Genomic DNA, 56,295 nt, shown 5'->3' on the forward strand with positions numbered 1-56,295 from the left:
GGCGTGGGCACCCGGCAGCGACGGTCTCGTCGGAATGGGCGTGCCAGAGGGTCGGGGACGGCCGCCCACGCAACCACGGGGTCCGGTAGCGGCGCCAACCCGCCCACCGCGCCCACCGGCGGGTCCGGTGCCGACGCCGGTGCCGGCCCGCGGCACCCCGGGCGGGTGTGGATCGCCTCCGGTCGCGAGGTGGGCGGGCTCGCCCACGGGAGCCGAACCGCTGCGACACCGGCGATGGCCGCGTGCTCACCGATGATCGCCGGTAGCGGTACGAGCGGCCTGCCGGCTTCGCCTCCGGAGGCGGTGGGGCGGCGTGATCGTCGGGATCGGGACCTCACGCTCGTATGGAGGGTGTTGCCGAATCGGCCGCGCCGGGCGTTCGGCCCTGGCCTGCCGTTATCGCCACAACCATGGACAACCGATACCGCCGATCACGGCCCGGCGCCCGGCGGCTGGATCGGGTCAGGCTCTATGTGAACGTCAGGTCCCGGTTCCGTCGATCGAGCAGGCCACTGACCGGCTGGGCCACCACGAGCAACGGGGCATCGGCCCGATCCTCCGCCTTGCGCGGCGACCACCCTCCTGGTGCGGGACGCTCAGGGCAGCTTCCAGTCCACCGGGTCCCCGCCCAGCTCCTCGATCAGGGTGTTGGCCCGGCTGAACGGGCGGGAGCCGAAGAAACCGCGGTCGGCCGACATCGGGCTCGGGTGGGCCGACTCGATGCACGGCACGTCCTCCCCGAGCAGCGGAGCGAGGTTGCGGGCGTCGCGGCCCCAGAGGATCGCGACGAGCGGCTCACCCTCGCGGGCCACGAGGGCGCGGATCGCCTGCTCGGTGACCTTCTCCCAGCCCTTGTCCCGGTGCGAGGCGGGGTTGCCGGGCTCGACCGTGAGGACCCTGTTGAGCAGCAGCACGCCCTGATCGGCCCACGGGGTGAGGTCGCCGGTGGACGGGGTGGGGTGGCCGAGGTCCTCGGAGTACTCGCGGAAGATGTTCGCGAGCGAGCGCGGCACGGGCCGGGTCTGCGGCGACACCGAGAACGACAGCCCGATCGCATGGCCGGGCGTCGGGTACGGGTCCTGGCCCACGATGAGCACGCGCACCCCGTCGAACGGTTGCTGGAACGCGCGCAGGACGTTGGCGCCCGCCGGCAGGTAGCGACGGCCCGCGGCGAGTTCGGCGCGCAGGAACGCCCCCATGTCGGCGATCACCGGGCCGACCGGGGCCAGTGCCGTGGCCCATCCGGACTCGACGACCTCCTCGAGCGGTCGTGCCGGCATCAGGCGATCCTCCTCAGCTCCGCGCGGAACCGCTTGCCGCGCCGGATGTAGCTCTGCACGGCGTGGTCGAAGTAGCCGACGGGCACCTCGTGGCCCTCCCGGACCCGGGCCGGGACGCCGATCGCCATCCGCCGGTCCGGGATCTCCGTCTTCGGCGAGACGACGGCGCCGGCCGCGACCACCGCGCCGGCCCCGACGCGGGCGCCGTTCAGCACCACCGAGCCCGACGAGACGAGGGCGCCGTCCCCGATGACCGCGCCCTCGATGTGCACGTTGTGCCCGACGGTGACGTCGGCCCCGATGATCGTCGGCTCGCGCGGCGTGCAGTGGATGATCGACCCGTCCTGCACGCTGGTGCGTGCGCCCACCTCGATGCGGCCGTCGTCGCCCCGCAGCACCGCCGTGGGCCAGACGGACGCCTCCGCCCCGATCGTGACGTTGCCGATCACGACGGCGTCGGGATGGATGTAGGCATCGGGATGGATCTCCGGTTCGACGTCGCCGAGCGCGTAGAGGGGCACCCCGGGGAGCTTAGGACGGCTCCTCGTCGGGCATCCTCCCGGCCAGCTCGTCGACGACCAGCTGCTCCTGGCGCATGCTCCCGCCGACGTAGGCGGACCGGCCGAGCAGCTGCGAGATCACCGGCGCCGTGATCACCTGGAACAGTCCGACCAGCAACAACGTGACCGCGCTCTCCATCTCGACCCGCAGCGCCGTGCCGGCGAGGATCAGCAGCAGCCCCAGCGTCTGGGGTTTGGTGGCGGCCTGCATGCGGCCGGGCAGGTCCGGCAGGCGCACGAGCCCGAGCGCCCCGAGCAGGCAGGACAGGGCGCCGACGAGCATCAGCGCCGCGGAGATGACGTCGACGATCACCGGTGCCCCTTCCTGCGTTCCGCCAGCCGGGTGGCCGTGGCCGACCCCACGAACCCGAGCAGGGCGACGGCCGCGAGCAGCGGGATGTTGGACCCGTCGCGGTAGATCGCGATGTACACCGATGCCGCGGCCACGATGAGGATCACGAGCACGTCGAGCGCGGCGATCCGGTCCAGCGTGTCCGGCCCACGCAGCATCCGGACGAGCGTGAGCCCGCTCGCGGCGCAGAGCATCGCGAGCACGATGAAGAAGACGACGCTCACGGCCTCACCCCACCCGGAGCGCTTCCACGGCGCGATCGGCACACCGGCACGCACCTGCTGACGTCTAGCTCCTCCACGTTCACCGCACTGCCCGGACTCATCGCGGCACCTCCGCAAGCAGGCGCCGCGCGATCGACCGCTCCTGCGGGGTGCCCAGGGCGGCCAGGACGCGGCATTGCATGTCCAGGGCTCGCCTCCGGGCCCGTTCCGCCCCGGCGCCGTCGCGGGGGCCCAGCGAGTAGACGTACCAGACGTCGTGGTCGTGGTCGATCTGCAGCGCCATCGTGCCCGGGGAGAGCGTGAGGGCGTTGGCCATGACCGTGACCACCACGTCCGAGGACGAGATCAGCGGGATCGCCATGATCGCCCCGCGGGCGCGAGGGCCGTACCGCAGCACCTGCCAGCTCACCTCGGCCGCGGACACGACGAGATCCCAGAGCAGGTACCCGAGCAGGCCCAGGAGGGGCAGCGGGCGCAGGGGCAGCCGGTCGGGGGAGGGCGGCAGCCGGAACAGCGCGGTGATCAGCGCCGCGACCAGCACGCCTCCGACGATCGACGCCGGGCTGAAGGTGCCCCACAGCAGCACCCACACCAGGGTCAGCCACAGCACGGACGGCAACCGGGCGATCCTCGCCCGACCTCGGCCGGCGCTGCGCGCGGGCTGTGACATCGGCTCGCTCACGGCGTCCCCTCCCCCAGCACGGCGACGCGGTACGGCTCGCGGGCGAGCAGGTCGACGCCCGCCCGCTCCGTCATGGCGGCCAGCGGGCCGGCGAACGCCGCGATCGCGAGGCTCACCGCGATCAGCCCCGCGGTGGCGGCGTACATCGGCACGGACGTGCGTGCGGTGCCGACGAGCACCTCGTCGGTGGGGTCGACGTCGGCCACCGGGGGCTGCGGCTCGCCCCAGAACACCCGCACCCACACGCGCACCAGCGCGTAGAGGGTGAGCAGGCTGGCGAGGACGACGACGCCGGCCACCGCCTGCTCGGCGGGACCGCTGCCCGCCCCGGCCTGCAGGAGCGCGAGCTTGGCGACGAACCCGGCCGTGGGCGGCACCCCGGCGAGCGTGAGCGCGGGGATGGCGAACAGGATCGCCAGGCCCGGTGACGTGCGCAGCAACCCGCCCATGCGGTCCAGCGCCACGGTGCCGGTGCGCCGCGTGATGAGCCCGCTCACCAGGAACAGCGTGGCGAGCACCGTGATGTGGTGCGCGGCGTACAGGGCCGCCCCGGACACGCCGGCCGCGTCGAACACCGCGAGCCCGTAGAGCAGGAACCCGATGTGGCTGACCAGCAGGAACGACAGCAGCCGGTTCAGGTCGTTCTGCGCGAGCGCGCCGAGCACACCCACGAGCATCGTGGCGACCGCCAGCACGAGCATCAGCGTCCACGGCTCCTCGCGCGGGAAGAGCAGCGTCTGGGTGCGCAGCAACGCGTAGAAGCTGACCTTCGTGAGCAGGCCCGCGAAGAGCGCGGCCACCGGGCCGGGCGCGTTCGGGTAGCTGTCGGGCAGCCAGAAGTGCATCGGCACGATCGCCGCCTTGATCCCGAAGACGACGAGCAGCATCATCCCCAGCACCGTCTGCAGCCCGGGCGGCAGCTCCCCCATCCGGCCGGCGAGGTCGGCGAGGTTCACGGTGCCGGTGGCGGCGTAGACGAGCGCCACGGCCGTGAGGAACAGCAGCGACGACAGCAGGCTGACCGTCACGTACGTCATGCCGGCCCGGATCCGGTTGGCGCCGGTGCGCCGGGTGATCAGCACGTAGGACGCGGTGAGCATCAGCTCGAACGCCACGAACAGCGTGAACAGGTCGCCGGTGAGGTACGCCAGCGACACACCCGCGCAGAGCATGAGGTACATCGGGTGGAACGTGGTGCTCGCCGTTCCACGGCCGAGGTCGGTGATGCGCTGGTCGATCGCGTAGACCAGCACGGCGAGCGTGACCAGCGTGGACACGAGCAGCAGCAGCGCCGACAGCCGGTCGGCCACCAGCGAGATCCCGACGGGCGCGGGCCAGCCGCCGAGCTCGGCGACGATCGGGCCCTGCCGGTCGGTGGCCACGAGCAGCACGCCTGCGAGCACGGCCACGGCCGCGAGCACCACGATCCCGACGACGCGCTGCAGGGCCGCCGAGCGGCTGGCGACGATCGAGAGCGCCGCCCCGAGCATCGGCAGCAGCACGGGCAGCGGGAGGAGGGAGCTCACGAGGCCTCCCTCGTGGTCTCGACCTCGTCCTCGCCGTCGTCCTCCAGCGGGGCGGACGGCACCTTCTGCCGCGAGATCCGCCGGTCCTCGACGTCGTCACGCACCTCGTCGTGCCCGACCAGGACGAAGGAGCGGTAGCCGAGCGCGAGCAGGAACGTCGTCAGCGCGAAGGTGATCACGATGGCGGTGAGGGCGAGCGCCTGGGGAAGCGGGTCGGTGAACTCCTCCGGCGGCACCCCGCCGAGGATGGGCGCCCGGCCCGGGGGGCCGCCGGCGAGCTGCAGGAGGAGGTTGGTGCCGTGCCCCAGCACCACGACACCGATGAGTACCCGCATGAGCGAGCGCGACAGCAGCAGCGTGAAGCCGGTGCCGTAGAGGACGCCCACGGTGGCGGCCATCACGAGGTTGACGGTCACGACGGGGTCTCCCCCGCCTCGCGCATGTCGCGCTCGATCCCGGCGCCGAGCGAGCGCAGCAGGTCGAGCACGACGCCGACGATCAGCAGGTACACGCCGACGTCGAGGAACACGCTCGACTGGGTCTCGACGTGCCCGAGCAGCGGCACGTCGAGCGCGATCTTGGTGGTGGCGAGCACCGGTGCGCCGACGACGGTGGGCGCGAGCGCTGTGAGCAGTGCGACGGCGAGCCCGGTCCCGATGAGCACCGGGGGACGGACGCGCACCGCGGCGTCGCTGCCACCCGCGATGTAGCGCAGGACGAACGCGAGGCCGGCCACGAGCCCGGCCGCGAAGCCGCCACCCGGCCCGTAGTGGCCGACGAGCAGCAGGTAGACCGAGAACACCAGCACGGTGGGGAACAGCGCGCGGGTGGTCATCTCCAGCAGCAGCGTGCGCCGACGCGGGCGTCGGCAGTCGCCGGAGAGCATCCACCCCTGGCGCGGCTGGTCCCACTCCTCGAACGGCTTGGTCATCCGAGCACGTCCTCCTCCTGCGCAGGGGTGCCGTCCTTAGCCGGTGCCGCGCGCCGCCGCCGGTCGTGGCGGGTGGCCAGGACGAGGCTGGCCACCCCGGCCGCGGCCACGAACAGCACGCCGATCTCGCCGACGGTGTCCAGCGCCCGGAAGTCGACGAGGATCGCGCTGATCACGTTGGTGGCGCCGGCCTCGGGCGCGAGCCGGGCGAGATCGGCGCTGGTGGCGGCCGGCTCGGTGCGCGCGGCGGACAGCACGAGCGCGAAGACCGCGACGGCGAACCCGGCGACGGCACCGAGCATCGCCTTGGGCACGCGGATGCGCCGCGAGGGGCGCGTCTCCGTGAAGTGCGCCGGCAGCCTGCGCAGCACGAACACGAACGCGACGAGCGAGAGCGTCTCGACGAGGAACTGGGCGAGCGCGAGGTCCGGCGCGCCGTCGACGATGAACAGGCCACCGACGCCGTAACCGATCACGCCGACGAGCAGCACGGCGGTGAAGCGGCGCCTGGTCCGGGTGACGGCGAGCGCCGCGATCACCACCATGATCGCGAGCGGCACCTGGATGAGGTCGTGGTAGAGCGGCGCGGAGGTCGGCCAGGCGCCGGCGAGCACCGTGGCCACCCCCGGGAGCAGCACGAACATCACGATGATGGTGGACAGGTAGGCGGGCAGCGAACCGACCTGCATCCGGCCGGTGACGACGACGGCCATGCGGCCGATGCCCGAGATCGTCTTCTCGTACGCGCGTTGGGCGTCGAGCGGGCTGCAGCCGGCCAGCGGGGTCAGCCGGTCCCGCGCCGCGTGCACGGCGAGGCCACCGGCCAGCGCGACCGCGGAGAACAGCAGCGGCAACCCGAACCCGTGCCAGAGCGCGAGGTGGTAGCCCGGGTCGCCCGGCAGCGCGGCGGCGTAGCTCGCCGCGTCGGCCTCGACGATCGGCGTCGCGATCCCGAGCACCGGACCGGCGGCGGCGCACAGCCACACCGGGACGGTCAGCAGGGGGCCGAGGCCGTGCACGGGTGTGGCGGCGCGGCCGGGCTTTCGCGCGAAGGCGCCCCACAGGAACCGCGCGCTGTAGGCGACCGTGAGCACGGACCCGGTCAGCAGCCCGGCGGCGACCGCCCAGTTCTGGACGGTGCTGTCGAGGAACGCCTCGAAGGCCGCCTCCTTCCCGACGAACCCGATCAGTGGTGGCAGCCCGGCCATCGAGGCGGCCGCGAGCACGGCGGCGACGGCGAGTCCGGGCAGGGCGCGGCCGACGCGGGACAGCTCCCGCACGTCGCGCGTGCCCGTGGCGTGGTCGACGGCGCCGACGGTGAGGAACAGGGTGGCCTTGAACATCCCGTGTGCGAGCAGCATCGTGATGCCGGCCATCCCGGCCACCCGTCCACCGGCGCCGAAGAGCACCATGAGGAAGCCGAGCTGGCTCACGGTGCCGAACGCGAGCAGCCGCTTGAGGTCGGTGGCCGAGAGGGCCCGCCAGCCGCCGATGAGCATGGTGGCCACGCCTGCGACGAGCACCGGCACCGTCCACACGGTGAGGTCGGCGAACGCGGGCGACAGGCGCGCCACCAGGTAGACACCCGCCTTGACCATCGACGCCGCGTGCAGGTACGCGCTCACCGGGGTCGGCGCGACCATCGCGGCCGGCAGCCACGGGTGGAACGGCAGCTGTGCCGACTTCGTGAACGCCCCGAGCAGGATCAGCAGCAGCGCGGCGGTGACCGATCCGCCGCGGGGCGGGTCGGCGAGGATCTCCGAGATCCGGTAGGTGCCTGCGGCCTCGCCCAGCAGCACGAAGCCGAGCAGCATCGCCAGCCCGCCGAACACGGTGACGAACAGCGCCTGCACGGCCGCCCGGCGTTCCTCGCGCCGCTCGCCGCCCTGCCCGACCAGCAGGAACGACGCGATCGACGTGAGCTCCCAGAACACGTACAGCGTGAGCAGGTCGTCGGCGAGTACGAGGCCGAGCATGGCGCCTGCGAACGCGAGGAGGAGCGCGGCGGAGCGCGGGGCCTCCGGCGAGCCCGCCCCGAAGTACCCGATGCAGTAGGCCAGGATCACGGCGCCGATGCCGGAGACCAGCACGATCATCGCGAGCCCGAGCGCGTCGAGCCGGAAGGACAGCTCCAGGCCGAGCGCGGGCGACCAGGCCGTGGTCTCGACCAGCCCGCCGCGTAGCGCCGGACCCGCGTTCGCCAGCGCCCACAGCAGCGTGGCCGCGGGCAGCACGGCGGCCACGCCGAACGCCGCCCGCGTGCTGCGTGCCGACACCAGCGGCAACAGGCCCGCGACGACGAGATGCGCGACGACGAGGGCGAGCACGCGGTTCTCCTCCCGGTCAGCCACGCCGCGGTCGGCGTCGTCGGTTCGCTGGGCGAGCGTCATTCAGCGGACGGGCGAGGCGCACCCTCGCGCATGAGGTACCCGAAACGGCCCGATCGTCGTCCCCAGCCTCGCGGAAATAAACCGCTGCGCTCCGCGGAAGCGGACAATCCGGGACGAGGCTCCCGAGAATCACTCTACCGACCGTCGAACGGTGCGCTGCCGTCAGACCTGCAGCAGGAAACGGTCGAGCACCCGGGCGCCGAACTCCAGCCCGCTGACCGGCACCCGCTCGTCCACGGCGTGCGCCATCGCCCGGTGGTCGTAGCCGTCCCCGTCCGGGGCGGGTCCCAGCGGGGCGAAGCCGTAGCAGGGGATCCCGAGGGTGGAGAACGCCTTCGCGTCGGTGCCACCGCCGAGGCAGTACGGCACGACCACGGCGTCCGGGTCCTCGGCCCGCAGGGCCTCGGCCATCGCCGCGAACCACGGGGAGTCGAACGGCGCCTGCACCGGGTCGCTCTGGGCCACGACCTCGTGCCGGACCCGGGGACCGAGCAGGCCGGGCAGCACGGCGGTCACCTCGGCCGTGCCGCCGGGCAGCACCCGCGTGTCCACCATCGCCTCGGCCGCCGGCGGGATCACGTTCACCGCGCCGCCCGCGGACAGCACCGTGGGCGTCATCGTGGCGCGGACCACGCCGGCCGCGAGCCGGCCCGCCTCACCGATCCGCGCGATCGTGGACTCCACGCCGGCGCCGGAGTCGAGCTCCGCGGGCACGCCCAGCGCCTCCGCCGTGCGCAGCAGGTACTCGCGGACCGTCGGCGTGAGCCGGACCGGGAACGGGTGCGCGGCCACCCGGGCCAGCGCCTCGACCAGCGTGACGACGGCGTTGTCCGGGTTCGGCCGCGAGCCGTGCCCGCCCCGCCCGGTGGCGGTCAGCCGCAGGTGCAGGGTGCCCCGCTCGGCCGTGCCGACGGGGTAGAACCGCACGTCGCCCGCGGGGTGCGGGAACCCGCCGCCCTCCCCGATGGCCGCCGCGCAGCCGTCGAACAGCTCCCGGTGCTCGGCCACCAGCCACTCGGCGCCGTACGTGCCGCCGGTCTCCTCGTCGGCGACGAACGCGACCACCACGTCCCGGCGGGGCGCCACCCCGCGGGCGGCCCACGAACGCAGCACCGCGAGCAGGCTCGCGCAGGCGTCCTTCATGTCCACGGCGCCGCGGCCCCACACGTAGCCGTCCTGCACCGCACCCGAGAACGGCGGCATCGTCCAGCCGGCCGGATCGGCGGGCACCACGTCGAGGTGCCCCTGCACCAGCAGCGCGCCGAGCCCCGGATCGCGGCCGGGTACGCGGGCGATCACGCTCGTGCGTCGCGGGGCCGGCTCCAGCAGCACCGGATCGACACCGGCCTCGTCGGCGAGCACGCGGGCGACGAGCTCGGCCGCCTCCCGCTCGCCGACCGCGTCACCGCGGGCCCGGTTGGTGGTGTCGATGGCCACGAGCGCGGAGCACAGCTCCGCGACACCGTGCGCCGGGTCAGCCCCCGGATCAGCCGTAGCCACCCTGCACCGCCCCCGACGCGATGGCCGTCACGATCTTGAAGGCGCGCATCCCCTCGGTCATGTCCGGCGCGTCGAACCCGACGCGGCGCACGCCGACCTGCTCGACGGTCGGCACGACCGCCGCGGCGTCGGCGAGGTGCGCGGCGTCGAACTCCACCTCGATCCGGTGCGGTGCGGGCCGCCGCGGTCCGCGGCCCGCGCGAACCACGGCGGCCCTGGCCGCCTCCGTGATCATCTCGGCGGTGCGGGCCGGGGGCAGGCAGATCGCCGCGTACCGGCTCACGCACTCCTTCACGGCGACCCGCTCCGCGTCGGGTGCGTACTCAGCCGCCTCGGCGCACGCGCGGTCGTCCCCGGTGACCAGCAGCACCGGCACCCCGTGCTCGGCGGCGAGCGCGGCGTTCAGGCCGCCCTCACCGGCCGGCTCGCCGTCCAGCCACACGCCGGTGATCGAGTTCGTCAGGTAGGTGTGCGCCAGCACGCCCTGCTGCCCCGCGCCGGCGTGGTAGCCGAGGAACACCACCCCGTCCACCTGCGCGTCGATCCCCTGCATCATCGAGAGCGGCTTGTGCCGCCCGGTGAGCATGGTCGCGCGCGGGTCGAGCTCCTCGAGCAGGAGGTTGCGCTGCGCCGAATGGGCCTCGTTCACCAGCACCGCCGTGGCGCCGCCCGCCGACAAGCCCGCCACGCACGCGTTGACGTCGCCCTGGAACAGCCGGCGCATCCGCTGCCACGGCTCGGTGCCGGGCACGCAGTCATCGGTCCAGGTCACGCCGGTGGCGCCCTCCATGTCGGCGGACACCATCAGCTTCATGATCACCCAGGCTAGCTGCACGTGAGCCATTGACGCCATGGCGTGACGATGATTCATTCCCACCACTGCAACGGCGCATCTTCGGGGGGAAGCCATGCGAAGGGTCTCGTTCCGCACGAGTGTGGGCCGCGCTGCGGCCGCGCTGCTCGCGGCTGCGCTCGCGGCCGGCGGGGCCGGCGTGGCGCAGGCGAGCCCGGCCCCGGGCGGCGGCACCACCCTGCGGGTCGCGCTCACGCAGGACATCGACTCGCTCAACCCGTTCGTCGCGGTGTTCCTGTCCTCCACGCAGGTCATGCGCCTCACCTACGAGAACCTGACCATGGTGGGACCGGACAACGCGGTCCAGCCCGGGCTCGCGGAGAGCTGGGAGTCCGCGCCCGACGGCCTGACCTGGACGTTCCGGATCCGCGACGCGCAGTGGTCGGACGGCACGCCGATCACCGCGGGGGACGTGGCGTACACGTTCACCCAGATCATGACCAACCCGGCGGCCCAGGACGCGAACGGCTCGGCCGTCGCCAACTTCGCCTCGGTCACCGCCGTCGACGACCGCACCGTGCAGATCACCACGAAGCAGCCGCAGGCCTCGCTCCTCGCCACGGACGTCCCGATCGTGCCCGAGCACATCTGGTCGTCCCGGGCGGGTCAGATGGGCAGCGCCACCAACGCCGAGCAGCTCCCGGTGGTGGGCAGCGGCCCGTACGTGATCACCGGCTACCAGGAGGGCCAGTCGGTCACGCTCAGCGCGAACGACCGCTTCTGGCGGGGCCGCCCGCACGTCGACACACTCCAGTTCGTCCGCTACGAGAACGCCGACGCCGCCGTGCAGGGCCTGCTCAAGGGCGACGTCGACCTGGTGCGCGACCTCACCCCGGCGCAGTTCGACTCGCTGGACGGCAACGCGACGATCGGCCGCAACGAGGGTCGCAACCGGCGCTACACGGAGATGCTGCTCAACTGGTCCAACCCGAACGGTGCGGACGGGCAGCCGTTCGGCGACGGTCACCCGGCCCTGCGCGACGTGCGGGTCCGCCAGGCGCTGCACCACGCCGTCGACGCCTCCGCGGTCGTGGACCGGGTCAAGCAGGGCTACTCGGAGCCGGGTCACGGGATCATCCCGCCGGTCTACCCCAAGTGGACGTTCACGCCGTCCGACGCCCAGCGCCGCGACTACGACCCGGAGAAGGCGAAGGCGCTGCTCGACGAGGCCGGCTACCGCCCCGGCCCGGACGGCGTGCGCGTCGGCCCGGACGGCAGGCCGCTCACGTTCCGGCTGATCGCCGGGAACCAGGTGCCCACGAACCCGCAGTTGCTCGAGTTCATCGCCGGGTGGTTCAAGGCGGTCGGGGTCGGCGTCACACCGCAGATCATGTCGTCCAACCAGATCGACGACGCCACCGTCGCCGGCACCTTCGACGTCGCGGTGAGCGGCTGGAGCGTCAACCCGGACCCGGACGCCACGCTCGAGCAGCAGACCTGCGCCGTCAACGGGACGTCGCGGGCCGACTCCGGCTACTGCAACCCCGCCTACGACCAGCTCTACGCCGAGCAGCAGGCCACGCTCGACGAGGGCCGGCGCCGCGACATCGTGCAGCGGATGCAGTCGATGCTCTACGACGACGTGCACGCGATCGTGCTGACCCACGACGCGATGCTGGAGGCCTACCGCGCCGACCGCTTCACCGGCTTCGTCCTCCAGCCCGAGGACGGCGGGGTGATCACCGGCCAGACCGGCTACTGGGGCTACTACGGCGCCACCCCGGTGGCCGCCGACGGGTCCGCCGAGGCCACGGAATCAGGGGGCGGCGGCACCGGTGTCGTGATCGGCGTGATCGCGGCGATCCTGGTGCTGGGCGGTGGCGCGTTCTTCGTGGTGCGCAACCGCCGCGGCCGGGACGACCGCGAATGAGACGTGTCCGACCACCCCTTCGCATGGGCGAGGCGCGGCCATGAGTGAGCTGCCGAGCACGGCGGTGACCGCCGACCTCGCCGAGCCACCGCGGCGGGGCCGCGGCACCGGGGCGTTCGTGCTGCGCACCCTCGGCGGCGGGCTGGTGAGCATCGGCCTGATCGTCGTCCTCGGGTTCTTCCTGTTCCGGGTGCTCCCCGGCGACCCGGTGACCACCATGACCCGCAACCGCCCCGGCAACCCCGAGCAGCTCGACCGGCTGCGCGCCGAGTTCGGGCTGGACCGGCCGCTGCCCGCGCAGTTCGTCGACTACATCGCCGACCTGACCCGCGGCGACCTCGGCACGTCCTACGTCTACAGCAGGCCGGTCACCGAGATCATCCTCGGCAGGCTCGGGGCGACCGTGCTCCTCACCGGCTCCGCCCTCGTGGTCTCGGTGGTGATCGGGCTGTGGCTGGGCAGCCGGGCCGCCTGGCGGCACGGGAGCGTGTTCGACCGGCTGACCACCGGCACGGCGCTCGTGCTGTGGTCGGTGCCGACGTTCTGGCTGGGGCTGCTCGCGCTGATGGTGTTCGCGGTGGGCCTCGACCTGTTCCCCACCGGCGGCATGACCTCCCCCGGCGGCGTCGACGGGTTCCTGCCCGCCGTCCTGGACGTCGCCCACCACCTCGTGCTCCCGTGCCTGACGATGGTGGCGGTCGTCTACGCCCAGTACCTCATGGTCATGCGCTCCTCGCTCCTGGAGGAGATGTCGGCCGACTACCTCACCACCGCCCGGGCGAAGGGCCTGCGCGAGGACCTGGTGCTCCGCCGGCACGCGGTCCCGAACGCCATGCTGCCCACGATCACGATCATCTTCCTGCACGTCGGGCTCGTGGTGGCGGGCGCGGTCACCGTCGAGACGGTGTTCTCCTGGCCGGGGCTGGGCCTGCTGACCTACCAGGCCCTCGCGGTGCCGGACATCCCGCTGCTGCAGGGCACCTTGATCGCGCTGTCGGTCGGCGTCGTGCTCATGAACGTCCTCGCCGACCTGGCGTACCGGCTGCTCGACCCGCGGGTGCGGGCGTCATGACGGCAGCCGTCGCGTGGCGGCGCCGGCGCGCCGCATCCACCCGGTTCGCCCGCGACTACCTCGCCCAGCCACCCGGGGTCGCGGGCGCCGCGCTGCTCCTGGTGGTGCTCCTCCTGGCGCTCACCGCGCCGCTGCTGGTGCCGCCAGAGCACCTGTCCGTCGTCGACGCGACCGGCGGCGTCCTGGAGCCGCCGACCACGGCGTTCCCGCTGGGCACGGACGAGAACGGGCTGTCGGTGCTGGCCCTCACGCTCACCGGGACGCGGATCTCGCTGCTGGTCGGGGTCGCCGCCACCGTGCTGTCGGTCGTGATCGGCACGGTGGTCGGGATGACCGCGGCGCACTTCGGCGGCTGGCTCTCGTCGCTGCTGCTGCGGCTCACCGACTTCTTCCTCGTGCTGCCGTCGCTGGTGCTCGCCATCGTGCTGTCCACCGTGCTGGAACGCGGCGTGCTGACGATCATCGTGGCGATCGGCGTGACGGCATGGCCCTCGACCGCACGGCTGGTGCGCGCCCAGACGCTCACCATCGAGGCCCGCCCGTTCATCGAGCGGGCGCAGGTGCTCGGCGGCGGGCACGTCCACGTGCTCGGCCGGCACGTGCTCCCCGCGGTGCTGCCGCTCGTGCTGGCCAGCACGACCCTGGCCGTCGGCAGCGCGATCGTCGCCGAGTCGACGCTGGCGTTCCTCGGCCTCGGCGACCCGACCACGGTGTCCTGGGGCGGGATGCTGAAGTCGGCGCTCGACTCCGGGGCGATCACGGCGGGCGCCTGGTGGTACATCCTCCCGCCGGGGCTCGCGATCGTGGTCGTCGTGCTGGGCTTCACGCTGGTCGGCCGGGCGCTCGAGGTCGTCGTCAACCCGGCGCTCCAGGGCCGCCGATGACGGCGACCACGGAGGCCCCCCTGCTGGAGTACCGCGACCTCACCGTCTCCTACCGCACCGCCCGCGGCGTGGAACCCGCCGTGCGCGGGGTGTCGCTCGCCCTCGACGCCGGGGAGACGCTCGGGCTCGCCGGCGAGTCCGGGTGCGGCAAGTCCACGCTCGCGCTCGCCGCGCTGCGGCTGCTGCCCCGCACTGCGCAGATCGGCGGCCAGGTGCTGGTGCGGGGCACGGACGTCGGGGCACTGTCCTGGGGCCGGCTGCGCGCGCTGCGCTGGGCCGACGCCGCGATCGTGTTCCAGGGTGCGATGCACTCGCTCAACCCCGTCCAGCACATCGCGGCGCAGATCGCCGAGCCGATCCTGCTGCATGAACCGGGCACCACCGACGTCGAGGAGCGGGTGGCGGACCTGCTCGATCAGGTGGAGCTGCCCGCCGCGCGGGCGTCGGCCTACCCGCACGAGCTGTCCGGCGGCCAGCGGCAGCGCGTCATGATCGCGATGGCGCTGGCGTGCGCGCCCGACCTGGTGATCGCCGACGAGCCGACGACGGCGCTCGACGTCGTCGTCCAGAAGCAGGTGCTCGACCGGCTGCGCACGCTGGTCGCGGAGCGCGGCATCGGGCTGGTGCTGATCAGCCACGACCTGTCGGTGCTCGCCGCGACGTGCCGGCGGGTCGCGGTCATGCAGGACGGGGTCGTCGTCGAGTCCGGGCCGTCCGAGCAACTGCTGCGCCACCCGACCCACCCGCACGCGCGCGCCCTCGCCGCGGCCTTCCCGACCGTCGGCGACCCGGCGTCGCGGAAGGTGGAACCGGGCCCGCCCGATGAGTCCCCCGTGCTGGCCGCGGAGCGGCTCACCGTCGACTTCCCGCTACGCGGGGGCGGCACCGTGCGCGCGGTGGACGGCGTGTCGCTCGAGCTGCGGCCCCGCGAGATCGTCGCCCTCGTCGGGCAGTCCGGGTCGGGCAAGACCACCCTCGCCCGGTGTCTGCTGGGCCTGCAGCCACCCACGGCGGGCGAGGTGCGGTACGACGGCGGGCCGCTGCCGCGGTCCTCACGGGGCCTGCGCGAGTACCGCCGGCACGTGCAGCTCGTGTTGCAGGACCCCACCGGCGCGCTCGACCCGCGGCACAGCGTGCACGAGGCGGTGGCCGAGGGCGTGCGCGTGCACCGGCTGCCCGGCGACGAACGCGAGCTGGTGGACGCCGCGCTGGAACAGGCGGAGCTGCGGCCGCCGGACCGCTTCCGCCACGCGCTGCCGGGCGAGCTGTCCGGCGGGCAGCGGCAGCGGGTGGTGATCGCGGGGGCGCTCGCATTGGCGCCGCGGTTCCTGGTGGCCGACGAGCCGGTGGCCTCGCTCGACGCGTCGGTGCGCGGGGAGATCCTCGCGCTGCTCCTGCGGCTGCGCGCGGACCCGGGCCTCGGCGCCCTCGTGATCACCCACGACCTGGGGCTGGCGTGGACGATCGCCGACCGGGTGGTGGTGCTCCACCAGGGCCGGATCGTGGAGTCCGGCCCCACCGAGCAGGTGCTGCTGGCGCCCGAGCACGAGTACACGAAGCTGCTGCTCTCGGCACTCCCCGCAAGCCCCGTCCGCGGTTGACGGCGCGCTCGCACACCAACTTACGCGCCGGCACACGAACTGCAGTTGGTGTGTGAGCGCCACAGTTCGTGTGTGAGCCTCGGGTGGTCTGACCTCGCTCCTCGGCCTGCGATCACCTGTCTGCGGTGCACCCATGATCAGCAGTTCGGCGCGTTCCCGTGTCGATTTCGCCCGTTCCCGCGCCGAAGCCTCGATCATGCCCGCGGCGCCATCGGAGGCCCCGCGGGAAGCGCCCGGCCACACACCAACTGTGGTGGCGGCACAGCAACTGCAGTTGCTGTATGAGCACAGGAGTTGGTGTGCGATCGCGTGCGCAGCCTCACAACCCGTTCCTGGAACGATCCAGAAGCGCCGAGCGCTGTACCGGGCGGAAACCGCAACCGATACCTCGGAGGAGGACGGCATGACCACGACGCGCTTCACCAGCGCCGTCCGCCGGGCCCTGCGTGCCCTCGACACCTGGACCCTGGACGTGTTCAACCCGCGCTACCCGGCGGGGCGCGACTGACGCTCACACCGCCGGGGCGGGGCGCTACGTGCGCTCCCCCGGCGGGACGAGCGGCCGCAGCCGCACCCACAGCACGAACAGGATCGCGACCACGATCATCCCGATGCCCGACCACAGGTTGATGTCGATACCGCCCGCCTTCGCGAGCTCGGCCTCGTCCTCGAAGAACAGGCCCATCACCGTCAGGACGATCCCGTAGACGCCGAACAACACGGCGATCACGGTGCGCAGGTCGAACAGCTGCGACGCGGCGCTCTCCGAGATGGCGTGATGCTCATGTTCGGTCACGATGTCCTCCTATCCGGTCAGGCGAAGATCAGGTACAGGACGAGTGTCAGCGCGAGCACCAGCCCGCCCATCACCGCCGGCGACTGCCACCACGCGCCCTCTTCCTCGTGCATCACGGTCGGCACCTCCCCGGCCGCCGCGGGACGCCCCGGCGCCGCGCCCGCCCCGGACGGCTCCACCCGGACCTTCCCGCGGCTCTCCCGCGGGGTCAGCGCCCACACCAGCCCCACCAGCTCCGAGTCCGGCTTCGACGTCGTGAACGTCGTGACCGCGGCCGCCACCGCGATCCCGACCACGAACGCCGCACTGGCCCCGATGAACGACCCCGCCTGCGACGACACCGGGATCACCTCGGCCCGCACCAACGAGTCCACGATCACGGCGGCGATCGTGCCGGAGATCAGGCCGGTCCAGCCGGCCGTCCCGGTCATCCGCTTCCAGAACAACCCCAAGATGAAGATCGCGAACAACGGGGCGTTGAAGAAGCTGAACAGCGCCTGGATGTAGTCCATCAGGTTCTCGAAACTGCCGGCGATGAACGCGGTGCCGATCGCCAGCACGCAGCCGACCACCGTGACCGCCCGCCCCACCCGCAGGTAGTACCCGTCGGGCTGACCCGGCCGGATCCAGTCCTGCCACAGGTCGTAGGTGAACACCGTGTTGAGCGAGGACACGTTGGCGGCCATCCCCGCCATGAACGACGCCAGCAGCCCCGCCAGCGCGACCCCGAGGATCCCGTTCGGCAACACCTCGTTCATCAGCAGCGACAGCGCGTTGTTGTAGGTGACGTCGGTGGCGCCGCCCTGCTTGAGCGTGGTCAGCTGCGGCACCAGGACGCCGGCGATCATGCCCGGGATCACGATGACCAGCGGGATCAGCGCCTTCGGGAAGGCACCGATGATCGGCGTGCGGCGGGCGGCCGACATGTTGCGGGCCGACAGCGCCCGCTGCACCTCGGCGAAGTTCGTGGTCCAGTAGCCGAACGAGAGCACGAACCCGAGCCCGAACACGATGCCCAGCACCGACAGGAACGGGCTCGCGATCTCGGTCAGCGAAGTGCCCGGCCACGACGACACCTGCTCCGGGCCCGGCGGGAGCGCGCTGACCTGCGACACCAGCCCGTCCCACCCGCCGACCCGCGCCAACCCCGCCACCGTCAACGGGATCAACAGCGCCAGGATGACGAAGAACTGCAGCACCTCGTTGTAGATCGCCGCGTTCAACCCACCCAGGAACGTGTAGCTCAACACCACCAGCGCGGCGATCGGGATCGCCACCGCCAGGGACCACCCCAGCAGCGCCTCGAGGATCAGGCCGAGCGCGTACAGGTTCACCCCGGCGATCAACACCGACGCCAACGCGAACGTGATCCCGTTCACCCGCTGCGTCGTCGCGTTGAACCGCATCCGCAGGAACTCCGGCACGCTCCGGGCCCGGCTGCCGTAGTAGAACGGCATCATCACGATCCCCAGGAACACCATCGCCGGGATCGCGCCGATCCAGTAGTAGTGCACCGTCGGCATGCCGTACTGGGCGCCGTTGGCCATCATCCCGATCAGCTCGATCGCGCCCAGGTTCGCCGAGATGAACGCCAACCCGGTCACCCACGCCGGGAGCGACCGCCCCGACAGCAGGAAGTCCAGGCTGGAGGCGATCGACCGGCGCGCCAGCACCCCGATACCCAGCACCAGCACGAAGTAGAAGACCACGAAGACGTAGTCGATGAACGCCGTGTCCAGCCTCAGGTCGGTCTGCGCGAGCACCACGGTTCCCGTTGCCACGACGGCCCCCTCCCCTCGCTCCGGCCACTACGCTCTGCGGATGATTCGCCGCTCTGCGCGATCCCGCCACCCGAAGCGCCGTCACGTCCGGGGCATCTGCACCGTGGATCGGGGTGCCGGTCGGCTGACGGCGGGAAGGGTCTTTGCGAAGTAGCGACTCCTGGGTGAGTCGACGTAGGCACCGAAGGCGGGCATCGGCTCGTAGCCCGAGCTCGCGTAGAGCGCCATCGCCTCGGGCTGCTCGGTGCCCGTCTCCAGCACGATCCGCTGCAGCCCGGCGGCACGCGCGGTGCGCTCCAGCTCGGCGAGCAACGCGCGGGCGTACCCCTTCCCGCGGTGCGCCGCGGCGACGTACATCCGCTTGATCTCCGCATCGCCGTCCCGCAGCGCGGCGGCCTGCCCGGCGTGCCGCTCCCGCCAGCCGCCGCACGCCGCCGGCTCGCCGCCCGCGTAGCCGACCACGGAGAACCCGCCGGGAGCGTCGAACTCACGGGGGTCGACCTCGGTGGCGTCCTCGCCGCCGTACCGCTGGCGGTAGACGTCCTGGAGCTCGGCGTTCAGGCGGAGGGCGTCGGGATGGTCGAAGGGCGTGGGACGCAGCTCGAACACGATCCGAGCGTACGGATCACCCGGCCGCGGGCAGCTCCACCTGCTCCCGCGCCCGCCCGGTCCACGCCACGACGGCGAGGCTGAGCGCGGCGAGCAACGCCACCCCGACGAGCAGCACCGGGTAGCCGGCCACTCCGGCGAGCGCCGCCAGCGCCACCGGCAGGACGAACCCGACGTAGGTCAACGCGTAGTAGACGGCGGTGAGGCCGCCGAGCTGGGCCGGCTCCGCCATGCGTTGCACCTCGAGGAGGCCCGCGACCAGCATCAGCCCGTAGGCCGCGCCGAGTACGACGGACGCGGGCACGGCGAGCAACGGCGACCCCAGCGCCGCCGCGCCCGCGGCGATGAGGAGCCCCGCGACCAGCGCGGCGAGCCCGAGCCGCGACCCCGCCACCGGGGAGAGCCGCCGGGCCCACGACTGCACCGCGACGCCGACACCGAGTGTCACGGTGGTGAGCAACGTGGCGTAGACGAGCCCGAACCCGGCCAGGCGCGAGCCCAGCGCGGCTGGCTGCACCGCGAACGACAGCGCGGGCGCCCCGAACGCCCACGGCGCCATCGGCGCGACGACCCGGCGGAACCGCGGGGGCAGGTGCACCCGCAGGCCGGGCCGGAACGTGCCCGCCGGTCTCGTCTCGGGCACCCCCACCACCGCGGCGACGACGGCGAGCGTCAGCACGACGTGCACCAGGTAGGGCAGCTCCATCGGCAGCGGCGCCCACTGCGCCAGCACGCCCGCCACCAGCGGGCCGGCCCCGAACCCGGCCGAGAGCGCGAGCGTCGCCCGGTGCGCGCCGGCTCGGGCGTCCGCACCCGGGTCCCAGGGCGCCTGCGACAGCTCCTTCACCCACGAGGTGCCCACCGCCATCGCGATGCCGGTGACCGCCCCGAACACGAACCGGCCGGCGTAGAGGGCGGGCTCGGACACGGCGGGGATCCCGCCGAGCGCGAGGACCCCACTCGCCGGGACCGACACCACGAGCGCCGGCAGCAGCAGGTGGCGCCGCCCCCACCGGTCGGACGCGGGGCCGCCCACCAGCAGCCCGGGCACGAGCCCGGCCGCGTAGATGCCGAAGAACGCCGCGACCGTGACGGCCGAGTAGTGCGCCTGCTCCCGGTACATCACCATCAGGGAGCTGAACTGGTTGGCCCCGTAGCCGATGGCGAAGAGCGCCGCCGCCGCCCGGGCGTGGGGCTTCACACGCCGGCACCCGCCTTCGCCTTGCGGCGCCACGTCGTCAGCACACGCTCGGTGTAGCCGTTCGGCTCGGTCCGGCCGGTGAGGACCAGTTCCAGGGCCGCCTGGAACGAGGGGCTCGCGTCGAGGTCGTTCGCCATCGGCGCGTAACCGGGCTCCCGCGCGTTCTGCTCGTCGACGAGCGCGGCCATCCGCGCGAACGTCTCCCGCACGGTCTCCTCGTCGACGAGGCCGTGGTGCAGCCAGTTCGCGATGAGCTGGCTGGAGATCCGCAGGGTGGCGCGGTCCTCCATCAGGCCGACGCCCTCGAGGTCGGGCACGGTGGAGCAGCCGATGCCCAGGCCCACCCAGCGCACCACGTAGCCGAGGATCGACTGGGCGTTGGTCTCGAGCTCGTGCCGCTTCTCGTCGTCGGTGAGCTCCGCGGTGAGCAGCGGCACCTCCAGCAGGGGCCGCCGGTCCGTGTCCCGGCCGGCGAGCTCGCGCTGGCGCGCCGCCACGTCGATCCGCAGGTAGTGCAGCGCGTGCAGGGTGGCGGCGGTGGGCGAGGGCACCCACGCGGTGTTGGCGCCCGCGTCCGGATGGGCGCCCTTGGTGGCGAGCAACTCGGCCATCGCGGCGGGCTTGGCGAACATGCCCTTGCCGATCTGCGCCTGCCCGACGAAGCCGGCACGCAGGGCCACGTCCACGTTGCGGTCCTCGTAGCCCAGGAGCCACGGCGTGGACCTCATGTCGCTCTTGCGCACGACCGGGCCGGCGTGGAAGTCGGAGTGGATCTCGTCGCCGGTGCGGTCGAGGAAGCCGGTGTTCACGAACATCACCCGGTCCTGGGCGGCGGCGATGCACGCGTCGAGGGTGAGCGAGGTGCGCTTCTCCTCGTCCATGATCCCGATCTTGAGGGTGGTGGGCTCGAGTCCGAGCGCCTCCTCCACCGCGGCGAACAGCTCGACGGTGAGCGCCACCTCGTCCGGCCCGTGCTGCTTGGGCTTGACGATGTAGACGCTGCCCGCCCGCGAGTTGGAGTACCGCCCGAGGCCGCGCAGGTCGTGCAGGGCGGCGATCGCGGAGACGAGCGCGTCGAGGACGCCCTCGCCGACCGGCTGCCCGTCGACGCGGACGGCGTCGGTGAACATGTGGTGGCCGCAGTTGCGCACCAGCAGCAGCGAGCGGCCCGGGAGGGTGAGCGTCGAGCCGTCGGGCGCGGTGTACTGCCGGTCGCCGTTGACGCGCCGCTCGACCGTCTCGCCGCCCTTCTCGAACGTCGAGGAGAGCTCACCGGTCATCAGCCCGAGCCAGCTGCGGTAGGCGAGGGCCTTGTCCGCGCCGTCGACGGTGGCGACCGAGTCCTCGAGGTCGACGATCGTGGTGATCGCCGCCTCGACCGCGACGTCGGCGACGTCGGCGTGGTGCTGGCGCCCGACCTGGTGGTCGGGGTCGATCGTGAGCTCGACGTGCAGGTTGTGGTGGCGGAGCAGTACGGCATCGTCGCCGTGCCCCGCGAACTGCGCCGGGTCGGCCAGCCCGGACTCCCCGGTACCGGTGGCGACGACGAGCCGTCCGTTCTCCACCCGGTACGCAGTGGCGTCGGCGTGGCTGCCCTGGGCCAGCGGGAAGAGCTCGTCGAGCAGCCGGTCGGCCTCCGCGATCACCTGCGCGCCGCGCTTCTCGTCGTAGCCGCGGGCGAGGTCGTGGTCGAGCGGAAGGGCGTCGGTGCCGTAGAGCGCGTCGTAGAGCGAGCCCCAGCGGGCGTTGGCGGCGTTCAGCGCGTACCGGGGCACGGTGGCGGGCACCACGAGCTGCGGGCCCGCGATCTCGGCGATCTCCGGGTCGACCCGGTCCACCGCCACCTTCGGTTCGGTGGGCGGCGCCAGGTAGCCGATGTCGGTGAGGAACGTCTCGTAGGCCGCGGGGTCCCCTCCGCCGTTCGCCGCGTGCCAGGCGTCGAGCTGGGCCTGCAGCTCGTCGCGCCGCCGCATCAGCTGCTTGATCCGGCCGTCGAACCGGTTGTGCAGCGTGGCCAGGGTGGACCAGAACCACTCGGGCTCGAGGTCGAGGCCCGTCAGCAGCTCGTCGGCCACGAAGTCCCGCAGCGCGGGGTCGATCTGCAGTGGCGCACTCATGTCTCACCCTCCGGTCAGCAGCCAGCGCACGGCGGGTACCCGCCCGGCCACTTTTTTACCAGACGGACTTGAACTTCCGCATCGCGGAAGTAAGACTCAGCGTGTGACGACGGCGGTGGGCACGGGATCGACCGACGCGGGACCCACGGCCCCGGTCAGCGCCAATGCCACGACGACGGCGGCCACGAGGACGAGGGCCATCTGCAGATTCCGGCGGGGACCCACCGCTTCGACCTCCCGAACGATCTGTCGTTGGTTGGCGACCGGTCCGGACACGAGGACCGGGCGATCCGGGGTTCGCGGTCGTAGTCTCCATGCCAGTCGTCAACCCACGGCGGAGGGGGCCCCTCGGTGAGTCTCGGCAGCAGCGTCGAGCGGGCGTTCGAGAGGGCGCTCGCCCCGGAAGACGTGATAAATGACCCGGTCCGGTGTCGCTCGTACGAGTGCGACGGGCTCACCGGGTACCGGGTGGTGCCGCAGCTGGTGCTGCTCCCGCGGAACGCGGAGCAGGTGGCCGCGGCGGTGCGGGTGTGCGCCGAGAACGGCGTGCCGTTCGTCGCGCGCGGGGCGGGCACCGGGCTGTCCGGCGGCGCACTCCCGGTGGCCGACGGCGTCGTGGTCAGCCTGGCCCGGCTCAAGCGGGTGCTCGAGGTCGACCCGGTCGACCGGCGCGCGGTCGTCGAGCCGGGCGTCACCAACCTGGAGATCACCGCGGCCGCGGCCCCGCACGGCCTCTACTACGCCCCCGACCCGTCCAGCCAGCAGGTCTGCACGATCGGCGGCAACGTCGCGGAGAACTCCGGCGGCGCCCACTGCCTCAAGTACGGCTTCACCACCAACCACGTGCTGTCCTGCGAGGTCGTGCTGCCCGACGGCTCGCTGGTCACGCTGGGCTCGGACAGCGGCGAGCAGGCCGGTCCGGACCTGCGCGGCGCGTTCCTCGGCTCGGAGGGCACGCTCGGCATCACCACCAAGATCACGGTGCGGCTGCTGCGCGCCCCCGAGTCGGTGCGCACGCTGCTCGCCGACTTCCCGTCCATCGCCGCGGCGGGCGACGTCGTCTCCGACATCGTCGCCGCGGGCATCGTCCCGGCGGCCGTCGAGATGATGGACACGCTCGCCATCGAGGCGGCCGAGCAGGCGGTCCACGCCGGCTACACCGTCGGCACACCGGCGGCGCTCGTCGTCGAGCTGGACGGGCCGGTCGAGGAGTGCGACTCGCAGTTCGAGCAGGTCAAGGAGATCTGCGACCGGCACGGCTGCACCCGGCTGCACATCGCGGGCTCGGCGGAGGAGCGGGCCGCGATCTGGCGGGGCCGCAAGGCGGCGTTCGCCGCGGTCGGGCGCATCTCCCCCGACTACTTCGTGCAGGACGGCGTGGTGCCGCGCACGCGGCTCGCCGAGGTGCTCGACCGCATCGCCGGGATGGGCGCCGCCGCCGGGCTGCGGGTCGCCAACGTCTTCCACGCGGGCGACGGCAACCTGCACCCGCTGGTGCTCTACAGCGCCGCGGCCGGCGAGACCGAGCGCGCCGAGGAGCTCTCGGGGAAGATCGCCGAGCTCTGCGTGGAGCTGGGCGGGTCGCTGTCCGGCGAGCACGGCATCGGCACCGACAAGGCCTGCTCGATGCCGAAGATGTTCTCCCGGGACGACCTCGCCGTCATGGCGCGCGTGCGGAAGGCGTTCGACCCCGACGGTCTGTGCAACCCCGGCAAGGTGCTGCCCACGCCCCGGCTCTGCGGCGAGCGTCCCGGCAAGTACCGGCCGCACCCCCTCGAGGAGGCGGGAGTGATCGAGCGCCTGTGAACACCACGACCACCACACTCCGCCCCACCGACCTGCGGTCGCTGCGGGACGCCGTGCTCGACGGCGCGGGCCCGATCGGGATCGCCGGCGCCGGCACCGCCGCGGGCTGGGCGGGCCCGCTCGCCCCCGTCGACGCGGTGCTCGACACCACCGGCCTCACCGGCGTGATCACCCACAACCCGGGGGACATGACCGTCTCGGTCCGGGCCGGCACCCCGCTGCGGCAGCTGCAGGACGAGCTGGCGCCGCACGGCCAGCACGTCTCGTTCGACGCCGCGCGCGTCGCCGACGGCGCCACCGTGGGCGGGCTCGTCGCCACGGCCGACGCCGGCCCCGCGGCCCTGGTGTTCGGTTCGATGCGCGACCTCGTCATCGGAGTCACGCTCGTGCTCGCCGACGGCACGGTGGCCCGCAGCGGCGGGCACGTCATCAAGAACGTCGCAGGCTACGACCTCGCCAAGCTGATGCACGGCTCCTACGGCACCCTCGGCGTGCTCGCCGAGGTGGTGCTGCGGCTGCACCCGGAGCCGAAGCGCACGGCGACGCTCGCGATCGACTGCGAGCTGGCGGAGGCCGCCGCCCACGCGGCCACGGTGCTGGGCGGCCCCTACGAGCCAGCGGCCCTGGAGTGGACGTCCGACGGCGTACTCCTGATCCGCGTGGACGGCACGGAGGAGGCCCTGAACGCAAGGCTGGAACGCCTGCAGGGGGCGCTGGGCGATGCCCCGTCGGACGAACGGCACAGCCGTACCGCCGGATCGGACGAGAGTGCCGCTCGTGCGGGTACGTGGGAGCGACATGCATCGCTCGTGCGCGGAGACCCCGCGCTCGCGTCGCTGCGCATCGGGGTGCGGCCCTCGCTCCTGCCAGGCGTGCTCGCGGACCTGCCCACCTCGGCCGTCACCGCCGGGCTGGGCACCGGGGTCGCCACCGTCACCCTGCCCGTGGAGGCCGTTGCGGAGGCGCATGCACGGGTGCACGCCGCGGGCGGCACCTCGGTGCTGCGCTCCCGCCCGCCGGGCTCCGACGCCCCCGCGTGGGGGCCCGCCCCGTCCGCGATCGCCGTGCTGCGCGCCGTCAAGGCCGAGCTCGACCCGCAGGGCCGCCTCGGCCCGGGCCGTTTCGACCCCTGGATGTGAGATGAGCACACCCGCTGGTTCCGCCCACACCAACCTCCCCCAGACCGGTCCGAGCAGCTTCGACGACCGGCGCCCGCCGGAACGCGACCTGCTCGACGACTGCGTGCACTGCGGCTTCTGCCTACCGACCTGCCCCACCTACCAGCTGTGGGGCGAGGAGATGGACTCCCCGCGTGGCCGCATCTACCTCATGGACCTCGCCGAGAAGGGTGAGATCGGCCTGGAGGGGCCGTTCACCGAGCACATCGACCGCTGCCTCGGCTGCATGGCGTGCGTGACGGCCTGCCCGTCGGGCGTGCAGTACGACCGGCTGCTGGAGTCGGTGCGCCCGCAGGTCGAGCGCAACGTGCCGCGCGAACGCGCCGACACCTGGTTCCGCAACGCCATCTTCACGCTGTTCCCGTACAAGCGGCGCCTGCGCGCCGCCGCCATACCGGGGGCGTTCTACCAGCGGCTGCGCGCGATCCCCGCGGTGGCGAAGCTGGCGGCGAAGCTCCCGGGACGGCTCGGCGCGATGGAGTCGCTGCTCCCACCCGTGTCGGTGCGCGAGGCGTTCGCCCGGCTGCCCGTCCACACCCCCGCCGTCGGGGAGCGCCGGGCGAGCGTGGCGCTGCTGTCGGGCTGCGTGCAGGACGTGTTCTTCCACCGCGTGAACGTCGCGACCGTCCGGGTGCTGGCCGCCGAGGGCTGCGACGTCCTCGTACCCCGCGAGCAGCAGTGCTGCGGCGCCCTCGAGCTGCACGCCGGCCGCGAGGACAGCGCGCTGGCCAGGGCGAAGCGCGAGATCGCGGTCTACGAGAAGCTGGACGTCGACCACATCGTCACCAACGTCGCCGGCTGCGGCTCGTCCATGAAGGAGTACGGCCACCTGCTCGCCGACGACCCCGAGTGGGCCGAGCGCGCCGCCGCGTTCAGCGCGCGGGTGCGCGACGTGCACGAAGTGCTCGCCGAGCTGGGCCCGCGCGCGCCGCGGCATCCGTTCCGCGGCCGCGTGGCCTACCACGACGCGTGCCACCTCGGACACGCCCAGCAGGTGCGCAGCCAGCCGCGCGAGGTGCTGCGCTCCATCCCGGACCTGGAGCTGGTGGACCTCCCCGAGGCCGCGCTGTGCTGCGGCTCGGCCGGCATCTACAACATGATCATGCCGGACGCCGCCTCCGAGCTCGGCGCCCGCAAGGCCGCGAACGTCCGATCGGTGGAGCCGGACGTGGTGGTCACCGCCAACCCGGGCTGCCTGTTGCAGATCGGCAAGCACCTCGGGCGCGACCTCCCGCTCCTGCACCCGGTGCAGCTGCTCGACGCCTCGATCCGAGGCGTGCCGGTCCCGCGGAGCTAGGAGTCGATCTCGAGCTGACGGGGTCTCGGGGCAAGAAGATCCAACCCCCGTGCGGTCTACGTCGTCCCGGTGGGCAACTTCCGCCGGCCGGGTTCGGCGGCATCCGCCCTGCGAGACGGGCACCCGCGTGCCGCGGACAGCGCTTCCCAATGATCACATGCTTGCGACCGTCCCCGGGAGGGCCATGAGCGGGATCTCGCAACGATCAACGCGTCATGATCGGTCCGAGATTCGCATGGGTCGCACTGCTGCGCGGTGCGGGCGATCGCTGGGGGGGCACCCCCGCGCTCGGTCGAGCGGTCGCGCCGGCCGCCCATGGCGACCGCGGCGGGATCGGCGTGCCACCGTCCGCTGTCCGTTCCGTTCACGACTCGGCAGGGGCACGCCGGTCATCCTCGGGATCTCACATCCGGAGGTGTCCAATGAAGATCGGAATGGGGCTGCCGGCCGCCGTCCCCGAGGCCGACGTCACCGCGCTCGGCGAGTGGGCCGCGACGGCAGAACGGCTCGGCTTCCGCTCGCTGGGCGTGATCGACCGGCTCGTCTACGACAACCTGGACCCGCTCGTCGCGCTCGCGGCCGCCGCGGCCCGCACCGAGCGGGTCGAGCTGCTCACCACCGTCCTGAACGTCCCCTACCGGCAGAACGCCGTGGTGCTCGCCAAGCAGCTCGCCTCGATCGACCGGCTGTCCGGCGGGCGGCTGACCGCCGGGCTCGCCCTGGGCGGCTGGCCGGAGGACTACGCGGCCAGCGAGGTGCCGCACCGTGGCCTCGGGTCCGCGATGGACGCCATGGTCGCCACGATGCTCCAGGCGTGGGGCGGCAAGCTCGCCGGCGCGAGCGGGCCGATGCCGGCGCTGCCTCCCGACCGCCCCGGGCTGCTCTTCGGCGGGCTGGTCCCGGCGGCGTTCGCCCGGGCCGCCACCGTCGGGCAGGGCTGGATCGCGCCGTCGTTCGGGATCCGGCAGGTGGTGGACGGCGTCGCCGCGGTCCGGGAGGCGTGGGACCGCGCCGGGCGCGCCGGACGGCCGCGCGTCGTGACCGTGCGCTACTTCTGCTTCGGCCCCGGTGCCGACGAGTACGCCGAGCACTACCTGCGGCACTACTACCTCGGCTACGCCCCGATGGTGCAGGCCGACACCCCCACCACGCCCGAGCACCTCGGCGCAGAGCTGACCCGGCTGCGCGACGCGGGCGCCGACGACGTGGTGCTGATGCCGTGCACGGACGACCTCGCCCAGGTCATCCTCGCCGCCGAGGTGCTCGACGGCCTCGGCATCAGCCCTTCACCGCCCCCTGCGTGAACCCGGCGATGAAGCGGTCGAGGAACAGGTTGAACACCAGCGCGATGGGCACGGCGACGAGCACGGCGGCCGCCGAGAGCGACTGCCAGAAGAACACGTCGCCCCGGACGAGCTCGGTGGGCACCCCGGTGCTGATCACCTTCTCGGCGCTCGGCGAGATGAACGCGAGGGCGTAGATGAACTCGCTGGCGGTCAGGGTGAACGCGAAGACGACGACGGCGACGAGCCCGGGGAACAGCAGCGGCGCGACCACGCGCACCATCGCCCCCACGCGGCTGTAGCCGTCGACCATCGCCTGCTCCTCGATGTCCTTCGGGATGGTCTTGAGGAACCCGATGAGCAGCCACACCGACACCGGCACGGTGATCGTCGGGTAGATCACCACGAGCGACCACGTGGAGTCCTGCAGCCCGAGCGCCACCACCAGCCGCGACAGCGACAGGAACAGCAGGGTGGGCGGCACGAGGTAGACGAAGAAGATCGCGATGCCCATCCGGCCCGCCCACGGTCGGTCGAGGCGGGCCAGGCTGTAGGCGGCGGGGAGCGCCAGCGCCAGCGTGATCAGCACGACCAGCACGCCGACCCACAGCGTGTTCCACGCGAACGTGCCGAACCCGGTGCCGGTGAGCAGGAACCCGAGGTGGTCGCTGGTGGGCGGCTCGTTGAAGGTGAACGGGTTGTTGCTGCGCCGGTAGAGGTCGCTGTCCTGCTTGAACGTGGTGATGGCCGCCCACACGAACGGGCCGGCCGCGGCGAGCGCGGACAGGACGGCCAGCACGTACAGCCCGATCCGGGCCGTCCGGTGCCGGCGCGCGTAGCGCCGCCGATCGGCGTCGGTGACGACGAGGCCGTCCATCAGTTGATCTCCATCCCACGCACCGCCCGCAGGATCGCGATCGCGGCCGCGAGCAGCAGCGGGAACAGGAACAGCGCGATCGCCGCGCCCTGCGCGACGTCGCTGCCCTCGATGCCCTTGAAGAACGCCCAGCTGGCGAGCACCTGGGTCTCGTTGGTGGGCCCACCGCGGGTGAGGACGTACACGACGGTCATGTCGGTGAACGTGAAGACCGCACCGAACAGCGCCGAGATCGCGATGACGGGGGCGGTCAGCGGGATCGTGACCTCGAACATCCGCCGCCAGTACCCCGCGCCGTCCACCGCGGCCTGCTCCTGCACGTCCTTCGGGACGGACAGCAGCCCGGCCATCATGATCACCGCGGCCAGCGGGACCAGCCGCCAGACGTGCACGGCGATCACCGAGATCATGGCCAGGACCGGCTGCCCGAGCCAGAACATGTTCGAGCCGATGATGCCGAGGTTGCGCAGCACCCAGTCGATCGGGGAGAACACCGAGTCGAGCAGCCAGAGCCAGGTGATCGTCGAGAGCGCCACCGGGGTGGTCCAGGGCAGCAGCACGCAGAACCGGACGATCCAGCGGCCGCGGAAGTCGGCGATGAGGATGTTCGCCAGCACCTTGCCGAAGATCACGATGAACACCATCGACACCGCGGTGAACACGAGGGTGTTGCGCAGGGCCCGCCAGAACACCGGGTCCCCGAAGATCCGCTCGAAGTTGAGGAGGCCGACCCAGTCGAAGCTCGGGTCGCCCCCGGTCACGTCCGAGAAGCTGAAGGCGACCGCCAGCACGAACGGCACCCCGACCAGCGCGAGGATGTAGACCACGGCGGGGGCGAGGAGCAGCCAGGACAGCACGCCGTCGCGGTCGGCGATGCCGCGTCTCCGCAGGTCGGCGACCCGCGGATCACGGGTCCGCGCGGCGGCCTCGGCAGGAGGTGCCGACGACCCCATCACGCCCCCAGCCGGACCGGTTCGGTGCGCAGGCCGCTCTTGGCGTCGAAGAAGCGCAGCCTGCCTGCGGGCACCGCGAAGTCGTGCCGCTCCCCGACCTCGATCGGCGTCTCCACGGTGGCCGGCAGCCGGGCGATCACGCGGCACGGCCCGTCCCCGAGGTCGACGCTGCCGTACACGTGCCGGTCGCCGGACAGGTACTCCATCCGCTGCACCTCGAGCGTGGCCGTGATCCGCTCGCCGGACACGTTCTCGACGGGCAGCAGGTGCTCCGGCCGGAAGCCGACGAGCACGTCGCCGTGCGGCACGAGGTTCATCGGCGGCGACCCGATGAACGTGGCGACGAACGTGTCGGCCGGGTCGTCGTAGATCTCGACGGGCGCCGCGATCTGGCGCACCCGGCCCTCGGACATCACCGCGATCCGGTCGCCGAGGCCCATCGCCTCGCTCTGGTCGTGCGTGACGTAGATCGTGGTGGCGCGGATGTCCTGCTGGAACCGCTTCAGCTCGTCGCGGGCGCTCGTGCGCAGCTTGGCGTCCAGGTTCGACAGCGGCTCGTCGAGCAGGAACGCCGTGGGGTCGCGCACCAGTGCCCTGGCCAGGGCCACCCGCTGCCGCTCGCCGCCCGACAGCTGGCGGGGCTTGCGCCCGAGCAGGTGGCCGATGCCCAGCATCTCGGCCGCCTTGCGGGCCTTCTCGTCCCGCTCGCGGGGCGCCATCCCCTCGGCACGCAGCGGGAACACGATGTTGGCCTGGACGGTCTTGTGCGGGTAGAGGGCGTAGCTCTGGAAGACCATCGCGATCCGCCGCGCCCGCGGCGGCAGCCCGGTGACCACCTGCCCGCCGATGAGCACGTCGCCGCTCGTGGGCTGCTCGAGCCCGGCGATGGTGCGCAGCAGCGTGGTCTTGCCGCACCCCGACGGTCCCAGCAGGACCAGGTACTCCCCCTCGCCCGTGGCCAGGTCGACCCCGTCGATCGCGTACGCCCGACCCGAGTCGAAGGACTTGCGCAGTTCCTTGACCTCAACCGTGCTCAAGAACGCTCAGCTCCCACCGGTGCCGATCAGCCCGCGCGAGCGCCAGTTGTCGAAGATCGGTTTGATCTGCGCCTCGGCGTCGGCGACGGCCTGCTGCGGGCTCACCTCGCCCCGCGCGGCCCTGGCGAACATGTTGGGGATGACGAACGTCGCGAAGACCTCGCCCTCGGCCGTGTTGGCCGTGCCCGGGTAGCCGATGTTGGTGCTCCAGTCGATGGCGCTCTCCAGGAGGGACAGCTTCTCCGGCGGCTGGGCGCCGAACGGGTCGGTACCGACCCACTTGCCGAGGTCGGGTGCCACGTCGGTGTAGGCGGGGAAGTCGTAGAGCTTCGACTGCCAGGCCACGACGTCGAGGTTGTCCGTGTAGTGCAGGAGGAACTCCTTCGCCGCGTCCGGGTTGGCGGCGAAGTTCGGGACGATCCAGTTGTACAGGACGTGGCTGGCCGCCCTGGCGTCCGCGGGCCCGCGCAGCGCCGGCGAGAAGAAGATGTCGGCCGCGACCTCGGGGTCGGTCTCCTGCGAGGTCCGCCAGGCCGACAGCGAGTTGAGGATGTAGGACAGCTGGCCCGCGGCCAGACCCTGGTTGTTCGACGCTGCGTTCCACGAGAACACCTCGGGCGTCATCGCCTGGTTGTAGAGCTTCGCCATGAACTCGACGGCCGCAACCGCCTCCGGCGAGTTGATCACCACCTGCTCGGACTCGTCCTGGATCGACGCCCCGAACGACCAGAGCAGGGCCCGGCCCGCCATGTTCGAGTCGATCTCCTGGGACATGCCGATGCCCAGCTGCACACCCTGGCTGTTCTTGATGTCCGTGCCGCCGCGCAGCAGCTCGTCCCAGGTGGTGGGGCCGTCGGGCAGGCCCACCGGCGTCCACAGGCTCTTGCGGTAGTCACCGGGGTCGGGCACCCAGGCGGGCGCGAACGCGAAGTACTTGCCGGTGGTGGGGTTGAACGAGGACTTCTGGCAGAGCTCGATCATCTGGCCGTGCCGGTTGTTCGACTCGGTGACGACATCGGTGAGGTCGAGCACGCTCGGCTCGTACTGCGGCACCGGGGAGATGTGCAGGATCAGGTCGTGGCCTTGGCCCGCCTGGATCTCGGCCTGCGTGCGCGCCGGCAGCTCGGCGTAGTTGATGTGGTCGACGGTCACTTCCACGCCGACCCGCTGACCCCACTCCTTCACCCACGGGTCGAACCAGACGTCGTGGGCCGGGATGAAGTGGCTCCACATCAGGATCGACAGGGATCCGGACAGTGGTGCGGCCGGCTCGCTGAACGTGCCGGTGGGCGCCGGCTGGGTGGGCTCCGGGCCGCCGGCGCCGATCCCTTCGTCCTCCGCGCACGACACGAGCGTGGCGCCGAGGGCGGCCAGGCCGGTGGCCTGGAGGAAGCGCCGACGGTCGAACTCCGAACTGATGCGCATGACTTGGCTCCCGAGGCGTCGTCGACCCGACCGGGCGAGCCTATGACCGGCCGGGACGATCGGGGTCGAAAGGGACGAGATCGTTACCCCGGCGCTCCGTCCGCCGCGCGCAGATGCGTCTCGCCGCGCGCGGGCTCCGCTCAGCGGCCGAAGTGCTCCCATCCGGCCGGCCCGCCGTCGTAGACCTTCCCGTCCACCAGGACCTCGGCCTCGCCCTCCGCGACCGTCCCGATCTCGGTCCAGCCCTCGGGGACGTCGCCGGGGAAGGTCGCGGCCAGGGCGTGGTCCTCCCCACCGGTGAGCAGCCAGTGCATCGGGTCGACGCCGAGCGCGGCGCCGACGTCGACCAACCGGTCCGGCACCGCCAGCGCGGCGGTGCGCACGTCGATGCGCACGCCGGACGCCCGCGCGACGTGCCCGAGGTCGGCGAGCAGCCCGTCCGAGACGTCGATCATGGCCGTGGCGCCGGCCTCGGCGGCCTGGGGCCCCGCAGCGTAGGGGGGTTCCGGTGTCCGGTGCGCGGACACCACCGCGATCGGGGAGCGGAAGCCACGCGCCAGCACCGCCCACCCGGCGGCCGCCCAGCCGACCCGTCCGACCAGCGCGACCGTGTCGCCCGGACGCGCCCCGGCCCGCGTCACCGGCTCCCGCCCCTCGAGGGAGCCCAGCGCCGTGACCGCGAGGACCAGCGTCGGCGAGGAGGCCACGTCACCGCCGACCACACCCACCCCGACCGACCTCGCCTCCGCCCACAGCCCGTCGGTCAGCCCGGCGAGGGTCTCGACCGGGATGTCGGGCGGGCAGGCGAGGCCGACGAGCAGACCGGTGGGAACCGCTCCCATCGCCGCGACGTCGGCGAGGTTGGCGGCCGCCGCCTTGCGCCCGATCTGCTCCGGCCCGGACCAGTCGAGCCGGAAGTGCACGCCCGCCACGAGCACGTCCGTGCACGCCACGACGCGGCCGTCGGGCGCCGCGAGGACGGCCGCGTCGTCGCCCGGCCCGAGCAGCGTGGCCTGCGCGGATGGCCGGCCTTCGGTCAGCCGCGCGATCAGTCCGAACTCGCCGATCCCGGCGAGTGTGTTCTCCGCCTCGGCTTCGCCCGTCGGGGTCGGTCGTGATGTGGGCACGGGCGTCACCTCCGGTACGTTCGGCATCCGACTCTCCTACGTCCGATGATCGAAGTGGAAGGGGCTCGCCGTGGTGCAGGCTTACATCCTGGTACAGACGGAGGTCGGCAAGGCCGCCGCCGTGGCCGCGGAGATCTCCAAGATCACGGGCGTGGTGTCGGCGGAGGACGTCACCGGACCCTACGACGTGATCGTGCGCGCCGAGGCCGACGACGTCGACCAGCTCGGCCAGCTCGTCGTCGCGCAGGTGCAGGGCGTCAGCGGCATCACGCGCACGCTGACCTGCCCGGTGGTCCACCTCTCCTGAGCCAGTGACCCGGCTCTCCCCACCCGTCGCGATCGCGATCGCGCTTCCCCTGCTGCTCGCCGTCGCGGTGGCCGCGATCGCCGTCACCGCGCGCGTGCGGGGGGTCGGTGAGCCGCCCCCGCCCGACACCGGGCCGCTCGCGGTGGCCCCGGTCGACTCCCCCGGCGCGTCCGGCCCGGAGTGCACGGCCCTGCTCGCCGCGCTCCCCGCCGAGCTGGACGGCCCGGACGGCCCGATGCCGCCCCGCCCGATCGCCGAGGCCGACAGCCTGCCCGGTGTGCGCGCCTGGGCGGCGGCGCCCCGCCCCGTCGTGCTCCGCTGCGGCCTCCCCCGGCCGGCCGAGCTGACGCCGACCTCGCCGCTCCTCGAGGTGAACGGGGTGCGCTGGCTGCAGCTCGACGACGGCCTCCCCCAACCCGTCCAGGTGAGCTACATCGCCGTGGACCGCCCGGTCTACGCCGCGCTCACCGTCCCGGTCGATGCCGGCAGCGCACCCCTGCAGCAGCTGTCCGACGTGATCCGCGAGACGCTGCCGGCCACCGCCGTGGCGGTGCGTTGAGCGGTAACCACATACGATTCCGGGCATGGTGACGATGTCCCGGGCGACCGAGGACTACCTCAAGGCGATCTACCACCTCGCCCATCGGGGCGAGCCGGTCACCACAGGACAACTCGCCCACGAGCTCGGCGTGTCCGCGCCGTCGGTCTCGGCCATGGTGCGGCGCCTGGAGGACGGGAGCCTGCTCACGCGCCCGGACAGCCGCACGTTGCAGCTCACCGCATCGGGTGAACTGGCCGCGCTGCGGGTGGTGCGCCGGCACCGGCTGCTGGAGACGTTCCTCGCCCGCGTGCTCGACGTGCCGTGGGACGAGGTGCACGCCGAGGCGGAGCTTTTGGAGCACGCGCTCTCGGACCGGCTGGAGGATCGCATCGACGCCGCGCTGGGCCACCCCACGCACGACCCGCACGGCGACCCGATCCCGCCCCGCGACGGCCCGCACGAGGAGGGCTGGGGCGAGCCCCTCGACGCCGCCCCCGCCGGCTGCCGGTTCCGCGTGGACCGGGTGTCCGACCGCGACAGCGCCGCCCTGCGCTACCTCGGTGAGCTGGGCATCTACCCCGGCGTCGTCGTGACCGTCGAGGAGCAGGCCCCGTTCGGCGGGCCCCGCTGGGTGCGGGTAGGCGAGGAACGCCACCCGTTGGGCTCCGCCCTGACGCGCCTGGTCCACGGCCACCCGGAGCCGTCCTAGACCCGCCGCACACACCGACGCCCCTCCGCACACATGCCCGACCATGTGTGCGGACGCTCGAAGGTATGTGCGGTCAGAATCACCCGGTACCGGGGATCTATCGGAGGCCGGTCCCCCGGGCCACCGCCGTCTCGACGAGCGTGCTCAGGAGCGTCTCGAAGTCGATCCCGGTGACGGCCCAGGCCCGGGGGTACATCGAGATCGGGGTGAAGCCGGGCATCGTGTTGACCTCGTTGAGCGTCAGCTCGCCGGCCGGCCCGACGAAGAAGTCGACGCGGGCGAGGCCCTGCCCGTCGACGGCGTGGAACGCGGTGACGGCCATCGCGCGCAGCCGCTCGGCGACCGCGTCGTCGAGCTTGGCGGGGATGTCGAACTCGCAGACGTCGTCGAGGTACTTGGCCTCGAAGTCGTAGAACTCGGGCTTGTGGCCGTCCGGGGCGGTGCCGACGATCCGGATCTCCGCCGGGACGCTGGCGCGCACCGTGCCGTCGGGGAACTCCAGCACGGCGCACTCGACCTCGCGCCCGACGATCGCGGCCTCCACCAGCACCTTCGGGTCGTGCTCGCGGGCGGTGGCGATCGCGGCGTCGAGGTCGGCCCAGTCGGTGACCCGCGTGATGCCCACCGACGAGCCCGCCCGCGCCGGCTTGACGAACACCGGCAGCCCGAGCCGTACGCGCTCCTCGGGGGTCAGCGTCGCGGTGCCCCGGCGCAGCACGACGACGTCGCCCACCGGGATGCCCTCGGCGGCGAGGAGCTTCTTCGCGTACTCCTTGTCCATGGACGCGGCGCTCGCCAGCACGCCGGCCCCGACGTAGGGCACGCCGGCCATCTCCAGCAGGCCCTGGATCGTGCCGTCCTCGCCGAACGGGCCGTGCAGGACGGGGAACACGGCGTCGACGCCGGAGAAGACCTCGCCGGCCCGGTCGGGGTCGAGGACGACGAGCCCGCCGCGGGTCGGGTCGCCGGGCAGGGCGAGCGCGGTGCCACCCGCCTCGACCGACGGCAGCGCGCGGTCCGAGATCACCAGCTCCCGCGGGTCCGAGGTGCCCAGCACCCAGGCGCCGTCGCGGGTGATGCCGACCGGGACGACCTCGAACCGCTCGGGGTCCAGGTGGGACATGACGGCCCCCGCGGAGATGCAGGAGATCGCGTGCTCGCTGCTGCGACCCCCGAACACGACAGCGACCCGCACCTTCTGCGTCATGGCGCCCGAGAGTAGGCCGACCGGGGCGCCCGGACCGATCGGGGCACCGCTTGGTCGTTGGCTAAGTGGCTGGCTAAGCTGCTCCGCATGGTCGAGGTCGGGGTCCACGAGGCCAAGACGACGCTCTCCGATCTCCTGCGCCGGGTCGCCGAAGGCGAAGAGGTCGTGATCACGCGCAGCGGGGAGCCGGTGGCCCGCCTCGTCCCGGTGCAGCGGCGGGCCCGCCGCACGTTCGGTGCCGACCGCGGCCTGTTCGAGGTGCCCGAGGACTTCGACGATCCGCTGCCGGACGACGTGCAGAGGGCGTTCGAAGGAGGATGAGGTACCTCCTCGACACACACGTCTGGCTCTGGCTCCAGACACAACCCGAGCGCGTGCCGGACGACGTCCGCGACCGCCTCGGCGACGGATCCGCGCAGTTGCTGCTGTCCGCGGCGAGCTCGTGGGAGATCGCGATCAAGCACGCGCTGGGCAAGCTCCCGCTGCCCGAACCACCGAGGACCTACGTCCCGTCGCGCATGCGTCGTGACAACGTCGACGGCCTCCCGGTCACCCACTCCCACGCGCTGCACGTCGCCACCCTCCCGCGTCACCACGGTGACCCGTTCGACCGCCTCCTCGTGGCACAGGCGCAGCTCGAAGGTGTGCCGCTGGTGACGGCCGACCCGCGCATCGCGCGCTACGACGTGCCGGTCGTCCAGGCGATCTGATCCGGGCGTCAGGTCCCGAAGCGCTCCTCCAGCGACCGGATCTCGGGCAGTCCGATGAGGTCGGTGAACTCGTCGAACGACGGCAGGCCCGGCAGTGCGGCGGCGGGCGTGCCGTCGGCCTTCAGGGCCGCGAGCAGGGAGCGGATGCCCGCGGTGGCCGCGAGCAGCGTGCCGATCGGGAACAGCACCAGCGCGAACCCCAGCTCGGCGATCCGGTCCAGTGGCAGCGGCGGGGTGCGCCCGCCCTCGGCCCAGTTGAACACCAGCGGCGCGACGCCGGCGAGCTCCCGCGCCACGCGCGCGATGTCGTCCTCGCTGGTCGGCGCCTCGACGAAGAGCAGGTCGGCACCGGCGTCGGCGTAGGCACGGGCGCGGTCCAGCGCGGCGTCCAGCCCGTCGACGGCGGCGGCGTCGGTACGCGCGATGACCAGGAAGTCGGGGTCGTGGCGGGCGGCGACGGCGGCGCGGATCTTGCCCACCATCTCGTCGGTGCCGATCACCGCCTTGCCGCTCATGTGACCGCACTTCTTCGGCATCACCTGGTCCTCCAGGTGCACGCCCGCGACGCCGGCCTGCTCGTAGGAACGCACGGTGCGCACGACGTTGATCGCGTTGCCGTAGCCGGTGTCGGCATCCGCGATCACCGGCACGTCGACCGCGGCGACGATGCGCCGCGCGTTGTCGACCATCTCCGCACCGCCGAGCAGCCCGACGTCGGGCCGGCCGATCAGCGACGCCGTGGTGCCGAAGCCCGTCATGTAGACGACGCCGAACCCGGCCTGCTCCACGAGGCGCGCCGAGAGCGCGTCGTACGCACCCGGCGCCACGACCGGGCCGGGCCCGGCGAGCAGCTCCCGCAACCGGGCGCGGGGCGCCGGACCGGACCGCAGCAGATCGCCCACGTGATCCCCCTTTGCATGCATTCGTCGCGAAGTTACGCCTGAACCGTTGCCCTGTGGAACCTCCAGTCCTAGATTGCACACAATCTGCGGGACGGGGTGACGCGTGACACGTACGGTGACCTCCACCGAGCGCGCGCTGGGTGCGCTGCGCGAGCTGATCCTGCACGGGCAGTTCGCGGCGGGCGCGCGGCTGGGCGAGGTCGAGCTCGCCGAACGGCTCGGGGTGAGCCGCACGCCGGTCCGCGAGGCCCTCACCCGGCTCGCCGCCGAGGGGCTCGTCGAGGTCGTGCCCAACCGCGGGGCGCGCGTCGCCAGCTGGAGCGTCGCCGAGCTGGAGGGCGTGTTCGACCTGCGCTCGGCCCTGGAACCGCGGATCACCGGGCACGCCGTCCCCCGGGCGCAATGGGCCGACGTCGGCGCGCTGGACGAGCTCGCCGCCGAGATGCTCGCGGTCGGCCTCCCCGGCCCGGCGCAGGACCTCGACGCCCTCGTCCCGCTCAACCGCCGCTTCCACGGCCGGTTGGTCGTGATCGCCGACCAGCCCGCGCTCGCCGCGGCGCTCGCCGGCGCCATCCACGCCCCGATCCAGCTGCGCAACTTCCACGCCTACGACGAGGCGTCGCTGCGCCGCAGCCTCGCCCACCACGTCGAGATCGTCGCCGCGATCCGGGCGGGCGACCCGACGTGGGCGCAGGCCGTCATGACCGCACACATCCACAACGCCCGCGCGGTGATGCTGCGGGCCGCGCGCGAGCAGGAGGAGGACGCATGAGTTACCGGCTCGGTGTCGACGTCGGAGGCACGTTCACCGACGTCCTCCTCGTCGAGGAGGCGACCGGCGCGACGTGGCGGGCGAAGACCTCCTCCACCCCCGCCGACCAGTCCCTCGGCGTGCTCACCGGCATCGGGAAGGTGTGCGCCGAGGCCGGCATCGCGCTGTCCGACGTCGCCCAGGTGCTGCACGGCACCACCGTCGCCACCAACGCGATCCTCGAGGGCAAGGGCGCCACCGTCGGGCTGGTCACCACGAAGGGTTTCCGGCAGGTCCTGCAGATCGCCCGCTCGTTCGTGCCCGGCGGCCTCGCCGGCTGGATCATCTGGCCGAAGCCGGAGCCGCTCGCGGCGCTGGAGAACACCGTCGAGGTCGACGAGCGCATCGCCTCCGACGGCGGCGTCGTGCGGAAGCTCTCCGACGTCGACGTCCGCGAGCAGCTCGGCCGGCTCACCGGGATCGACGCGCTCGCCGTCTCGCTGATCAACTCCTTCGCCGACCCGGCGCACGAGCGGCGGATCGCCGAGATCGCGGCGGAGGTGCTGCCCGGCGTGCCGGTGTCGCTGTCCTCCGACGTGCTGCCCGAGCTGCGGGAGTACGAGCGCACGGTCACCACCGTGGCCAACGGCTACGTCCAGCCGCAGGTGAAGCACTACGCCGAGACGCTCGCCGGGAAGCTCGCCGACGGCGGCGTGGCCGGTGAGCTGGCGATCCTGCGCAGCGACGGCGGGCTGTCCTCGGCCGCCGCGGCGATCGGCGCGCCCGTCACGATGCTGCTCTCCGGCCCGGCCGGCGGCGTCACCGGCGCGGTGTGGACGGCCGAGCAGTGCGGCGTCACCGACCTCATCACGTTCGACATGGGCGGCACCTCCACCGACGTCGCCCTCGTGCAGGGCCTCACCCCGCGGATCGGTCGCGAGACGAAGATCGGCGACCTGACGGTCCGCGCCTCCAGCGTCGACGTGCGCACGGTCGGTGCGGGCGGGGGTTCCATCGCCCATGTCCCCGAGCTCACGAAGGCGCTGCGGGTGGGCCCGCAGTCCGCGGGCGCCGACCCGGGCCCGGCCGCGTACGGCAAGGGCGGTACCGAGCCGACCGTCACGGACGCGAACGTCGTGCTCGGCTACCTGCCCCCGACGCTCGCCGGGGGCGAGATCGCCCTCGACGTCGAGGCCTCCCGCACCGCGGTCGGCAAGGTCGCCGAGGCGATGGGGCTCCCGAGCCCGGAGGCCGCCGCGGCCGGGATCGTCGACATCGTCAACGAGAACATGCTCGGCGGCCTGCGGCTGGTGTCGGTGCAGCAGGGTTTCGACCCGCGTGACTTCGCGCTCGTCGCGTTCGGCGGGGCCGGGCCGCTGCACGCCAACGCGCTCGGGAAGCTGACCGGGGCCTGGCCGGTGATCGTCCCACCGTCCCCTGGCGTGCTGTGCGCGCTGGGCGACGCCACCACTTCGGCACGCAGCGAGTCGGCCCGCACGGTCCTGCGCAGGTTCGCCGACCTGTCCTCCGACGACCTCGCGACGATCCTGCACGAGCTGGCTGCCGAGGCCGGGGCCCGGCTGGCCGAGCAGGGCGTCCCCGAGGCCGAGCAGGACACCGCCTTCCGCGTCGACGTGCGTTACCACGGCCAGGGCTTCGAGATCCCGGTCGACGTCACCGACCTCGGCGAGGGCGCGCTCGGCACGCTCGCCGCCGCGTTCGACGCCGAGCACGAGCGGCTGTTCTCGTTCCTGCTGACCACCGACCACGAGCTGGTCAACGCCCGCGCCACGGTGACCGGCCCGCGCCCGCAGGTGGCCGCCACGCACCTGCAGGAGGGCGACGGCGACCCGGCCGCCGCGCTCGTCGACACCCACCCGGTCCACGTGTCGGGTGAATGGGTCGACGCCCGCGTGTACGACCGCACGAAGCTGCGGGCCGGCGACGTCGTCGCCGGTCCGGCGATCGCCATCGAGATGGACTCGACCACCCTCGTGCTGCCCGGCCACACGGCCACCGTGCACCCGTCCGGCAGCCTGCTGATCCGTCCGGAGGAGGCCCGCTGATGGCCCGCATCATCGAGACCGCGACCAGCGCGGTCGAGAAGGCGGAGGTCGACCCGGTCACGCTCGACCTCATCGAGAACGGCCTGCGCAACGCCCGGTACGAGATGGACGAGGTGCTGTTCCGCACCGCGCTGTCCCCGGGCATCCGCGAGCAGCACGACGAGTTCCCGCTGATCGCAGACCCGAGCGGGAAGATGGTCGTCGGCCAGTTCGGCCTCTCCGTCCCGGACTTCCTCGACGGCTTCGAGGGCTCGATCGAGGAGGGCGACGTCCTGCTGACGTCGGACCCGTACGCGTGCGGCGCCGCCATCAGCCACGCCAACGACTGGCTGCTCGTCATGCCGATCTTCCACGAGGGCCGGGTGGTCGGCTGGGCGTCGATGTTCGGGCACATGTCCGACGTCGGCGGCAAGACGCCGTGTTCGATGCCCACCGACGCGCGCACGATCTACGAGGAGGGCGTGGTGATCCCGCCCTTCAAGCTGTACGCGAAGGGCGCGCTGAACGAGGACGCGCTCAAGATCATCCTCAACCAGGTCCGGATGCCCGACTGGAACCGGGCCGACCTCAACGGCCTCGTCGCGGCCTGCCGCACGGCGGGCCGGCGCGTGGTGGAGATGTGCGAGCGGTTCGGCACCGCCACGTACCTCTCGGCGCTCGACGCGCTCCTGCAGCGCAACCACGACGCGATGAAGGTGCTGCTGCACACGGTCTTCGAGGAGGGCCGCACGCTCAGCTTCACCGACTACATCTGCGACGACGGCGTCGGCAACGGGCCATACGAGCTGAAGATGTCGCTCACCCGCACCGGCGACAAGGTGCACATCGACTTCACCGGGTCCAGCCCGCAGGCCGCCGGGCCGATCAACTACTACATCAACGAGAACCTCACCCGGATGTTCTTCGGGATCTACATGATCACGGTCGCCGACCCGCAGATCCTGTGGAACGACGGCTTCTACCCCCTCGTCGACGTCACGATCCCCGAGGGCTCGTACTGGAGGCCGAAGCGGCCCGCGTCGCTCAACGGCCGCAACCACGGCGTCGGGCGGGTGTTCGACCTGTTCGGCGGCCTGCTCGGCCAGACCAACCCGGCGTTGCTCAACGCGGCCGGCTTCTCCTCGTCGCCGCACTTCATGTACTCCGGGCACTACTCGGCGGGCGAGCGCAAGGGCGAGTGGTTCCAGCTGTACTCGATCGGCTTCGGCGGCATCCCCGGCCGCCCGCTCGGTGACGGCCCGGACGGCCACTCGCTGTGGCCGAGCTTCGTCAACATCCCGTGCGAGTACCTGGAGTCGTACTACCCGCTGCGGATCGAGAAGTGGGAGACCGTCGCCGACACCGGCGGCCCCGGGCTGCACCGCGGCGGCAACGGCGTCGACGTCGCGTACGTCTTCGAGGAGCCGGGCACGATCGCGATCCACGACGACCGCTGGCTCACCTACCCATGGGGCGTGAACGGCGGCCACCCGGGCGCGCGCGGCACCAAGTGGATCGAGCGGGCGGGCGGCGACCGCGAGGTGCTGCCGAGCAAGTGCCACGACGTCCCGGTCGCCCCCGGCGACGTGCTGCACTTCGTCACCTGGGGCGGCGGCGGGTGGGGCGACCCGCTCGAGCGCGACCCGGCGTTGGTGGAGCTGGAGGTGCGGCGCGGTCTCGTCACGGCCGAGGGCGCGCGGCGCTACGGCGTGGTCGCCGGTGACCCCGCGGCGACCGAGGCGCTGCGGGTCGAGATGCGCTCGGCCCGGCCGGCGGAGCTGCCCGTGTTCGACATGGGCCCGCCGATCGACGAGCTACTGGCGCGGTGCGAGGAGGAGACGGGCCTGCCCGCCCCGAAGCGCCCGGTCTGGACGGACGCGTGACCGGGCCGCACGGGAGCGCGTTCTCGGGCCGCGTCGGGTGGGGCGAGCGGCCCGCCGTCGTGGTGGTCGACCTCGTGCGCGCCTACACGGAGGCGGACGGGCCGTTCGCACTGCCCGAGCCGGGGCCCGCGGTCGCCGCAACGGCGCGGCTGGTGGACGCGGCGCGGGCGGGCGGCCACCCGGTCGTCTGGACGGTCGTGCGCTACACCGCAGGCCTCGCCGACGGCGGCCTGTTCGCACGGAAGGTGCCCGCGCTGGCCGCGTTCACCGAGGACGCCGACGGCGGCTGGGGCGAGCTGGTGCTGAAGCCGGGCCCGGGCGAGCCGGTGGTGGTCAAGCAGTACGCGTCGGCGTTCTTCGGCACGTCGCTGGCGGCCACGCTGCACGCGGCCGGCGTCGACACGGTGGTCGTCACGGGCGTCTCGACGTCGGGTTGCGTACGGGCCACGGCCACGGACGCGCTGAACCACGGCTTCCACCCGCAGGTCGTGCGCCAGGCCTGCGCCGACCGCACCCCGGAACTGCACGACAACAACCTCACGGACCTGGACGCGAAGTACGCGGACGTGGTGGACCTGGAGGAGGCACTCCCCCACCTCGGCGGCTGAGCCGCCTCGCGGACCCGGCCGCATGCGGCGGCGCCGGGATGGCTGTCGCACACCAACTCGTGCGCCGGCACACCAACTGCAGTTGGTGTGCGAGCGCGGAAGTTGGTGTGTGAGCGGGTTCTGCCGCGGGTCACGTCCCTGGTCAGATTGCGCGAACCACGCCGCAGATGCGCTCGGGGTGGTCCGTCGTCACTCCGTCCACCTCCAGTTCCGACGCCGTCGCGAAGGTCCGCTCGTCGGGCACCGGCCAGGCCGTGACCTCGAAGCCGCGCTCGTGCAGGTCGGCGACGCTTTCGGCGGTGAGCCCGGCGATCCCGCACAGCGCGGTGCCGGCGGCAGCGGACGTGGTCCGGGCCACGATCTCGGCGGACGCCGGCGTGCGGCCGAGGATGAGGCCGGTCTCGATCTCGGGCAGCTCCTGGCGGACGGCGAGCAGGATCTCCGCGTGGGACGACGTGACGAGCGTGCGCCGGGCCAGGTTCGGGTCCGCGCGCATCGACTCGGCCAGCAGCGGCACCGCCGCCTCGGCCTTCACCTCGGCCTGGAATCGGACGTCGACCGCGGCCACGGCCTCGGCCCAGGTCGGCACCCGCTCGCCCAGGCCGGCGTCGAGCGCCCGGATCTCGTCGAAGGTCAGCTCCGCCACCGCGCCGGAGCCGTCGGTGGTGCGGTCGACCGTGGCGTCGTGCAGCACGACCAGGTGGCCGTCGGCGGTGACGCGCAGGTCGAGCTCGATCTCGTCGCAACCCTCCCGCTGCGCCCTGCGGAAGGAGCGCAGGGTGTTCTCGGGCTCGCTGCCCATCGCTCCGCGGTGGCCGGTGACGATCACGCTCGCACCTTCTCCTCGTACTGGCGCCGCACCTCGTCGGCGATCGACTCGAGCCGCCGCGCCACCGACCCGAACACGTCGCGGGGGTCGGCGTTGTCGGCGTAGATCTGCTGCAGACCGGTGTAGATCGCGACGTTGGCGTTGCGCCCGTAGAGGCGGATCGCGTCCTGCTGCCGGGCCTGCGTCAGCTGCTCGATCGCCACCCCGTAGTTCGGCTGCTGCGCGATGAGGTCGACGAGGACCTGCTCCCGGCGTGCCGCCTGCACCACCGGGAGGTAGCCGGTCTCGGTGGTCCAGCGGGCCGACATCTCCGGCCGCGCGAGGAAGGCGAGGAACTCCGCGGCGGCCTGCTTGCGCTCGGCGGTGGCATTGCGCATCATGCCGATCCCGCCGCCGCCGGTGGCCACGCCGGATGCGACCTCGGCCGGCACGAACCCGGCTCCCACCTCGAACGACGACTTCTCCGTGACGGTGCGGAGGGCGCCCGTGCTGTCCTGCGCCATGGCCACGAGGCCGTTGGCGAAGTCGGTGGTGGCGCTGGTGGCCATGTAGCCGTAGCCGTCCTGGACGAGCCGCCGCTGCCACTCGCCCGCCGCGACCGCGCCGTCCTCGTCGATCGTCACGTCGAGCCCGTCGGAGTAGGCGCCACCGAACTGCCAGACGTTGCCCTGGAACTGCCAGTCGCCGTCCACCTTGACGAACGCGAGGCTGCGCAGCGGCCGCCCGGCGGACTGCACGCGGGCCAGCGCCGGAGCCCACTCCCGCAGCTCGCTCCACGTCTCCGGCGCCCGGTCCGGCAGCCCGGCCTGCGCGAACGCGTCGCGGTTGAAGTAGAGCAACGGCGTGCTGCGGGCGAACGGGATCCACCAGCTGTGGCCCTGCAGCACCCCCTCGTCGAACAGCTTCGGCTCGTACCCGCCCGCGTCGAAGCCGGGCCGGAAGTACGCGTCGAACGGTTCCAGCGCGTCGTTGAGGTAGAACCGCTCCCAGGTGACGTCGGAGAAGATCGCGATGTCCGGCACCTGCCCGGCGATCAGCGAGGCGGCCACCTTCTGCGCCGTGTCGTCGTAGGTGCCCTGGTACTGGGTCTCGACGTAGACGTCGCCCTGCGAGTCGTTGAACAGCGTGGCGAGCTCGCCGATCGCCTTGCCGTTGCGTCCGCTGTAGGAGTGCCAGAACACCACGCGCACGCGCCCGGCGTACTGCGCGGGGATCGCGCCCGGGGGCTGGGCGTACTCGGCGTCCGGGGAGCGGAAGCCGCAGCCGGCGAGGCCGGCGGCGCCTGCGGCACCGAGCAGCCCGAGGAAGGATCGGCGCGTTCTCATCCCTTCACCGCCCCGGCCGTGATGCCGCCGACGATCCAGCGCTGCGCCACGAAGAAGATCACCAGCATCGGGGCGAGCACGAGCGCCGTGCCGGCCATGGTCGTGCCCCAGTTCGTCGGTCCCTCCTGGTCCTTGAGGAGCAGCAGCCCGACCGGCAGCGTCCGCATCTCCACGGTGTTGGTGACGATCAATGGCCAGACGAACTGGTTCCACTCCTCGACGGCGGTGATCACCAGGACCGTGATCAGCATCGGCCGCGACATCGGCAGCACCACCTGCCAGAGGGTGCGCAGGTGCCCCGCGCCGTCCACGGCAGCCGCGTCCGTGACCTCGCGGGGCAGCGTGCGGAAGTGCTGGCGCATCAGGAACGTGGCGAACGCGGAGCCGATGCCCGGGATGATCAGCCCGGCGTAGGTGTTGATCCAGCCGAGGCTCGCCACCGTGAGGTAGTTGGGCAGCAGCGTGACGTGGCCCGGCACCATCATCGCGCCGAGGACGCCCAGGAACAGCACGTTCTTGAACGGGAACCGCAGGTGCACGAACGCGTACGCGGTGAGCACGGCGTTCGTGGCCTTGAGCGCGGTGCCGGCCACGGTGGCGACCGTCGAGTTGAGGAAGAACCGGTCGAACGGCGCGGCGTCCCAGGCCAGCCTGAAGTTCTCCCAGGTCAGGGCGCTGGGCCACCACCCGGGCGGAGCCTGGTAGATCTCGTCCGGCGCCTTCACCGACGTGGTGACGAGCCAGTACAGGGGCCCGAGGAACACCGCGGCCACTGCCACCAGCAGCACGTACTGCACCGCGCGCACGGGCCGGGGCGTCCGCTGCGGGCGGGCCGGCACCGTCCTCTCCAGCGTGGCCGTCATCCGACGTGCACCCGCCTCTCCATGATCCGGACCTGGACCGCGGTGACGATCAGCAGGATGATGAACATGATGATCGACATCGTCGCGGCACGGCCGGCGTCGAACGCCTCGAAGCCCTCGCTGTAGATGGCCCAGCTGAGCGTGGTGGTCGCGTCACCCGGCCCGCCGCCCGTCATCACGGCGATCACGTCGAACGCCTGGAACGTGCCGATCACGGTCGTGATCAGCAGGAAGAACGTGATCGGCCGCAGCTGGGGCAGGGTGACCCGGCGGAACCGCGTCCACGGGCCGGCTCCGTCGATGACGGCGGCCTCGTCCAGCTCACGCGGTAGGCCCTGCATACCGGTCAGGTAGATCAGCCCGGCGAACCCGACGTTCTTCCAGAGGTAGACGACCACCAGGGCGGCGAGCGCCCCGTCCGAGTCGTTCACGAGGTTCGGCGCGGTGATCCCGAGCGGGTCGAGCAGCACCCGCACCAGCCCGTAGCCCGGGTCGAAGACGAAGAGCCACAGCGTCGCCACCGCGGCCCCGGAGAGCACGTGCGGGGCGAACGAGAGCGTGCGCACGAGCCCGCGTCCCGCCAGCGGCAGGTTCAGCAGCACCGCGAGCGCCAGCCCGATCACCAGGCTGCCGGCCACGATCAGGCCCGTGAACACCACGGTCGTCCACAGCGTCTGGTGGAACGCGGGGTCGGTGAGCGTGCGCGCGTAGTTGGCCGGCCCGACGAACGTCGGCCGGACCGCGATCATGTTCCACTCGGTGAGGCTGAGGTAGGCGTTGTAGAGGATCGGCCAGTACGCGAAGACCGCGATCACGATCAGGTTCGGCGCCACCATCAGCGCGAACAACCCGTACTCCCGGAGCGGGCGGGGACGCGCGCCCGAAGCCGGCCGCAGGGGCGCATCCGGAAGGGCCCGGACGGACTCGCCGACAGCGGTCATGCCCGCCTCCTCGTCGTGGTGGGCGTCGATCGTCGGGAAATTATCACCCATTAGTGGGTTCGAACAGTGTTGGAGTGTGAAGTTCGACGGTAGTTCACAGATCGTGTCTCGAGCGCCGACCGCGATCCGCCCGAGCGATCCACTTCGAGGGGGCCGAGCAACCTCCGGGCCCCGCCATGCGTCATCCTGACGGGGTGGGCGCAACAGGTATTGCGCTCACGGCGTGTGACGGAGGCTGCGCATGAGCGTCAGGGGATGCACCGCGTGAAGGTCGTGCTGTTCTGCGGTGGGTACGGGATGCGGATCCGCGACGGCGCGTCCGACCTCCCGAAGCCGATGCAGCCGGTCGGGCCGCGGCCGCTGATCTGGCACGTGATGCGCTACTACGCGCACTTCGGCCACACCGACTTCGTGCTGTGCCTCGGCTACGGGGCACACCACATCAAGGACTTCTTCCTCACCTACTCCGACACCGACTCCAACGACTTCACGCTGGAGTCCGGTCGCGTGCGGCTGTTCTCGTCCGACATCTCGGACTGGACGATCACCTTCGTCCACACCGGGCTCGACTCGCCGATCGGGGAGCGGCTGCGCCGGGTGCGCCGGCACGTCGCGGGCGAGGAGATGTTCCTGGCCAACTACGCCGACGTGCTCACCGACCTGCCGCTGAACTCGATGGTGGACAGGTTCCGGCACTCGGACGCGGTGGGCGCGTTGCTGGCGGTGCCGCCGCAGTCGGCGTTCCACTGCGTGGACGTGGGCGAGGACGACCGGGTCGCGGGCATCACGACGCTGCAGGAGATGCCGCTGTGGGAGAACGGCGGCTACTTCGTGCTGCGCCCGGAGGTCTTCGACCACCTGCCCCGGAACGGGGACCTGATCATGGACGCGTGCCGGCCGCTGGCGGAGGAGGGCCGGTTGATGGCCTACCGGCACCGCGGGTTCTGGCAGCCGGCCGACACGGTGAAGGAGCGGCACGCGCTCGAAGCCGCCTACGGGGCGGGCAACCGCCCGTGGATGCTCTGGGAGCAGGACGGTGCCGCTCCCGCCACGTCGAGCGCGGAGCCGAACGGCGCGGGGTGGCGCCAGTGAGATCCACTCCCCGTCAGGCCTCCGCCTCGGCCCGCGAGCGCGTGCCCTGCAGGAGCGTGGACACCCGCTGGCGGCTCACGCGGAACAGCTCGCCGATCTTCGTGATGCTGACGTCCTCGCGCTGCAGTGCGAGCGCCTCCTCCCGGCGGAACCTGCTGCCGAGCTCGCCGAGGTCGTCCAGCACCTGCGTGATCGTCTCGATGACGAGGGGCGGCTCCTCCGTGGAGACGATCTCGTACCAGGAGGCTCCGTGCCGGCGGTGCTCGATCAGCTCCTCCGCGCGGCCGGAGGCCTCGTCGAGGGCCGCGATCGTGCGTTCCAACCCCGCTCTGAGCTCGACCAACGCCTGGACCGCGCCATCGGTGTCCCCGCTCATCCTCACCGACCTTTCTGTCCGATCTCCCACGATCATGCCCTCGCGACCGGATTCGCGTCGATGAGCCGCCCGGGGATCCCCGCGAGGGGGCCGGACGCGTGTCCCACCGTGCCGTTCGCCCTTCCCGCGCGCCGGGCGCGCTGGGGGGACTTCGCGCTCGCCGACGTGACGACCCAGCCGATGATGGTCGTGCCGCCGCCGGCCGCCTGCACCGACAGGAAGTCCGGGGCGGGCGAGGGCCTCGCACTGTCCATCAGCTCCGCGCTCGGCGCACTCGCCGGCCTCGTCAGCTGGCTCATCGCCGCACGCCTGCTCCCCCAAGCCGAGGTCGGACTCGCCGCCGCTGTCGTCTCCGCCTTCATCCTGATCGCCGGTATCACCCAACTCAACCTCGGCCTCGGACTCATCCGCTGGGTCCCGGTCGCGGGCCGACACGCCTCACCCCTGGTCTGGCGCAGCCTCCTACTGATCATGCCGCTGTCCGCGATCGTCGCCGTCGGCTATGTCCTGTTTGTACCAGACCTGGCCCGAACCGCCGCCGGTGTGGACGGCCCCCTCCCCCTCGGCATCTGCCTGTTCGCGCTCGCCAGCGCCGGGTGGGGCGTGTTCATCGTCCACGACTACATCCTCGTCGCCATCGGAAAGCCCTGGTGGACGGTCTGGCGCAACGGCCTGTTCGCCGCGGTCCGGATCACGCTGCTGCTCGTCCTCGGCACCGCGCTCGGCGCCCAGGGCGTCGTCCTGTCCTGGGTCTGTCCGATCGTCGTCTGGATCGCGTTCGGTTCCATCGTGCTCCTCGTCGTGGTGCGCCGCTTCGCACGCCAGGACCCCGGCTCCGGTGTGATGCCCAGCCGCTCCGAGGTCGTCGGCTTCCTCGGCCCCACCGCCACCGCCCAGGTCGGCTACACGCTGCTGCTCAACCAGGTGCCCCTCGTCGTCATCCTGCGCTTCGGGCCCGAGTCGGGGGCGGCGTTCTTCATCGCCTGGCAGGCCACGATCGTCCTCGAGACCGCGGCCAACTACTACATGCACTCGCTGTCGGCGAGCTGGGCGCGCGAACCCGAACGCGCCGCCGAGCTCACGACGTCGTCCCGCCGCCGCCTCCTGAAGATCTTCCTGCCGCTGCTCGCCCTGGGCGCGCTCCTCGCCGGTCCCGGCCTGTCCATCTTCGGACCCGGCTACGCCGAGGCCGCCGACATGCTCCGGCTGCTGCTGCTCGGGCTCGCCTTCCGGCTGCTCGTCGTGCACGAGCTCGGCGTCCGCACCGCCGCGGGCCGCGGCATGGCCTACGCCCGCCTCCACATCGCCAGCACCCTGCTCGTGCTGGTCGTCGCGCTCGTCGTCCCGGCCTCGACCGACCCGGATCCGAACGGGGTCAGCGCCGCCCTGTTCCCGGTGACCCTCGGCTACGTCGCCGTCCAGGTCGCCTGCGCGGCGCACGTCGTGCTGGTCCGGCTGCGCGGGCGGGCCGGGGGCCGGGGCGCTCAGACGGGCACGACCTCCACGGCCGCCCCCTGATCGCGAAGGGCCGCGACCTGCTCGGCGGGGGCCTGGTCGTCGACCAGGACGATGTCGAAGTCGGTGAGCGGGGCGAGGCGGTGCAACGCGGTGCGCCGCAGCTTCGCGTTGTCGATCAGGAGCACCCGCGTGCGCGCCGCGCCCAGCATCGCGCGCTTGACCAGCACGATCTCCTGCTCCTGGTGGTAGGCGTGCGTCGATGACACCGCCGAGACGCTGCAGAGCAGCAGGTCCGTCTGCAGCGCCTCGACGGCCTCGGCGCACGGCACCCCGCCGAACGAGTCGTGGGAGGGCGAGTAGATGCCGCCCAGCACGATCAGCTGGACGTCGGGCATCGCGGTGAGCAGCGAGACGGCGGGCAGGAAGTTGGTGGCGACGGTGAGCGGGGTGACGTCCTCCAGCAGGCGGACCACCGCGAGCGCGCTCGTGGAGTCGTCCAGCATCACCGACATCCCCGGCTCGACCATGGCGCGGGCGCGCCGGGCCAACGCGTGCTTCTGCTCCTGCGCGGTGTTGAGGCGGTAGGCCACGTTGCTCTCGAACACGCTGGTGGGCTGCGCGGTGACCCCGCCCCGATACTTGCGGACGACGCCCTGGCGCTCCAGGGCGTCCAGGTCCCGGTGGACCGTCATGAGGCTGACGCCGAACGCCTCGACGAGCTCGTGGGCCGTGGCCGTGCCGTGCCGGACGACGTACGCCGCGATCTCCGACTGCCGGCGCGCCGGGCGCCGGGCCGTCACGTCGACCCCTTCAGAACCAGTACTGCCTGCCGTCACCCCGCCATCTCACCAGACGCGCAGGAGACACTCGGCCCCGTCGGCCAGCTCCCGGACGACCTCCGCAGCCGGTCGGACGGCGGTGACGTGTTCCACGCCGCTGCCGGCGTAGAGCGCCATGGCATGGATCATGCCCTGCACCTCCTGGTGCGGCGGAATCCCCGAGCGCGGCGGGACCGGCTCGTCGTCCCCGATGGTGCCGACCCGCTCCTCGTCGACGGCGCCGCTCGCCGCGATCGCCGAGCGCAGCACCCGCGCCCGCGGGAGCGTGGCGCACAGTGGGCACTCCGCGAACCCGTCGGTGATCTCGGTGCTGTCCGGACCGGCGGCGAGCAGCGCCATGACGTACTCGGGGTGCGCTCCCGACTCCGGCGTCGCGAGGAACCGGGTGCCGACCCTGGCCCCGGCCGCGCCCGCCGCGAGCACCGCGGCCAGCGCCCGCGGCTCGGCGATGCCGCCCGCGGCGAGCACCGGCACGTCCACGGCGCGCAGCACGGCGGTGAGCAGCGGCAGCAGCGCCGTGTCGCCGCGCACGTGCCCGCCCGCCTCCCGGCCCTGCACGGTGACGACGTCCGCCCCCGCCTCGACGGCGAGCACGGCGTCGGGCAACGACCCGACCTGCCAGTTCACCAGCGCGCCGCCCTCGTGCGCGGCGTCGACGAGCTCGGCGCGCGGGGTGTTCCAGAAGAAGTCGACCACCCGGGCCCTCGCCCCCGCGACCGCGACGGCGGCCGGGTCGACCTGCTCGGTGACGAAGTTGACGGCGAGCGCCCCCGCGCTCGGGTCCGTCCACGAGTCCAGCTGGGCGGCGAACGTCTGCGGAGCCGCCCCGAGCGGGGCGCTGACCGTGCCGAGCCCACCGGCCCGCGCCACCGCCAGCGCGAGACCGGGCGGGGCGACCCGCCCCATCGGCGCCTGCTGGAGCGGGACGTCGCAGCCGACGAGCTCGGTGAACCGCGTGCTGAGCATCGGTGCCTCCTCGGTCCGGGGACGTTCCCAGGATGGCGCGGCCGCGGCCGGGGCATCCACACCTTCCACCGAACGGCGACGGGATCACCCCTCGATGCAGGACGCTCCGCGCATGACGATCCCGAACCCCGCGAACGCCCCGCTGCTGCTCACCGACGCCGACGTCCTCGAGCGCGTCGAGCAGCTGGTCGGCCCGGCCGCCGGCGACCGGCAGTGGGCGGCGGCCCTGCGGGAGGCCTGCGACCGGACGGGTGCGGCGTTGCGGGGCGTGTACCTCAGCACGAGCGGCGGCGTGCATCACCTCTGGTCGGGTGCAGACTGTGTCCGTGACGGTTCCCGATCTGACCCCGGTCCGCCGTTTCGTCGCCCGTGACCACGGGCTCGCGAGCATCAACGTCGTGCGCTCCGACGGCACGCCGCACGCCTCGCTGGTGAACGCGGGGGTGGTCGAGCACCCGCTCACCGGGCGACCGGTCGTCGGGTACGTCACCTACGGCCCGATCAAGCTGCGCGCCCTGCGCGAACGGCCCGCCACCTCGATCCTGTGGCGGGCCGGCTGGGAGTGGATCGGCGTCGACGGCCGGAGCGAGCTGATCGGCCCGGACGACCCGGCCGACGGCGTCGACGGCGAGGGCCTGCGCCTGCTCCTGCGCGCGGTGTTCGCCGGCGCGGGCGGCAGCCACGACGACTGGGACACCTACGACCGCGTCATGCGCGAGGAGCGGCGGGCCGCGGTGCTCGTCGAGCCCACGCGGGTGTACGGCACCCATTCCTGACGCGCCGCGGCTGACCGTGACTGCAGCGGCTACCTAGCCATTCCCCGGATCCGCTCCGCCTCCGCCAGCTGCACGGCCCGGCCGCGTTCCAGGAAGTCGGCGATCAGCAACAGTTCGGCCGCGCTCCAGCGTTGCAACGATGACATCCCGGCCGCTCCGACCGGCCCGTAGATCCGCTCGGCCAGCTCACGTGCTGACCCGGTCAGCGCGACGACGGCGCGCCTGCGGTCCTCGGGGTCCGGCTCGCGGGTGAGGTGGCCGCGCGCGACGAGCCGTTGGATCGCGGTCGTCGCGGCCGCCGGGCTCAGGTGCACGGCGGTGGCGACCTGCCCCGCCGTCCGCGGGCCGTCCGCGACGGTGCCGAGGATCCGCAGGTCGGTGCGGTTGACGCCGAAGACGACCGCGGCCGCCGCGTCCACCACGTCCGCGGCGTCGCCGAACTCGGACGCCGCACGCGCCGCCCGCTCCACCGCCAATTGCTTCGACACTCGAAGGAGTCTAACCTGAGGCCGAAGCATTTCGACGATCGAAAGGATTACCGTGGCGACGCCCACGCTGCCGAGCTGGCTCCCCGCCGCGAACCGCCTGGTCAGGCTGTTGCAGCGGCTCGGGCTGCGGCTCGGCACGATCCACGTGCTCACCGTGCCGGGCCGCGTCTCCGGCACACCCCGGACCACCCCGGTCTCACCACTCACGGTCGACGGGCACCGGTACGTGATCGCCGGGCTGCCGCAGTCGGACTGGGCCCGCAACGTCCGGGCCGCGGGCCGGGGCGAGCTCGCCTGCGGACGCAACCGGCAGCAGGTCACGCTGACCGAGGTCACCGACCCGGACCTCCGCCGCGCCGTGGTGCGCGCCTTCCCCACCGAGGTGCCGCACGGCGTGCCGTTCTTCGTGCGGCTCGGGCTCGTGCAGGTCGGCGACCCCGACGAGTTCGCCGGGATCGCCGACCGGGTGGCCGTCTTCGAACTGCGTGCCGTCGGGTAACGGCTACGCGGCGGCGACCTTCTTCTGTTGGGCGACCGCGACCGCCGTGTCGAACTCGCGATCCAACTCCGGGTTCGGTGTGTAGGTCATCCGGCTGACAATGACGGCGACCACGAGATTCGCGATGAACCCGGGCACGATCTCGTACAGGTCCACGCCCGAGACGGCTTCTCCGTAGGCGTCCCACACGAAGACGATGACGGCACCGGCGACCATTCCGGCCAGCGCACCCCAGTTCGTGAGCCTGCGCCAGAACAGGCACAGCAGGATGGCCGGCCCGAAGGATGCGCCGAAGCCCGCCCAGGCGAACGCGACCAGGTCCAGGATCGTGTCGCTCGGGTTGACGGCCAGCACGCCGGCGATCACGGCGACCGCCAGCACGCACAGCCGACCGAGCAGCAGCATGGTGCGCGGCGAGGTGTCCCGGCCGAAGACCTTGTACAGGTCCTCGACGAAGGCCGAGGAGCTGACGATCAGCTGGCTCGACACGGTGCTCATGATCGCCGCCAGCACGGCGGCGAACACGAAGCCGACGATCAGTGGGTGCAGCAGGATCTGCGACATCGCCAGCACCACGAGCTCGGGGTCGTCCAGCGCGTTCTGCGTGCGCTGGAAGAACGCGATACCGACGAGGCCGCACGCGACCGCCCCGAGCAGCGACACGACCATCCAGCTGATCCCGATCCGCCGCGCCGGCCCCGCCGATGCGGCGTCCCGCATGGCCATGAACCGCACGATGATGTGCGGCTGGCCGAAGTAGCCCAGGCCCCACGCCGCCGCCGAGATGATGCCGATCACCGTCGTCACGGACAAGGCCTCGCCCCCCACCAGGGACAGCCGTGCCGGGTCGACCTCGCGGATCGCCGCCGCGGTCTCTCCGAGCCCACCGACCGCGAAGATCGCGATGACCGGCACGACCAGCAGGGCGATCATCATCATCACCCCCTGCACCACGTCGGTGAGAGAGGCTCCGAGGAAGCCGCCGAACAGGGTGTAGCCCAGGGTCACGACCGCAACGAGGATCACGCCCACCAGGTAGGAGCCGTCGAAGGCGATCACGAAGAACTGGCCACCGGCAACCAGCATCGATGAGACGTAGAACGTGAAGAACACCAGGATGATGGCGCCCGACGCGACCCGCAGCGCCCGCGAGGTGTCGTGCAGCCGGTTCTCGAGGAAGCTCGGGATCGTGATCGAGTTCTGCGCCACCTCGGTATAGGAGCGCAGCCGCGGCGCCACGAACAGCCAGTTCAGGTAGGCGCCGATGGTCAGGCCGATGGCGATCCACGCCTCGATCAGTCCCGAGACGTAGATCGCTCCGGGAAGGCCCATCATCAGCCAACCCGACATGTCCGATGCACCCGCGCTCAGCGCGGCCGTCCACGGTGGGAGCTGGCGCCCGCCGAGCATGTACCCCTCGTGGTCGGCCGTCTGCCGGTAGGCGTAATAGCCGATCCCCATCATCGCCGCGAAGTAGATGACCAGCGCAGTGACCTCGTAGGCCTGATCGGACATTCGTGGTTCCTCCCCGTCGAGGTTTACATTCTCGGCACGCCGGCCGGGATGCCGTAAGGGGTGTGGCGTTCCGAGTTTCAGCCGCGGGTCACGAGTGAGCGCACGAAGAACGCCAGGTTGGCGGGTCGCTCGGCCAGGCGGCGCATGAAGTACCCGAACCACTCCGTGCCGTAGGGCAGGTAGACGCGCACCCGCAACCCGCGCGCGGCGAGGTCGGCCTGCGCATGCGGGCGCACGCCGTAGAGCATCTGCAGCTCGTAGTCGTCGACGGAACGCCCGCCCCGCTCCGCGAGGTGGCGGGCGATCGCGACCAACCGGGGGTCGTGCGTCGCCGCCATCGGCAGCCCCTCGCCGGCCATCAGGATCTTGAGGCATCGGACGTAGGACAGGTCGACCTCGGTGGCGCTCCGGAAGGCCACCGCCTCCGGCTCGTCGTACGCGCCCTTGCACAGCCGCACGCGGGAGCCGGGGCCGGCGAGGTCCCGGCAGTCCCCCTCGGTGCGCCGCAGCTGGGACTGCAGCACCGCCCCCACCCACGGGAAGTCCACACGAAGGTCCCGGACGGTGCCGAGGGTGGCGTCGGTGGTGGTGTGGTCCTCCATGTCGACGGTGACGGTGGTGCCCACCCCGGCCGCCGCCTCGCACACCTGCCGCGCCGACTCCAGCGCGATCTTCTCGCCGTCCCGCGGCAGCCGCTGCCCGAGCGCCGACAGCTTCACCGACACCTCGACCCGGCCCGCGAGCCCCTCACTCCCGAGCCGCCGCAGCAGCGCCAGGTAGGCGCCCACGTTCGCCTCGGCCTGCCCGCGCTCGGCGGTGTCCTCGCCGAGGTGGTCGATCGTGACGAGCCGGTCGGACGTGATCGTGCGCGCCGCGGCGATCGCCGCGTCCACCGTGGTGCCGGCGACGAAACGATCGACCAGCGGGTCGAACGGGCCGGCCTCCACGGCCGCACGGACGGCGCTCGACCGGGCCGCCGCCAGCAGGGTGCTGCGAAGCATGCGGAGGAAGTTAGATCGTGGGGGACGCCACAGGCTCGTCCGAGCGAACAACGTTTCTGCGGCGCCCTGGTGCGATTCGACAGCGATCGGGTTCCTCCTGGCCGCCTTTCTCGACGGCGCCCGTCGCGGCGAGTTCGACCACCTGCTCCGCTAGCCGGCACCGCCACCTCTCAGCGAGCGAGATCGTTCTCAGCCGCACATCGCCGTGGTCGGCACAGCAATCACCATCGCCGTCGTGGAGCCCTCGGTGTGCTGCTGAGATCGATCACTACCCCCTCCGGCGGCGATGCCGCTCTGTCGCTCGTCCGACCGGCTAAGGTTCGGCCACCTCCCTCGTCCGATCCGACGAGGGCGGCGAGGAGGCCGGCATGGACACCACACTCCGCCGGCTGCTCGCCGCGATCGGCGAGCCGCTGGTGGAGGTGGCCGCGGCGCCGTCCGGCCTGGACGTG

General features: G+C 72.6%; 57 protein-coding genes (1 of these 57 only partly in view). 23 read left to right on the forward strand and 34 right to left on the reverse strand.

The features are described from left to right. Positions 1 to 596: 596 nt before the first annotated feature. The 11 genes from ACU436_RS40060 to ACU436_RS40110 all read right to left on the reverse strand — a co-directional run bounded on the left by ACU436_RS40060 (position 597) and on the right by ACU436_RS40110 (position 10,259). Positions 597 to 1,280: a uracil-DNA glycosylase gene (locus ACU436_RS40060; RefSeq protein ID WP_459032376.1), complete on the reverse strand. Its 684-nt coding sequence runs from the start codon at positions 1,278 to 1,280 to the stop codon at positions 597 to 599. Beyond that, complete coding sequence (locus ACU436_RS40065; protein WP_459032377.1) at positions 1,280 to 1,801, reverse strand: gamma carbonic anhydrase family protein; 522 nt, start codon at positions 1,799 to 1,801, stop codon at positions 1,280 to 1,282. Before ACU436_RS40065 ends, ACU436_RS40060 begins: the two co-directional genes overlap by 1 nt. Before the next feature lie 10 nt (positions 1,802 to 1,811). Further along, positions 1,812 to 2,153 (reverse strand): monovalent cation/H(+) antiporter subunit G, encoded by a 342-nt coding sequence (gene mnhG, locus ACU436_RS40070; protein WP_459032378.1) that lies wholly within the window; start codon positions 2,151 to 2,153, stop codon positions 1,812 to 1,814. Beyond that, complete coding sequence (locus tag ACU436_RS40075) at positions 2,150 to 2,416, reverse strand: monovalent cation/H+ antiporter complex subunit F (protein WP_459032455.1); 267 nt, start codon at positions 2,414 to 2,416, stop codon at positions 2,150 to 2,152. The genes mnhG and ACU436_RS40075 overlap by 4 nt, the downstream gene beginning before the upstream one ends. 97 nt (positions 2,417 to 2,513) lie before the next feature. Then, positions 2,514 to 3,086, reverse strand: coding sequence for a Na+/H+ antiporter subunit E (locus tag ACU436_RS40080; RefSeq protein ID WP_459032456.1), 573 nt, complete (start codon positions 3,084 to 3,086; stop codon positions 2,514 to 2,516). A gap of 8 nt (positions 3,087 to 3,094) precedes the next feature. Beyond that, a complete protein-coding gene (locus ACU436_RS40085) occupies positions 3,095 to 4,624 on the reverse strand; it encodes a Na+/H+ antiporter subunit D (RefSeq protein WP_459032379.1) in 1,530 nt (509 codons plus the stop codon). After that, the gene (locus tag ACU436_RS40090; RefSeq protein ID WP_459032380.1) at positions 4,621 to 5,040 is read right to left on the reverse strand and encodes a Na(+)/H(+) antiporter subunit C; all 420 of its coding nucleotides are present in this window, start codon (positions 5,038 to 5,040) and stop codon (positions 4,621 to 4,623) included. Before ACU436_RS40090 ends, ACU436_RS40085 begins: the two co-directional genes overlap by 4 nt. Continuing rightward, positions 5,037 to 5,555 (reverse strand): MnhB domain-containing protein, encoded by a 519-nt coding sequence (locus tag ACU436_RS40095; protein ID WP_459032381.1) that lies wholly within the window; start codon positions 5,553 to 5,555, stop codon positions 5,037 to 5,039. Before ACU436_RS40095 ends, ACU436_RS40090 begins: the two co-directional genes overlap by 4 nt. Next, entirely contained in the window at positions 5,552 to 7,945 is a 2,394-nt protein-coding gene (mbhE, locus tag ACU436_RS40100) for a hydrogen gas-evolving membrane-bound hydrogenase subunit E (RefSeq protein ID WP_459032382.1), read from the reverse strand. The genes ACU436_RS40095 and mbhE overlap by 4 nt, the downstream gene beginning before the upstream one ends. A gap of 162 nt (positions 7,946 to 8,107) precedes the next feature. Beyond that, entirely contained in the window at positions 8,108 to 9,445 is a 1,338-nt protein-coding gene (locus tag ACU436_RS40105) for a M20/M25/M40 family metallo-hydrolase (RefSeq protein ID WP_459032383.1), read from the reverse strand. Beyond that, the gene (locus tag ACU436_RS40110) at positions 9,432 to 10,259 is read right to left on the reverse strand and encodes a M55 family metallopeptidase (RefSeq protein WP_459032384.1); all 828 of its coding nucleotides are present in this window, start codon (positions 10,257 to 10,259) and stop codon (positions 9,432 to 9,434) included. The genes ACU436_RS40105 and ACU436_RS40110 overlap by 14 nt, the downstream gene beginning before the upstream one ends. 94 nt (positions 10,260 to 10,353) lie before the next feature. Between ACU436_RS40110 and ACU436_RS40115 the strand changes: the two genes are divergently transcribed. Genes ACU436_RS40115 through nikE form a run of 4 tightly spaced genes read left to right on the forward strand, consistent with a single transcriptional unit; the run spans position 10,354 to position 15,725 of the window. After that, complete coding sequence (locus ACU436_RS40115) at positions 10,354 to 12,168, forward strand: ABC transporter substrate-binding protein (protein WP_459032385.1); 1,815 nt, start codon at positions 10,354 to 10,356, stop codon at positions 12,166 to 12,168. Between the two features lie 40 nt (positions 12,169 to 12,208). After that, a complete protein-coding gene (locus tag ACU436_RS40120; RefSeq protein ID WP_459032386.1) occupies positions 12,209 to 13,240 on the forward strand; it encodes an ABC transporter permease in 1,032 nt (343 codons plus the stop codon). Further along, a complete protein-coding gene (locus tag ACU436_RS40125; protein ID WP_459032387.1) occupies positions 13,237 to 14,124 on the forward strand; it encodes an ABC transporter permease in 888 nt (295 codons plus the stop codon). Before ACU436_RS40120 ends, ACU436_RS40125 begins: the two co-directional genes overlap by 4 nt. Further along, a complete protein-coding gene (gene nikE / locus ACU436_RS40130) occupies positions 14,121 to 15,725 on the forward strand; it encodes a nickel ABC transporter ATP-binding protein NikE (RefSeq protein WP_459032388.1) in 1,605 nt (534 codons plus the stop codon). The genes ACU436_RS40125 and nikE overlap by 4 nt, the downstream gene beginning before the upstream one ends. A 532-nt stretch (positions 15,726 to 16,257) precedes the next feature. Here nikE and ACU436_RS40135 read toward each other — a convergent pair. The 6 genes from ACU436_RS40135 to ACU436_RS40160 form a co-directional block, all read right to left on the reverse strand. Next, positions 16,258 to 16,521 carry a hypothetical protein gene (locus ACU436_RS40135; RefSeq protein ID WP_459032389.1) on the reverse strand — a complete coding sequence of 88 codons (264 nt, stop codon included), beginning with the start codon at positions 16,519 to 16,521 and terminating at the stop codon, positions 16,258 to 16,260. Positions 16,522 to 16,538: 17 nt separating this feature from the next. Beyond that, a complete protein-coding gene (locus ACU436_RS40140; protein ID WP_459032390.1) occupies positions 16,539 to 18,302 on the reverse strand; it encodes a sodium:solute symporter family protein in 1,764 nt (587 codons plus the stop codon). An 81-nt stretch (positions 18,303 to 18,383) separates the two neighbouring features. After that, positions 18,384 to 18,911, reverse strand: a complete 528-nt coding sequence (locus tag ACU436_RS40145; RefSeq protein WP_459032391.1) for a GNAT family N-acetyltransferase — start codon at positions 18,909 to 18,911, stop codon at positions 18,384 to 18,386. A 16-nt stretch (positions 18,912 to 18,927) separates the two neighbouring features. Further along, positions 18,928 to 20,112: an MFS transporter gene (locus tag ACU436_RS40150; RefSeq protein WP_459032392.1), complete on the reverse strand. Its 1,185-nt coding sequence runs from the start codon at positions 20,110 to 20,112 to the stop codon at positions 18,928 to 18,930. Beyond that, positions 20,109 to 22,229: a malate synthase G gene (locus ACU436_RS40155; RefSeq protein ID WP_459032393.1), complete on the reverse strand. Its 2,121-nt coding sequence runs from the start codon at positions 22,227 to 22,229 to the stop codon at positions 20,109 to 20,111. The genes ACU436_RS40150 and ACU436_RS40155 overlap by 4 nt, the downstream gene beginning before the upstream one ends. A gap of 96 nt (positions 22,230 to 22,325) precedes the next feature. Continuing rightward, positions 22,326 to 22,454: a hypothetical protein gene (locus tag ACU436_RS40160; protein ID WP_459032394.1), complete on the reverse strand. Its 129-nt coding sequence runs from the start codon at positions 22,452 to 22,454 to the stop codon at positions 22,326 to 22,328. 126 nt (positions 22,455 to 22,580) lie between these two features. Here ACU436_RS40160 and ACU436_RS40165 point away from each other — a divergent pair, with 126 nt between their 5' ends. The 4 genes from ACU436_RS40165 to ACU436_RS40180 all read left to right on the forward strand — a co-directional run bounded on the left by ACU436_RS40165 (position 22,581) and on the right by ACU436_RS40180 (position 27,814). Next, entirely contained in the window at positions 22,581 to 24,035 is a 1,455-nt protein-coding gene (locus ACU436_RS40165) for an FAD-linked oxidase C-terminal domain-containing protein (RefSeq protein ID WP_459032395.1), read from the forward strand. Next, on the forward strand, positions 24,032 to 25,174 hold the full coding sequence (locus tag ACU436_RS40170; protein ID WP_459032396.1) for an FAD-binding oxidoreductase: 1,143 nt from the start codon (positions 24,032 to 24,034) through the stop codon (positions 25,172 to 25,174). The genes ACU436_RS40165 and ACU436_RS40170 overlap by 4 nt, the downstream gene beginning before the upstream one ends. 1 nt (position 25,175) lies before the next feature. Beyond that, positions 25,176 to 26,510, forward strand: coding sequence for a (Fe-S)-binding protein (locus ACU436_RS40175; RefSeq protein ID WP_459032397.1), 1,335 nt, complete (start codon positions 25,176 to 25,178; stop codon positions 26,508 to 26,510). Between the two features lie 422 nt (positions 26,511 to 26,932). Then, positions 26,933 to 27,814, forward strand: a complete 882-nt coding sequence (locus ACU436_RS40180) for an LLM class flavin-dependent oxidoreductase (protein WP_459032398.1) — start codon at positions 26,933 to 26,935, stop codon at positions 27,812 to 27,814. On the opposite strand, the gene ACU436_RS40185 is transcribed toward ACU436_RS40180, so the two are convergent. From ACU436_RS40185 to ACU436_RS40205, 5 genes are all read right to left on the reverse strand, one after another. Further along, positions 27,789 to 28,670 (reverse strand): carbohydrate ABC transporter permease, encoded by an 882-nt coding sequence (locus tag ACU436_RS40185; protein WP_459032399.1) that lies wholly within the window; start codon positions 28,668 to 28,670, stop codon positions 27,789 to 27,791. The two genes, ACU436_RS40180 and ACU436_RS40185, sit on opposite strands and share 26 nt — an antisense overlap. Then, positions 28,670 to 29,623, reverse strand: coding sequence for a carbohydrate ABC transporter permease (locus tag ACU436_RS40190; protein ID WP_459032400.1), 954 nt, complete (start codon positions 29,621 to 29,623; stop codon positions 28,670 to 28,672). Before ACU436_RS40190 ends, ACU436_RS40185 begins: the two co-directional genes overlap by 1 nt. Continuing rightward, positions 29,623 to 30,660 carry an ABC transporter ATP-binding protein gene (locus tag ACU436_RS40195; protein ID WP_459032401.1) on the reverse strand — a complete coding sequence of 346 codons (1,038 nt, stop codon included), beginning with the start codon at positions 30,658 to 30,660 and terminating at the stop codon, positions 29,623 to 29,625. Before ACU436_RS40195 ends, ACU436_RS40190 begins: the two co-directional genes overlap by 1 nt. Before the next feature lie 6 nt (positions 30,661 to 30,666). After that, the gene (locus ACU436_RS40200; protein WP_459032402.1) at positions 30,667 to 32,085 is read right to left on the reverse strand and encodes an ABC transporter substrate-binding protein; all 1,419 of its coding nucleotides are present in this window, start codon (positions 32,083 to 32,085) and stop codon (positions 30,667 to 30,669) included. A gap of 140 nt (positions 32,086 to 32,225) precedes the next feature. Next, the gene (locus ACU436_RS40205) at positions 32,226 to 33,239 is read right to left on the reverse strand and encodes a thiamine-phosphate kinase (RefSeq protein ID WP_459032403.1); all 1,014 of its coding nucleotides are present in this window, start codon (positions 33,237 to 33,239) and stop codon (positions 32,226 to 32,228) included. A 43-nt stretch (positions 33,240 to 33,282) separates the two neighbouring features. Between ACU436_RS40205 and ACU436_RS40210 the strand changes: the two genes are divergently transcribed. The 3 genes from ACU436_RS40210 to ACU436_RS40220 are packed head-to-tail and all read left to right on the forward strand — an operon-like array spanning position 33,283 to position 34,769. Then, complete coding sequence (locus ACU436_RS40210; RefSeq protein ID WP_459032405.1) at positions 33,283 to 33,519, forward strand: Lrp/AsnC family transcriptional regulator; 237 nt, start codon at positions 33,283 to 33,285, stop codon at positions 33,517 to 33,519. Between the two features lie 4 nt (positions 33,520 to 33,523). Beyond that, a complete protein-coding gene (locus ACU436_RS40215) occupies positions 33,524 to 34,078 on the forward strand; it encodes a DUF3515 domain-containing protein (protein ID WP_459032406.1) in 555 nt (184 codons plus the stop codon). A gap of 25 nt (positions 34,079 to 34,103) precedes the next feature. Then, the gene (locus ACU436_RS40220) at positions 34,104 to 34,769 is read left to right on the forward strand and encodes a metal-dependent transcriptional regulator (RefSeq protein ID WP_459032407.1); all 666 of its coding nucleotides are present in this window, start codon (positions 34,104 to 34,106) and stop codon (positions 34,767 to 34,769) included. A gap of 97 nt (positions 34,770 to 34,866) precedes the next feature. On the opposite strand, the gene ACU436_RS40225 is transcribed toward ACU436_RS40220, so the two are convergent. After that, on the reverse strand, positions 34,867 to 35,976 hold the full coding sequence (locus ACU436_RS40225; RefSeq protein WP_459032408.1) for a D-alanine--D-alanine ligase family protein: 1,110 nt from the start codon (positions 35,974 to 35,976) through the stop codon (positions 34,867 to 34,869). 87 nt (positions 35,977 to 36,063) lie between these two features. On the opposite strand from ACU436_RS40225, the gene ACU436_RS40230 reads away from it, so the two are divergent. Both ACU436_RS40230 and ACU436_RS40235 read left to right on the forward strand, forming a co-directional pair. Beyond that, entirely contained in the window at positions 36,064 to 36,297 is a 234-nt protein-coding gene (locus ACU436_RS40230) for a type II toxin-antitoxin system Phd/YefM family antitoxin (RefSeq protein WP_459032409.1), read from the forward strand. Further along, complete coding sequence (locus tag ACU436_RS40235; protein ID WP_459032410.1) at positions 36,294 to 36,686, forward strand: type II toxin-antitoxin system VapC family toxin; 393 nt, start codon at positions 36,294 to 36,296, stop codon at positions 36,684 to 36,686. The genes ACU436_RS40230 and ACU436_RS40235 overlap by 4 nt, the downstream gene beginning before the upstream one ends. 8 nt (positions 36,687 to 36,694) lie before the next feature. Here ACU436_RS40235 and ACU436_RS40240 read toward each other — a convergent pair whose 3' ends face one another. After that, a complete protein-coding gene (locus ACU436_RS40240; protein WP_459032411.1) occupies positions 36,695 to 37,588 on the reverse strand; it encodes an isocitrate lyase/PEP mutase family protein in 894 nt (297 codons plus the stop codon). Between the two features lie 103 nt (positions 37,589 to 37,691). Here ACU436_RS40240 and ACU436_RS40245 point away from each other — a divergent pair, with 103 nt between their 5' ends. From ACU436_RS40245 to ACU436_RS40260, 4 genes are read left to right on the forward strand one after another with little or no spacing between them, the layout of a single operon-like run. Beyond that, positions 37,692 to 38,360 carry a GntR family transcriptional regulator gene (locus ACU436_RS40245; RefSeq protein WP_459032412.1) on the forward strand — a complete coding sequence of 223 codons (669 nt, stop codon included), beginning with the start codon at positions 37,692 to 37,694 and terminating at the stop codon, positions 38,358 to 38,360. Continuing rightward, positions 38,357 to 40,405 carry a hydantoinase/oxoprolinase family protein gene (locus ACU436_RS40250; RefSeq protein WP_459032413.1) on the forward strand — a complete coding sequence of 683 codons (2,049 nt, stop codon included), beginning with the start codon at positions 38,357 to 38,359 and terminating at the stop codon, positions 40,403 to 40,405. Before ACU436_RS40245 ends, ACU436_RS40250 begins: the two co-directional genes overlap by 4 nt. Then, on the forward strand, positions 40,405 to 42,267 hold the full coding sequence (locus tag ACU436_RS40255) for a hydantoinase B/oxoprolinase family protein (RefSeq protein WP_459032414.1): 1,863 nt from the start codon (positions 40,405 to 40,407) through the stop codon (positions 42,265 to 42,267). The genes ACU436_RS40250 and ACU436_RS40255 overlap by 1 nt, the downstream gene beginning before the upstream one ends. After that, positions 42,264 to 42,875, forward strand: coding sequence for an isochorismatase family protein (locus ACU436_RS40260; RefSeq protein ID WP_459032415.1), 612 nt, complete (start codon positions 42,264 to 42,266; stop codon positions 42,873 to 42,875). Before ACU436_RS40255 ends, ACU436_RS40260 begins: the two co-directional genes overlap by 4 nt. Positions 42,876 to 43,017: 142 nt before the next feature. Here the strand turns inward: ACU436_RS40260 and ACU436_RS40265 are convergent, their stop codons facing one another. The 4 genes from ACU436_RS40265 to ACU436_RS40280 are packed head-to-tail and all read right to left on the reverse strand — an operon-like array spanning position 43,018 to position 46,833. Then, positions 43,018 to 43,704 (reverse strand): glycerophosphodiester phosphodiesterase, encoded by a 687-nt coding sequence (locus tag ACU436_RS40265; RefSeq protein ID WP_459032416.1) that lies wholly within the window; start codon positions 43,702 to 43,704, stop codon positions 43,018 to 43,020. Then, positions 43,701 to 45,029: an ABC transporter substrate-binding protein gene (locus tag ACU436_RS40270; protein ID WP_459032417.1), complete on the reverse strand. Its 1,329-nt coding sequence runs from the start codon at positions 45,027 to 45,029 to the stop codon at positions 43,701 to 43,703. Before ACU436_RS40270 ends, ACU436_RS40265 begins: the two co-directional genes overlap by 4 nt. After that, complete coding sequence (locus ACU436_RS40275) at positions 45,026 to 45,892, reverse strand: carbohydrate ABC transporter permease (protein WP_459032418.1); 867 nt, start codon at positions 45,890 to 45,892, stop codon at positions 45,026 to 45,028. Before ACU436_RS40275 ends, ACU436_RS40270 begins: the two co-directional genes overlap by 4 nt. Then, positions 45,889 to 46,833 carry a carbohydrate ABC transporter permease gene (locus tag ACU436_RS40280; RefSeq protein ID WP_459032419.1) on the reverse strand — a complete coding sequence of 315 codons (945 nt, stop codon included), beginning with the start codon at positions 46,831 to 46,833 and terminating at the stop codon, positions 45,889 to 45,891. The genes ACU436_RS40275 and ACU436_RS40280 overlap by 4 nt, the downstream gene beginning before the upstream one ends. A gap of 264 nt (positions 46,834 to 47,097) precedes the next feature. On the opposite strand from ACU436_RS40280, the gene ACU436_RS40285 reads away from it, so the two are divergent. After that, the gene (locus ACU436_RS40285; protein WP_459032457.1) at positions 47,098 to 47,925 is read left to right on the forward strand and encodes a sugar phosphate nucleotidyltransferase; all 828 of its coding nucleotides are present in this window, start codon (positions 47,098 to 47,100) and stop codon (positions 47,923 to 47,925) included. 13 nt (positions 47,926 to 47,938) lie between these two features. Here ACU436_RS40285 and ACU436_RS40290 read toward each other — a convergent pair whose 3' ends face one another. Beyond that, the gene (locus ACU436_RS40290; RefSeq protein ID WP_459032420.1) at positions 47,939 to 48,301 is read right to left on the reverse strand and encodes a hypothetical protein; all 363 of its coding nucleotides are present in this window, start codon (positions 48,299 to 48,301) and stop codon (positions 47,939 to 47,941) included. Between the two features lie 60 nt (positions 48,302 to 48,361). On the opposite strand from ACU436_RS40290, the gene ACU436_RS40295 reads away from it, so the two are divergent. Continuing rightward, on the forward strand, positions 48,362 to 49,819 hold the full coding sequence (locus tag ACU436_RS40295) for a lipopolysaccharide biosynthesis protein (protein WP_459032421.1): 1,458 nt from the start codon (positions 48,362 to 48,364) through the stop codon (positions 49,817 to 49,819). Here ACU436_RS40295 and ACU436_RS40300 read toward each other — a convergent pair. Next, entirely contained in the window at positions 49,786 to 50,559 is a 774-nt protein-coding gene (locus ACU436_RS40300) for a DeoR/GlpR family DNA-binding transcription regulator (protein WP_459032422.1), read from the reverse strand. The genes ACU436_RS40295 and ACU436_RS40300 overlap by 34 nt on opposite strands. Positions 50,560 to 50,604: 45 nt before the next feature. Further along, on the reverse strand, positions 50,605 to 51,564 hold the full coding sequence (locus ACU436_RS40305) for an NAD(P)H-dependent flavin oxidoreductase (protein WP_459032423.1): 960 nt from the start codon (positions 51,562 to 51,564) through the stop codon (positions 50,605 to 50,607). Positions 51,565 to 51,676: 112 nt separating this feature from the next. On the opposite strand from ACU436_RS40305, the gene ACU436_RS40310 reads away from it, so the two are divergent. Together ACU436_RS40310 and ACU436_RS40315 are read left to right on the forward strand one after the other, a co-directional pair. Continuing rightward, entirely contained in the window at positions 51,677 to 51,937 is a 261-nt protein-coding gene (locus tag ACU436_RS40310) for a hypothetical protein (protein ID WP_459032424.1), read from the forward strand. Then, complete coding sequence (locus ACU436_RS40315; RefSeq protein ID WP_459032425.1) at positions 51,891 to 52,340, forward strand: pyridoxamine 5'-phosphate oxidase family protein; 450 nt, start codon at positions 51,891 to 51,893, stop codon at positions 52,338 to 52,340. The genes ACU436_RS40310 and ACU436_RS40315 overlap by 47 nt, the downstream gene beginning before the upstream one ends. 29 nt (positions 52,341 to 52,369) lie before the next feature. Here the strand turns inward: ACU436_RS40315 and ACU436_RS40320 are convergent, their stop codons facing one another. Next, positions 52,370 to 52,828 carry a MarR family transcriptional regulator gene (locus tag ACU436_RS40320; protein ID WP_459032426.1) on the reverse strand — a complete coding sequence of 153 codons (459 nt, stop codon included), beginning with the start codon at positions 52,826 to 52,828 and terminating at the stop codon, positions 52,370 to 52,372. Between the two features lie 52 nt (positions 52,829 to 52,880). Here ACU436_RS40320 and ACU436_RS40325 point away from each other — a divergent pair, with 52 nt between their 5' ends. Beyond that, on the forward strand, positions 52,881 to 53,327 hold the full coding sequence (locus ACU436_RS40325) for a nitroreductase/quinone reductase family protein (protein WP_459032427.1): 447 nt from the start codon (positions 52,881 to 52,883) through the stop codon (positions 53,325 to 53,327). Positions 53,328 to 53,330: 3 nt separating this feature from the next. On the opposite strand, the gene putP is transcribed toward ACU436_RS40325, so the two are convergent. After that, positions 53,331 to 55,004 carry a sodium/proline symporter PutP gene (putP, locus tag ACU436_RS40330; RefSeq protein ID WP_459032428.1) on the reverse strand — a complete coding sequence of 558 codons (1,674 nt, stop codon included), beginning with the start codon at positions 55,002 to 55,004 and terminating at the stop codon, positions 53,331 to 53,333. Then, a complete protein-coding gene (locus ACU436_RS40335; protein ID WP_459032429.1) occupies positions 54,920 to 55,843 on the reverse strand; it encodes a proline dehydrogenase family protein in 924 nt (307 codons plus the stop codon). Before ACU436_RS40335 ends, putP begins: the two co-directional genes overlap by 85 nt. Before the next feature lie 368 nt (positions 55,844 to 56,211). Here ACU436_RS40335 and ACU436_RS40340 point away from each other — a divergent pair, with 368 nt between their 5' ends. Next, positions 56,212 to 56,295: the start of a PucR family transcriptional regulator gene (locus ACU436_RS40340; protein ID WP_459032430.1), read on the forward strand. It continues 1,494 nt past the right edge of the window; 84 of the gene's 1,578 nt are visible here — the first part of the coding sequence; the start codon lies at positions 56,212 to 56,214; the stop codon falls past the right edge of the window.

The sequence above is a fragment of the Pseudonocardia wallangbongensis genome (assembly GCF_054486945.1).

Coding starts and splice junctions, on each gene's coding strand:
- ACU436_RS40060 (WP_459032376.1), bottom strand. CDS start 1,280: ATGCCGGCACGACCGCTCGAGGAGGTCGTCGAGTCCGGATGGGCCACG.
- ACU436_RS40080 (WP_459032456.1), bottom strand. CDS start 3,086: ATGTCACAGCCCGCGCGCAGCGCCGGCCGAGGTCGGGCGAGGATCGCC.
- ACU436_RS40095 (WP_459032381.1), bottom strand. CDS start 5,555: ATGACCAAGCCGTTCGAGGAGTGGGACCAGCCGCGCCAGGGGTGGATG.
- mbhE (WP_459032382.1), bottom strand. CDS start 7,945: ATGACGCTCGCCCAGCGAACCGACGACGCCGACCGCGGCGTGGCTGAC.
- ACU436_RS40110 (WP_459032384.1), bottom strand. CDS start 10,259: ATGAAGCTGATGGTGTCCGCCGACATGGAGGGCGCCACCGGCGTGACC.
- ACU436_RS40115 (WP_459032385.1), top strand. CDS start 10,354: ATGCGAAGGGTCTCGTTCCGCACGAGTGTGGGCCGCGCTGCGGCCGCG.
- ACU436_RS40120 (WP_459032386.1), top strand. CDS start 12,209: ATGAGTGAGCTGCCGAGCACGGCGGTGACCGCCGACCTCGCCGAGCCA.
- ACU436_RS40125 (WP_459032387.1), top strand. CDS start 13,237: ATGACGGCAGCCGTCGCGTGGCGGCGCCGGCGCGCCGCATCCACCCGG.
- nikE (WP_459032388.1), top strand. CDS start 14,121: ATGACGGCGACCACGGAGGCCCCCCTGCTGGAGTACCGCGACCTCACC.
- ACU436_RS40155 (WP_459032393.1), bottom strand. CDS start 22,229: ATGAGTGCGCCACTGCAGATCGACCCCGCGCTGCGGGACTTCGTGGCC.
- ACU436_RS40175 (WP_459032397.1), top strand. CDS start 25,176: ATGAGCACACCCGCTGGTTCCGCCCACACCAACCTCCCCCAGACCGGT.
- ACU436_RS40180 (WP_459032398.1), top strand. CDS start 26,933: ATGAAGATCGGAATGGGGCTGCCGGCCGCCGTCCCCGAGGCCGACGTC.
- ACU436_RS40185 (WP_459032399.1), bottom strand. CDS start 28,670: ATGGACGGCCTCGTCGTCACCGACGCCGATCGGCGGCGCTACGCGCGC.
- ACU436_RS40190 (WP_459032400.1), bottom strand. CDS start 29,623: ATGGGGTCGTCGGCACCTCCTGCCGAGGCCGCCGCGCGGACCCGTGAT.
- ACU436_RS40200 (WP_459032402.1), bottom strand. CDS start 32,085: ATGCGCATCAGTTCGGAGTTCGACCGTCGGCGCTTCCTCCAGGCCACC.
- ACU436_RS40205 (WP_459032403.1), bottom strand. CDS start 33,239: ATGCCGAACGTACCGGAGGTGACGCCCGTGCCCACATCACGACCGACC.
- ACU436_RS40220 (WP_459032407.1), top strand. CDS start 34,104: ATGGTGACGATGTCCCGGGCGACCGAGGACTACCTCAAGGCGATCTAC.
- ACU436_RS40225 (WP_459032408.1), bottom strand. CDS start 35,976: ATGACGCAGAAGGTGCGGGTCGCTGTCGTGTTCGGGGGTCGCAGCAGC.
- ACU436_RS40230 (WP_459032409.1), top strand. CDS start 36,064: ATGGTCGAGGTCGGGGTCCACGAGGCCAAGACGACGCTCTCCGATCTC.
- ACU436_RS40235 (WP_459032410.1), top strand. CDS start 36,294: ATGAGGTACCTCCTCGACACACACGTCTGGCTCTGGCTCCAGACACAA.
- ACU436_RS40250 (WP_459032413.1), top strand. CDS start 38,357: ATGAGTTACCGGCTCGGTGTCGACGTCGGAGGCACGTTCACCGACGTC.
- ACU436_RS40255 (WP_459032414.1), top strand. CDS start 40,405: ATGGCCCGCATCATCGAGACCGCGACCAGCGCGGTCGAGAAGGCGGAG.
- ACU436_RS40270 (WP_459032417.1), bottom strand. CDS start 45,029: ATGAGAACGCGCCGATCCTTCCTCGGGCTGCTCGGTGCCGCAGGCGCC.
- ACU436_RS40275 (WP_459032418.1), bottom strand. CDS start 45,892: ATGACGGCCACGCTGGAGAGGACGGTGCCGGCCCGCCCGCAGCGGACG.
- ACU436_RS40280 (WP_459032419.1), bottom strand. CDS start 46,833: ATGACCGCTGTCGGCGAGTCCGTCCGGGCCCTTCCGGATGCGCCCCTG.
- ACU436_RS40290 (WP_459032420.1), bottom strand. CDS start 48,301: ATGAGCGGGGACACCGATGGCGCGGTCCAGGCGTTGGTCGAGCTCAGA.
- ACU436_RS40295 (WP_459032421.1), top strand. CDS start 48,362: ATGAGCCGCCCGGGGATCCCCGCGAGGGGGCCGGACGCGTGTCCCACC.
- ACU436_RS40305 (WP_459032423.1), bottom strand. CDS start 51,564: ATGCTCAGCACGCGGTTCACCGAGCTCGTCGGCTGCGACGTCCCGCTC.
- ACU436_RS40310 (WP_459032424.1), top strand. CDS start 51,677: ATGACGATCCCGAACCCCGCGAACGCCCCGCTGCTGCTCACCGACGCC.
- ACU436_RS40335 (WP_459032429.1), bottom strand. CDS start 55,843: ATGCTTCGCAGCACCCTGCTGGCGGCGGCCCGGTCGAGCGCCGTCCGT.